Genomic DNA, 57,671 nt, shown 5'->3' on the forward strand with positions numbered 1-57,671 from the left:
CAGTGCGTGAAGCTGCCCAGCGACTGCCCCGCGGCACGATGCTCGTTGGGAAAGACTTCTGAAATCAGCACCCAAATCACGGCCCCCTGCCCCATCGCGTGCGCCGCGATGAAGGCGAAGATGCACACCGGAACGATGCTGAATGTTTCCGATTGAAACGCGTACGCGCACGTTCCGAGCGATAGGATGTAACCCGCTGATCCGATCAACAACAACGTGCGACGGCCCAATCGGTCGATCAGATACAAACCAACGAACGTGAAGATCAGGTTGGTCACGCCGATTCCAATCGATTTCAGCAAAGCGGTCTGCTCGCCCATTCCTGCCAACTCAAAAATTCGCGGTGAGAAGTACAGAATCGCATTGATCCCAGAAAGCTGATTGAAGAAGGCAACCAAGAATGCGATTGAAATTGGCGTGAACAATCGCCGGCTCCAAAACGGCTCGGCGGGAGTCAGATCCGACTCGGCACGAACAGAGGCGACGATCTCATCAACCGTTTGTTGGATTTCAGCATCAGATGCTTCTGGACGAAGTCGTTTCAAGACGGAGGTTCCAGCCGCAATGTCTTTCTTGACAGCGATCAACCATCGAGGACTGGATGGCAATTGGAAACACAAGGCAGTGAATATCAAAGCGGGGATCGATTCCACCGCCAACATCCATCGCCACGCGTTTTCGGTTCCATAAGAACCAATCAGATAGTTCGATGCGAATGCGATCAGGATTCCGAAGACGATGTTGAATTGAAACAACCCCGTCAGCGTTCCGCGTTGTTCGGGTGGCGAGATTTCAGAGATGAACAGCGGAGCAGCGACGGTCGAAATTCCGACACCCACACCGCCGATGAATCGGGCGATCATGAACGAGAAAACGTCGGTCGCCAAACCTGACCAGATGGCCGATACCAAGTACAAAATTCCGATCCAGAGCAATGTCGTTTTGCGTCCGAATTTGTCAGTCGGCCAACCGCCGACCAGAGAGCCGATGACGGTTCCCCACAAGGCGGCGCTCAACGCGAGTCCGTGTTGAAAGTCACCCAGTGCCCACAATCCTTGAATGGCTTTCTCCGCTCCGGATATGACAACTGTGTCAAAGCCGAACAGAAAACCCGCCAAGGACGATGTCAGACTCCAAAGGAAAACACGCTGGTTCAATTTCAATTGCCTGATGGTGGAACGTTGACCGCCGGATGCATGCCGTTCGGCCGTCGTTCCAAAGTCTAACAAGACTTCAGTCAGGTATGTTTGCCGCTGCCGCTGCGTGCGGGTGCGGCGTGGGTTCGACCGGCACGTCTTCAATCGACGCGTCGTGACGCAAACGCGTGAGCTCTTTCGCCGCGTGATAGCGAGACGAAATGCCGGGTTGTGGGTACAAGCCACCGCCGAGCAACAAGACCGTCAAAAGCAAGATCGCGAATCGCTCCGCGGGGCGGGCTCGCATCGAGATCAAAGTTCGATTTTCTCTGCCGGTGAAAACGCGAAAGTACGCGAGCAGAACTGCGATTCCGCACAAGGCTGTCGCGATCACCACCATCGTTCCAACGAACGGATAGACCTCCACCGCGCCTTCGATCAGGAGCTCCATTCCCACGAACCCGACAGTCGCCGGAAAACCGATCGAAGCGAGTCCGGTCAACAAGAAAAAACCTGCCAACATCGGCATCTGTGGATAAAGACCATGGAACTCGTCCAGAGAGAACCGCGAGATTCTGGCCTCGATGCATCGCAGCGTGATCCCAAACCCGGTCAACGACATCGCCACTGACAACCACAAACTCAGTGCACCCGTCAAACCAATGGGTGTGACCAATTCCAATCCAACCAGAATCAACGAGGACTGCGATAGCAGCAAGAAACAAAACATTCGCCGGGCATCCGACTGCACCAACGCCATTGCTCCGGCATAGACAGCCGTGAACAACGACAACACAGCGATACTTTGCAATGCCCAGGAAGGAGCAATCGGCAAAACTAAACGCATCACGGCGTACGCGCCCACCAAAGGAGTCGTTTGCAAAATCGCAGTGCCAAAGGTTGCCTTGTCAAACAGATCCGTCATCCACAAGTGCAACGGGAAGATGCCACTGCGAAGCAAACCGGCGGCTGTTAGCAACGCACCCGGAATCAGGATGGCCGACGAACTCGCGTCCACCAACGTCAGTCCTCCGTAGCCGACAATGAGCAGTCCCGCGAACAATCCCATGTGCAGACAATAAATTCGCGAGCATCGTTGCCGCCTTCTCAACTCTAGCAATGGCGGAATGGTGGATGCAATCAGCAATGCGATCAATGCCCATGACGCACGACAGCTGAAGGTCGCCAACACCAACGACTCAGAGATCAACGCCAGTTCCAACGAGAACCGGGGCGCTTTGGTGCGAAGCGTTGATAGCACAATGACCATGAAAATCAAAGCGGCCAACGGCAGCTGGAACGCGCTCAGCTCATCAATCACAAACACATCCGGCGGAAAGATCCAACTCAGGAAGGGCCAGTGATCGTGAGCCTCAAATGCCCCGACCCAGGTGAAGTCGACCAGTTCACCGATGGTGAGCAACAAGGTCACGACGCACACGACAACCGTGTCACGCAGCGCGCGTTCACTATTGCTGCGGAGTTGCAGCCACACTGCTCCGAGTAGTGGAGCGAGAATCGAACACTCGATCCAAGGAAAATGCAGTTCAGACAACGAAGGGATTCCCTAGGCGGCGGTTGAGATATCTTGTGAAGTGTTGTCGTCGAAGCCCGACGAGTCAGTCTCTGTCTTCGCGATGGGTTCCCGTGAAAGGAAACGGGTGATTCGGCCTTCCCATTCGTTGCAGGTTCGGAAGCAACTCACGAAAGGTGCCGCGATCCAGCGGTCCAATGCGATGTCCATGAAGCCTCGATCGAATCCGAATCGATAGCACCAATGCTGGATGGATTGAGGCAACCAACGCACGCCAGACCAAGGTGGTTGTTGCAAACGAGCGCCAATCTTGTTTTCGAGATCGTTGTAGTCGCGAAGCAGCGTCGGTGCACGCAGCAATTGCATGGTTCGCAAAGTCGCGTGTCCCATGATGTGAATGAGCGCGAGGTAACGCAGGCCCAACCCAATCTCAACGACGATGATTCCGACTTGGGTGAGGGACGCAAACGCGAGCGAGGTTTTCACGTCGTTCTGAACTCGGGACATCAACGCGCCCGCAATCGCGGAGATCGTTCCGAGCGACAGCACCATCATCTGCAACGCGAAAGAGGCTTCGATCAAAGGACTGAGCCGAAGCAATAGGTACGCGCCCAAGTGAACCGACAGTGCGCCGTAGAAGATGGCACTCGACGGTGTTGGTCCTTCCATTGCCCGTGGCAGCCAACCGCTGAACGGAAACAAGGCAGATTTTCCCGCCGCACCAATCAATAGCAAAGATCCAACCAGCAAAGCTTGGGAAGACGTTACCGCCGCCGTTCCTTCCGGCCAGATACCCGAGTTCATCAACCCACCAAAATCGCCCTCGCCAACCATGTGGTGCATCGTGATGGAAGCAATCAACAAAGCCGCATCAGAGAGGCGGTAGATCGTCCAAACTCGTTGTCCATTTCGGACCGGGTTTTCGCGTTCGTGGAAGTAAGCGATCAAGAGCGCTGACGACAGACCGACCATCTCCCAGCCAACAAACAACGTTTCGATGGTGCCCGCCAAGGAGGAGAGCACCATCCCGCAATAGAAGATCGCGTAGAACAAAAAGAATCGAGCAAAGCCTTGCTCGCGGTGCAGATACCGCCGAGTGAATTCGCCGACGACGCCACACAAAACGCATGAGAGCATCAGGAAAGGGATGCTCAGCCGATCGAACGTGAACTTCAAATGAAAGTGAAAGGCTTGCTCAGGAATCGTGACCCAGTTTCCAAACTCGATCGGCACATTGCGAATTCCCGTCGCCAACATGGTGATCAGAATTGCAATCGCAGGCAGCAAAGATAGCAGCACGGACGTCTGAGTGAGACGAACAGTTGTCGTTTCGCTAAGCGGTCGATTGAACAGCAGAGCCAGTCCCATCACCGCCAGCAGCAACACGGGGCTGGCGACGACAGCGGTTCCCGATACGTGAAAGAAGATCTCCAACGCGTTCATGCCAAAGCTCCTGCTGCACTCGCGTTGGATTCGGAGGAGTTCATGGGTTGGTCGCTTTCCGGTTCTTGAATGGTTGCAAAGCCAAGGTGGTCTCGTTGGCCTCGATACCAATGCATTGACGATTGCACGGTCGGAAGCTGCATGTCGGAAACCAAGTGCGGTTCGAAGTGTCCATCGACATAGCGTTGGATGGCGGAGGTGGAAGGATCGATGATCGCAAGCTGAACCCAGTTGCCTTCGACCATTCTCCGGATGCCTTCGTTTTCGACGATGATCCGGCTCAGCATCTCCGCAGTGGTCTCGATGACAAACAGAATCCGCATCGGTTCATGAATCTCAACCATTTGTTGCGACAACCCGGGTCTCAAATCGCTGGCCGCACCTGTCATGACGCCAACCATCGACGCCACGTTGTGCGGCAACTTGGATCCGCAACCGTAGCCCTCCACATCAACGGTGGAGAAGTAGTATTCCAAACTGATGCCGCCACAAACCGGAATGGCTGCTTGCAAGATGCGGGTGAGAATGTGTCCGTGTTTATCGTCCACCGCGGGGTCGTATTCCGTGACGAACGCTCTTCGGTCCATGAACAAACCGCGTGACCAATCGCGACGTCCCACTGTCACGAGCGCGTTGGTTGCATGGTTGTATTCCGGTCGGGCTTGCGATAGATCTTCCGCACGTTCTTCGACATGCTCGAGGGCTTCTTGGGGCGTCAAACCCAACGGAGCTGACTCGAATCGACGGGATCGTTCGTGAGCGTTGCGTGCTCGCGTTTCAATGATGTCCGATTCGATCCCTCGGAACAATTCACGATGCGATCGCGGCAATAGATCGAGGTCGTAGTAGTCCACATCGTCATTGCAAGTGTTGTGGTAGGCGCCGACGAAACGGACTTCATCGGGCAATTCGATACCCAGTTGAGAAACGCGCCGGCGGACTCGCGGGTCGTTGGCCATCATCGCGAATGCTCGGGCGTTGGGGCCGCCTCGGCCGCCACTGCATGCTCCGCAGTTGTAGGCGGATTCATGTGGGTTGTTCAGGCTACCGCTGCCATGTCCAAAGAAGACGATGATCGGCGGGAAATCCTTGACCATCCCGATGTCTTGCAGGATGCGAACAACGATTTGAGACATCTCGTCGAGGCTGTATCCCATGGATTCGGGATCGGAACCGGGGTTGTTGCCCAGTCGTTCGAGATGCAGTTCAGTCGCAGGTGGACGAACTAAGCTGCCCATCGACTCACGGATTTGCGATGTCAAACGAGGTGCCAAAATGCGAGCGACCATCGGGACCGTCGCGATGGCACCAAACAACCCCGTGACCCAACCACCGATCAAAGTCCGGGAGTTTTGGTGCACTTGGTGAGCGAACCATCCCAGGCGTCTTCGTCGGACGGCTCGTCGTTCACCCGCCGCCATCGAGGAAAATAGAGGTTCTTCGCGAACGTAGTGTTGCGGTTCGACGATCGCAGGACACAAAGGACGAAAGCTCGCGTGGTCGGCGCCTTGGTAATACATCGCGACGGCAAAGAACCCAGCCGCCGACGCCGTGCGGCACTGCGGAGCGACTTCTTCCAGATGACGACGGAACGATTCTTCGCGATCATCGATGCAAAAAATCGCAGCGTAAGCGGGGCGTTTTGTGGGAGAAGTCAGTTCACGACGACGACCCGAATGAATGGAAATCGCATCGAGAGCTTGATTCGCGTAGTGACGCTCGTAAGCGGCATGCAGCAAGCGACGGCGATCCAGCGACGGAAACGATTCAATCTCAGAGATTAAACAACGCCACTGTGCGGCTGACATGTTCAGCAATTGTTCGGGAGTCCATCCTCCCAATTGAGCCAGTTGAAATACGGTGTGCGTTCGAGAACGAGGCGATGACGAGGACCGAGATGTCGCGGATCTCAAAGCGAGGCGACAGATCTCGCTTGCCGTTTCAACTTTGAACTTCGATTTCCCAAAGTGTTCCACCGCTTGAGTCAGCAAGATCAAACGAATGGCCAAGTACTCATTGAGTGACCTTTTCGGGATTGGGTGCTGCAAGAACGGACTGTTCGTTTCCATCTGCCAAATCATGCCGGCCCAACCTCGCAGTGTGAGCAAACATTCCGACAGGAAACGTTCGCACTCGGCGTTCGGAATGCCAAGCTCGTCGAGTGACTGAGTGATGCTTTGAATCGACTCCCATTCGGCGGACTGAACTTTGCGCAGAGAGGTTTCGATTCCTTTCATCCAGTCCGGACGGATTGCCCATCGGCCTAGGAACAATCCAGCAAATGCCTTGGCAAATCCCTCCTCGCGTTCAGGTAGCGCCCAATCCGCGAATCCCTGGTCGAGGAAGCTGCCGCAGAAGCGAATCAAAACGTCATCGATCTTCGTGTTCAGGTCGACTCCCAGTTCGTTCAGCATCAATTGATGGAACGAATCAACGCTCTCCTCCGCTGGTCGTTGCACTTCCGCTTTCTCAACGCCTTGTTGGCATGCTTCCCACAAGGCGTGCAATACGAACGATTCCCATTGCTGGTCATTCCATTGGTGAATTTTGGATTCGCCTGCTTCTTTCAGTCGATCTCGCAGCGAAGCGGGAAGAGACGAGGTCCGGCTCGACGGACCCGCGGATGCCGCGTCAGAGTTCGCGATCGGTTCCAGGTGACGCATCACCCAACCACGGGTTTGCGTGATCGTTTTTTCGCGATATGGCGTGGGCACTTCGTCCCGAAACCGGTCCAGCAATTTTGTCTCGGCCAGCATCCAACTCAAACCTGATTCAGGCAATGGCTGGAGCTCCGTTTGCAGCATCGACAAACGCAACGTGTAGCGTGTTCCGAACGTCGCCACCAGTTTGTCTGCGTCGTCTTGCAAGTCAGCCATCAAGACTTCGCGAAGGTCTTCACGACTGATGCGACCTCGCAAGAGTTCTTCGTGATAACGTTCTTCGCTGAGGTAAGGCTCGCAACCAAAACGACGTCCACCTTCAATCACGGCTTCTTCAAATGGCAGGTCCTCGAAGGCGTGCAATGTGTTGTGGTGAACGAACACCGAGATCGGTCCTTGCGCCGGCAGGAAGTGACGCGCGTGCTCGATCGCTTGCACGACATCCGCTTCTTGGTGCTTGGCGTTTGGTTGCGTTTCTTCGTGGGATTCCGAATGCGTTGAGTCGCCGGTGTATTGCGTTTTGGTATTTGGTTCGTGACCTTCGTTGGGTGTGCTGCCGGACGCGATGGAGTCGGGCGAAGTGGGGTGATTCATGCGTGGTACATCTGGCCGGCAGGCGTTGCACGCGAAATCCAAACCTGAGAACCAAGAAAGGCGGGCAGAAAACAAATTTGCCGAATGACCAAGAGGGCCACGTCATGCATGCAGGTTCCTGGCACCTTTTTGCGAGAGTTCTGGTGGCGTGCCTGAGAAAACAGAAGTTCGTTTCAAAAGCACGTGTTGTGCCAAGGGCGGTTCTGGGTGAAAACGAACGTGGCTTGCGAGCTGGAACAGCGGTAAAGACGATGTTTTTGACCGCCTGCCATTTTCGCTGACTTCCGATTCTGTGCTTTGGTGTGCAGGATTTTGCACGCATCTTCTGCAACTCCTTGCACGATCACCGCGAATGAACCTGTCCTTTCAACCACGCGATCTCGATGTTTGACAATCACGATGGACCAAGCGTCCGGCGGTTCGCGGCTGTGCTGGCGTTGTTGAGTTTGACAGCGTTCGCGGTCACCGCATCGATGCTGTACCACGTGCATCATGAGCAAGAAATCTTTGCCAAGCTGACCGAGCACTTGCCAAAAAGTGATCTCGAGGCGGCTCGTGAATTGTCGGGCGAACTCAGTTTGCAGGGTGGGTTGTCGGTGCTGTTGGGGCTGAACACCATCGGAACCGCTATGGCGTTCGCGTGGGTCGTGCGAGGTTACCTCACCAGCGAACGAACTCTCGAAGACGTCAAAGTCTATTCCGCGGACGTGCTGGCCAGCATGGACGCGGGCGTGATCACGACCGATCGCAACGGACGGATGACCAGCATCAATCCCAGCGGACAACAACTGGTCAGCTGCGACAACGAACAGCTCGGACGAACCTTGGAATCGCTGGGAAAGCGTCACGCTCTACTGACCGAAATTCGCGAGGATGTCGCGACTTATCACCACCCCATCCGTGATCGCGATTACAACCTCGACAACCAAGGCCACCGTCAAACATTGCGAGCGGGTTGCACGTTGCTGAGAAATCGGCGGGGCGAGGAAATCGGCACGGTGCTGCACGTGCGTGATGTTTCGGAACGAGCGTTGATGGAAGAACGTCTCCGCCGCATGGAACGCTACATGGGGTTGGGGTCGCTCGCCGCTGGATTGCAACATGAAATCAAGAACCCCCTCAGCGCTCTTTCTCTGCACATCCAGCTGCTTTGCGAACGTTTGGAAACCACGACGCAAGACGCTGAGGTCGATGAGTTGTTGGATGTCTTGCACACGGAAGTTCACCGCATCAATGAAGTCTTGGATGGGTTCCGCAACTACGCTTCAACGAACCAAGTCGGTCGCACGTCCGTGGACGTTGCAATTCTGATTGAACGATTGGTGCGGTTGCTGCGTCCGCAAGCCGAGCAGCAATCCGTGAAGCTGGATGTTCAGCTGCCCGCTGAAATGGTTGGGTTAGTTCAAGGCGATTCCGTTGGGCTCGAACAAGTCCTTCTAAACTTGGCGCTCAATGGAATGGCTGCGATGACTGACGGAGGGAAGCTGACTTTCCGGCTCAGTCGTCACGACGAATTTGTTCGAATTGATGTGCGAGACGAGGGCAATGGAATTCCCGAGGAAATTCGGTCACAGATCTTCGATCCTTACTTCACCACACGCAACAACGGCACTGGCATGGGGTTGGCTCTGTGTGACAAAATCGTTCGCCAGCACGATGGTAGCATTGATTTTCGGGTGATCGAGAACAACACATCCGACTCCGAGCATTCCGTTTTGGGTACCGAGTTCACGGTCCTTCTTCCCCTGAGTCAACCAGCATGAACGGCAGCGATTTTTCGGTCCTGATCGTCGATGACGAACCCAATATTCGGTCGGGCCTTCAAAAAGGATTGGTCAACGAAGCAGATCGAATCGAAACAGCAGCCGACGCGGAAGAAGGCTTGGCAACGTTCGAATCTGGCGTTTTTCAGTTGGTGATCGCCGACGTTCGATTGGGCGGTGGCATGGACGGCATCGAATTGCTCGGGCGAATGCGGCACATCGATCCGGAGGTGTCGGTCATCGTCATCACTGCACACGGCACGGTTGAAACCGCCGTCGATGCAATGCGTGCCGGAGCGTTCGACTTTATCTCCAAACCGCTGGACCTGAACCTGGTTCGGCAACAGGTTCGCAAGGCCCGCGAACACCGAGAGCTGCGACAGGAAAACCAATCGCTGCGGACTCGATTGGCCGACGCCGGTGAGTTGTCCAATATCATCGGGCAATGCGCGGCCATGCAGGATGTGTTTCATCAAATTCGCCAAGTCGCCGCGACGGAAGCTACCGTGATGATTCAAGGCGAAAGCGGATCGGGCAAAGAGCTTGTCGCTCGGGCGCTGCATGACCTGAGCGGCCGAAGCGGCGGACCGTTTGTAGCCGTCAACTTGGGAGCGATGCCGGAAACACTTCTCGAGAGCGAACTGTTCGGTCACGAGAAAGGTTCGTTTAGCGGTGCTTCACGACAGAAGCCAGGATGCTTTGAACAGGCGGCCGGTGGGACGCTGTTTCTCGATGAAGTCACCGAGATGTCGGCAAAGAGCCAAGTCGACTTACTGCGAGTGTTGGAGTCACGTCGCTTCACACGAGTCGGCGGAGAGAAGTTGTTGGAAACTGATGTGCGTGTGGTTTCCGCGACCAACAAATCGGTGCCGGAGCTGATCCAAGACGGAAGCTTTCGCGAAGATCTTTATTACCGGTTGAATGTCATTCCGATTGAAGTGCCGTCGCTTCGTCAGCGTCGCGATGACATCCCGTTGTTGATCGAACACTTCTTGCAGCACTTCTGTACTCGTCACCGTCGGCCGATGAAGCAGATCACTCCCGACGCGATGCGCGTGCTGGTCGGTGCGCAGTGGCCGGGCAATGTTCGGCAGCTTCGTAACTTGGTCGAGCGATTGGTGGTGACGCACACGGGCGACGTGATCGACTCGAACGAACTGCCCACCGATCTGCAGTCGACGATCCCGGGCAGCGGGAAGAATGTGTTGCCTGCTTCGCTGAGTGAAGCGGTCGAAAACTGCGAACGCGAGATGATCTCGGCGGTTTTGGCCGAGTGTGATTTCCATCGCGAAAACACGGCGAAACGGCTTGGCGTCAGCGTTCGGACGCTGCACTACAAAATGGGTCGCTACGGTTTGCATTGACCCTGCAAATCTTTGCACGTTTCACGCAATCGCTTGCACGATCCCTTCGCGGATACTTCTGAAGCGTGGCGTTGCTTCGATTTTTCTAGAAAATGCAGCGGGGTTTCACGCTGTAAATCGCGGTGAAAACGAGCGGTTTGCGGTTTCGGCACCCAAGTGAAAAATCGCCTTGGTACGACGCATGCTTCCGAGTGGGCTGACCTCTGCAATTGCATTGGTTTTCACCCAATTCGCGCAGCCGACTCCACTATGAATGCACCTTTGGAATCCTCGACCGCCGGCACTGACGCACCACCCCGGGGCGACGTCAGTGGATTCAAGCGTTTTCTGAAAGACGACCTGATTGCGGGTGGATTGGTGTTCTTGATCGCCCTGCCTCTGTGTTTGGGCATCTCGCTCGCGTCTGGATTCCCGGCCATTGCGGGTGTGTTCACCGCAATCGTTGGCTCAATCCTGACGACGTTCTTGAGCAACAGTGAGCTGACGATCAAAGGCCCCGCAGCGGGGATGATTGTGATCGTGCTTGGTGCAGTCAATAGCTTTGGCTACACAGCGGGCGTGGACCCCGTGGCTGACATGCAAGCCTACCAAATGGCACTCGCCGTTGGTGTCGTGGCTGGATTGGTTCAGGTCGCATTCGGGTTGCTGCGAGCCGGCATCCTCGGCGACTTCTTCCCAACCGCGGCGGTGCACGGAATGTTGGCGGCGATCGGTGTCATCATCATGGTCAAGCAGTTGCCCATCGTTGTGGGGCAATCAGCCAGCGGAGAACCGTTGGAAATCTTGCAAGAACTGCCACACCTTCTGATGAACGCGAATCCAGAGATCGCTTTGATTGGTGGCGTGTCGTTGTTGATCTTGTTTGGTTTGGCTTTTTTGAAGAGTCGTACCAACGGCAGTTTCATCAGCAAGGTTCCGGGCCCGTTGGTGGTTTTGCTGGTCGCAATCCCGATGGGGATGGCGATGAATCTATCCAGCGACCACACGTACACTTTGATGGGCAAAGAGTTCGCTGTCGGTGAAAGCGATTTGGTCACGGTTCCCTTCAATTTGTTTGGCGCGATCACGTTCCCTGACTTTGGTGTGTTTCTCAACAGCGAGACTTTGCCCGCTGCGTTAGGGTGGGTGTTGATGTTTGCTCTGATTGGTTCGCTGGAATCGTTGCTCAGTGCCAAAGCCGTCGACATGTTGGATCCTTACAAACGAAAAACCAACTTGGACCGAGACTTGCGGGCGGTGGGTGTCGCGAACATGGCCGCGTCGTTGATCGGCGGTTTGCCAATGATCTCAGAGATCGTTCGCAGCAAAGCGAATATCGACAACCAAGCGAAAACACGATTTGCCAACATGTGGCATGGTGTCTTTCTGCTCGGCTTCGTTGCTTTGTTGCCAGGGTTGATTCACAACATTCCTCGCGCCGCTTTGGCCGCGATGCTGGTCTTCACTGGATTTCGTTTGGCATCGCCCAATGAGTTCCGAAGCGTGTACCGGGTTGGCCGCGAACAATTGATCATCTTCGCAACGACCTTGGTGGCGGTTCTCGCGACCGATTTGCTGATCGGAATTGGAATCGGTATCGGTACCAAATTCGCGATTCACATGATCAACGGTGTTCCAATTCGATCACTGTTTGTGCCAAAGCTGGAATTTGACGAATCCTCGGAAACCGAAGTCAGTGTTCATGCAACCGAGTCGGCCGTGTTCAGCAACTGGATTGGTTTTCGCCGTCGCGTGGTGGAAAAGAGTCTGAAACAGGGCAAGAGCTGCACCGTCGATTTCAGCGATGCTCACCTGATCGATCACAGCGTGATGGAAAAATTGCACGAACTTGAAGGCGAATTCGCTCGCGAAGGGATTGAATTGAACGTCGTTGGGATGGATCATCACCAACCGTTCTCACGACATCCGATGGCTGCTCGAAAGCGATCGCTCGTGAATCATTGAGTTCGCCCCTTTGCTACCTCCGACATCATGACGCGTCTTTTCGCGGGAACACCGTTCGACATTCCACCAACCTGCGATTTGTGTGGGCAGAAGGAAACTGAGTGCAACTGCACGCCGCAGCAAAAGGCGGAAGCCGAGGCGAAACAGCAGCGTGAAGCTGATCGGCTGCCTCCGGAAAAGCAAACCGCTCGCGTTCGATTGGACCGGCGAAAGGGCGGCCGGACCGTCACCTTGGTCGAAGGCCTGACATCCCGTGCAAATGATTTACCCGATTTGCTTGGGAAATTGCAATCCGCGTGCGGGGCCGGTGGGACGGTGAAAAAGACGGACGATCTGATCGAATTGCAAGGCGACCATATGGAACGCGTGCGGCAGAAACTTGGCGAGATCGGCTACCGACTCAAAAAGTGATCGGATGACATCAGTCGTTGGATCAGGTCCAACCTCTTCCGGCTCGATGGAGTGAGATTCTGCTTGGTTTGTAGATAGCGTTGCTCTTCCGACAATCGTTGCAGCAGTTCGTTGTCGTTTCGGAGCAGAAACCAGGGGCCGAACATCAGGCCCATGGGCTCATCCAAGCCAGCATCTACCAGTTGTTGATAGACCGGATCGGGATTTGATGTCGACCGCGCAAGAACCAGGACTTCGAAACGACGCGTGCCCGTTGTGCTCTTTTCATCTGTCAGCCAGTAGCCGTTGCTTCGTGCCCATTGTCGAACCAAATCGATGGCTTTGTTCGGTTGCAGTACAAGTTGCTCCGGCAACCGGTTTGGATGCTCGCATAGAATGCGAACAATGGATTGGCCGCCCATTCCGCAGATGCTGAGCGAATCGATTTCATTTTCGTGAATGACATCGAGACCATCGCCGAGCCGAATGTCCGCGTTCAGCCTTTCCAAAGTGGCGGATGAATTTCGGTGCGGTTGCGGTTTATTCTCGACTGCGATGCCGCGTTGGATCCTTCCAGACGCCAACAACGCGGCCAGCAAGTGACCGTGATCTGAACCGATGTCCGCGTGGATTTGTCCTCGGATTTCCGACGCCACCAGTTTCAGTCGAGCGTCAAGTCGAGGCATGACAGATCAAAGATTCTGGATTCGCGAGGCGGCGCGATCGTTGAGGAAGCCGCGAAGTTCTTGAGCCAGTTGTCCCGCGGATTGCGGTCGCTCTTCGGGATCGTCGGACAGGCATCGAGACAGAATGGATTCGAGTTTCGGGTTGAACTTGGGATTGATTTCGGTCGCGGGTTGCGGATCCGTGTTGGCAATCGCGTCAATGGTTTCTTCACGGCTGAGCGACAACGCCCCGTGCGGGTGTTCACGCAGTAGAAACAGATAGAGCATCGTCCCAACCGCGTAAAGGTCCGACCGATGGTCCACGCTGCTAGCGTCACCGCGGGCTTGTTCCGGCGACATATAGAGCGGTGTTCCCAGGACCGCCCCATCGTGGGTGCTGCTGGCTGACACGGGTGACTTTGTTCGGAACATGGATTTGCTCAACCCAAAGTCGACCAGTTTGGGTTGCCCATCGGAACCTACCATGATGTTGGATGGTTTGACGTCACGATGGATCACGCCGTGATCATGAGCGTGTTGCAAAGCATCGCAAACCAATGCCATCATTTCAATGATGCGAGTCGCTCGTGGTGATTCCGTTGCGATATAGTTCGCCAGAGATTCGCCGTCGATCAATTCCATCGCGTAGTACGCCAAGTCGCGTTCCAAGTGACTGGCGTAGATCGTCGCGATGCCCGGATGGTCCATCTTCCGCATCACTTGGATTTCGCGTGCAAATCGCTCAAAAACCAAGTCGGTCGCGAGATCCGCACGAATGATTTTGATTGCGGCCGGTTTGCCAGACGGACGATGCACACCTTTCCAGACAGTTGCGAAGGCACCTCGCCCGATCAAATGTTCGACGTCGAAACCTTCGATTTGAGGTTTCGTCCATTTCATCGGCGGCACGGCTTCGATGATTCGTCGCGCTGCGGTCAAGCGACTTTTCAGCAGCGGTGCGACTATCGGTTTGGTCAAGTAATCGTCCGCACCCGCATCCAAACCCTGGATCATGTCTTCGTCGCGATCGCGACTGGTCAAAAGAATGATGTAGGTGAACGGGTTCTCCGGATCCTGTTTGATCCGGCGACAAATTTCGACTCCTTCCATGCCGGGCATCAACCAATCGAGCAACGCCAACCGAGGTGGGTCGTCGGATTGCAGAAGCTCGTAGGCTTCATTGCCATCGGATGCCAGTTCGATTCGGTAGCCCCAGTTTTCGACTGCAGCCGAAATCAGATTTCGCCAAACCGGATTGTCGTCAGCGATGAGCAATTTCATGGTGTGTCGTTTCCGGGGTTGTCGTTTCCGGAAGAAGAACGCAAAAAATTCTTGAGTTCAGTTTGAGCCAAATCGAAGGCACTGACGAGTGCTTTCATTTCATTGTCGATAAATTGTGACATCTCTTCTTTAGACGTTTCCCCAGAAGAAATGGTTTCCATCCTGTCAGCGATTTCTCTCGCCCGGGTGGCTCCGATCGCCGACGCGGTTCCTTTCAAAGTATGTGCAGCCCGAGCGATTTGATCTGATTTGCCTGTTTCGATTGCTTTACGGAGTTGCTCCAATTGTGGCGGTAACTCATCGGCGATGGTTTGGGCCAGCATTGCGAGCACCTGCGGGTCACCACCAACGTTGTGGAGAATGATCTTGCGATCCAGTGGTAGCGACGATGCATGGTCGACACCGGTGGAACGCGTCTCGATTGTTTGGCGAGGCGAACAAACCAGGTCATCTTGATCGTTGGATCCATGGGCCTCGAAAGATTCGATCGTTTCAAACAACAGTTCAGGCGGATAGGGCTTGGTCAGGCAATCATTCATCCCCGCGTCCAAACAACGCTGACGGTCTTCTTTCATGGCGTGTGCGGTCAACGCAACGACCGGAACCTCGCAGGCGGGCGACGGCAGATCGTTGCGAATGATTTGGGTGGCGGTCAAACCATCGATCTCTGGCATCTGCACGTCCATGAGAACCAAGTCAAACCAATGCAATCGCAGCTGCTCGATCGCGTCTCTCGCGTTGGAAACGGAGGTCACATGGTGTCCACGTGATCGCAACATCGTTTCTGCGACGGTGCGGTTGATGACTCCATCCTCAACCAGCAATAGCTCACGCGGTTGTTCGCAGTGGCCGAAAGAGTCGGTCGAAGCTTCGCGAGGTTGAGTTTTCTCAATGTCGTAGGATGCCAATCCATTGGTCGTCCGCAATGGAATGTCAAAGCGAAAGCTGCTGCCTTCATCTGGGACACTGCTGACTTGAAGCAGGCCACCCATCAATTCGACCAGTTGGGAACTGATGGACAAGCCCAGGCCGGTACCGCCGAAACGACGTGTTGTGGTTGAGTCTCCTTGGGTGAACGCTTCGAAGATGTTGGCTTGTTGTTGTTCTGTCATCCCGATACCGGTGTCGGTGATCGTGAAGACAATGCGTGAACCTTTTGAGTCTGACGTGTCCAAGATCGTTGCGTCTTGTGAGTCGTTTTCGACGGTGACCGTGACCCGGCCGCGCTCGGTGAATTTCAGGGCGTTTCCGACGAGATTGATCAGGACTTGGCGAAGTCGCGTGGGATCACCGATGATGACCTCGGGCACGCCAACGGGTGGCTGGAATTGGAGGTCGACTTTCTCATTCTTGAGATTTACAACCGCGTGCATGGTTTGACTGAGAAGGTCTTTCAATTCGAACGGGACTGATTCCAAAGTCATCTGACCGGAATCGACCTTGGAGAAGTCGAGGATATCGTTCAGGACGGTGAGCAGACCCGTCGCCGATGTCTGAATCATGTGCATGTAGTGGCGTTGTTTCTCATCGAGCGAACTGCGGGTCATCAGCTCGGTGGTGCCCAGGATTCCGTGCATCGGGGTCCGGATTTCATGGCTCATGTTGGCCAAGAACTGGTTCTTGATGACGGCCGCTTGTCGAGCCTGCGAGGCGGCACGCGTGGCCAAATCGCGTTGGTCTTCAAGCTGCGCGCTGCTGCGTTGCTGAGCCAGGATGCCAGCTTTCAACATGCCGATGCTGGCGACGGCACCTAGGAACAATGTGATGATCATTGAGACTACGCCCATGGAGCCTAGCCGTGCCAGGACAATCGAATTGACATAGTTCTCCGCTGGGAAATCGACTCCAACCAATGCTTCGACATTCCCGTCGGAATCAAACATGGGCGCGTAGGCAGAAACCCATATACCCCATCGGTCTTGGCTGGGTTGATTGGCGAAAGTGGTTGCCCCAAGGAAGGACTGCTCGATTTGTTCGACACTGCTGTCGTTGAAAATCTCTCCAATCTCAGTGCGACTTTCACGGTTGCCTTCGATGATTCCATCGCCGCTGTAATCTGTTTCAGAGTCGACGATGATTTTGAATGGGTGACCATTTTCGTCTTCTGACCGCGAATGATCCGCCAATTCTTCATCGGCGAGCCGCCGCATGGTGTAGATATCTGAGACTTGCGGGTTGACCGACAACCAACGTTTTTGTGCGTTGATCATTTGAAGGTAGTTCGGATCGTCCGGCGCGGTGCCTTCGTTGATTTCCGCGTGACCAAGTTGCTGCAATTCGGCAGCGTAAGTTGGCGCAATGCCGAACACTTGTTGCCGCAATCGGGAACGCTGGATTCGGTCAGCGACTTCCACCGCGATGAACCCACCGATCAGCAACAGCAAAAGGATGCAGAACGACAACTTCGCTCGCAGACCGGCTCCGATGGTCTCCGAAGCGTCGGATGAATCCGGGGGCGATGGCGAGGCCGGCGGCATGGCGCGGCGCACGCGAGAGAGGATGTAGGCATGGCCTACCAAGAACACGATGGTGAACAAAGCGTAGTCGATTCTGTATTCGTACCACGCTTGCCACATCGATCAGTTGCCTCGGGCGGGGTCGAGCGTGCGGAGTACCAACATGCCGACTCCGACGAAGAGTGCGATTGTGTAAATCAGCACAACGACTGACCAAAGGACGCGTTGCCAAGAAACGAAGTTTGGGTTCCGCCACAGCAGTGGGATCCCAAAGGCGCCCGTCACAAAAAAGAGGACGGCCAAGGTTGCGACCGGACGGTTGGACCACTGCTCCGAATCGTTGTTGTCGGTGTCATTCAAATACGCCGGTGCAACCGTTCCCGGTTGAATCACGATCGAACGATATGCATCGCCCAAACCGATGCCGGACTCCTGCACCGCCGGTTCAGCACCTTCGTTCAGTGAGGGAGTTTCCAGGTTAACATCGGCGGAAGTCATCCAGACGATCTCGCTAAGGAAGTTGGTCGACAGAGGAACCGGCGGAGGTTTCCGCCAATCGGTTTTGCGCGGTGGCAACGAGCGGTTCGACCGCCGCATTGGACCCGTACAATTCTTCGATGCTGTACCAAATTTTGCGTGCCGCGATCGTCCGTCCTTCAACGAACATTCGATCGGCTTCTTTCAAGCGGTCCGTGATGATCCGGGCGGCTTCGGTTCGGTCGGTGTCTGCCTGCGAGATTTGTGCGATGCGGCTGCGGGCGAGATTGACCAGCGGTTTGTACTGTTCTTCGTCACCGAGCACCGTGATCATCGACTGATACTTGTCGACTGCGGTTGCATTGTCGCCGAATGTTTCGAACCGCATGGCTTCAGCGACGAGACGTTCGGCTTCGTTTTTGAGTGGCAGGTTTCGATTCATCTTGACCGTCAATGCGTGCTCCGCCTCCACCATCCGCACACGGTCAATTTGTTCGGCGGCCCATTCTGAGTGTTCTCCCTCAGGGAACTGAGCCAACATGGGTTCGAGGTAGCTGATACGAGCTTGAGACATGGACGAGCGAGTGTCTTGGGCAAGCAGTTCTTCCGCCTCGTTTCGCATTTTGGATTCGTTCATTGGCCAAGCAATCCACACCAGGATGCCAATCAACAGGGCCAGAATCGGCAGCAACACCAACGCTTGATCGTGCCACGGTGTCGCATCTGGAATCGCATCGACTTCGGCGGCGACTTCTTTCCGCCCCAACAGCTTGCGTGCTTCCTTGCGATCCGCGTCGTCGGTCACCGACAACGGGCTGAAACCACTGGAGGCATGTTCGGCGACTCCACTGCGAGACATGGCGCGCTTGCGAACCTCGGCCAACTGCAGTTTCACCGCGGCGGCGGACACCGGGCGTTGGCCAGGATCTTTGTTGAGCAACTGCATCACCAGCCGATCCATCCACACCGGACATTCCATCACGGTGGACGCCACCGAAGTTGGTGATTGATACTTCAGGTTGCTGGTGACTTCTTGAACGGTGGATCCCGTGATCGGCGGAGCACCCGTGAGCGCTTCGTACAACAACGCACCAAACAGATAGAGATCTGTACGGGCCGTCACCGGATCGTTTTGCGTGGGGGCTTCGGGTGCCGAACGCATCATTTGGTCGATCGAAGGCGGCCGCGAAAAATGGTAGGGGCCACTTCGAAATGGAGGCGTTCCGTCAACGTCGCGAATGTCGATCAGTACGGGACTCAACCCAGCAATGATGACTTTGTCAGGGGTGATCCGACCGTGAACGATGTCGCGATCATGCAGATACATCAATGCATCGATCAAGGGTTCGGCCAATTCCAAAACCGACTCCCACGGCAGTCGGCCGCGTCGCTGGATCTCTTCCGCCAAAGTGGATCCGTCGACCAATTCATGAGCCAGGTAGGCTTCCGATTCTTCGAAACCGCCGCCATAGCATTTGACGATTGCCGGATGATCAAGCCGTTTCAGGCGATCCCATTCTTCCGCGAACGCTTGTCGCGATTCCTGTGTTCCGCCGAACGGCATTTGAAAGACGCGAACGGCCACCGCTTTTCGCATTTTGATGTGCACGGCACGCCAAACACGCGCGTCCCTCGCCGCTGGGTCGGGACCCAGCGGGGATTCAATGGCGAGCGGACCGAGACGACTGCGAGGCATGTGGCAAAGAAAGAAAACGGAATGAAAAAAGCACCTTCTCTATCATACCCGCGAAGCAGAAGATTGGGTCGGGAAGTGGGTCAGGCTCCCACGTTTAGCCCACCAAAGCGACGCTGTCGGCTGGCAAACTCATCCAATGCCGCTTGAAAGTCTTCTCGCTCGAATTCCGGCCAGCATTTGGGCGTGAAGTGCAGCTCGGCATAGCTGATTTGCCAAAGCAGATAGTTGCTGATGCGAATGTCCCCGCCCGTTCGAATCATCAAATCGACTTCAGGCAGCCCCGCCGTGTCCAACGACTCGTCCACCAGAGATTCAGTGATCTCATCGATTGATCGCTCACCGTCTCGAACCTGCTGGGCGATTTGCCGAGTCATTCGAGTCAATTCGTCGCGTCCGCCGTAGTCGACGGCCAGGACCAGTTCCGTGCCGGTGTTGTTCTCGCTCACCGCCTGCGTTTTCGCAATTTCTTTCAGGACTTCATCGCTCAGCCGGTCGCGTCTTCCGATGAAACGCAATCGCATATTCTGATCGCGAATGGTTCGTCGTTCCTCAACGAGATACTGCTGCAGCAGGTGCATCAAGAAGTCAAGTTCAGCCTGCGGCCGTTTCCAGTTCTCACTCGAGAGGCAATACAACGTCAGTGCGTCGAGTTTCAGTTCGCTGGCCATTTCCGTGACCGTTCGCACCGTCGTGACGCCTCGTCGGTGGCCTTCGATGCGAGGTAAATCGCGTGCTTGGGCCCAACGGCCATTGCCGTCCATGATGATCGCGACGTGACGTGGAAGATTCATGCTGAGAAGTGGAACAGAAGTCATGCGAGTTTGGAAAGGACCGTTTCAACGCACGGTTTCCAATCCCCGAGCTCGGTTTGGCGAACGATTTCAACGCTGGGGTACCAAACGGTCGTCTCCCCCGATCGGAGCCAACGCCAATCGGGGACTTTGCCCAGCAGCAGTATCGTGCGTACACCAAGGGATCCCGCCAAGTGGGCAATGGCTGTATCGGTGGTGACCAACGCGTCCAAGTTGCACAGCACAGCCGCGGTATCCACAAATTGTCCACCCGATTGATCGATGTCGTTGGGCAATCGGTGGATCGAACTTCCCAAATCGCTTTGCTCGAGTTGTTCTGAGCCATGGCCAAATTGCAGGCTGATCGATTCCACGTTTGGCATTTCGATCAGCGGACGAAACGTTTCCAGAGCAACGCTGCGATACACGTCGGCATGGTGTTCGGGATTTCCCTGCCAGTTGAGCCCGATCAGCTTCTTGCCAGGTTGCTTCAGTGGTTCCAGGAAGTTTGCCCAGTAGTGGACGGTCGAATCAGGAACGCTCAAGTAGCCTGCACAGTGGCCCGATTCATTCTGCTGAAACAAGTCAGCCCCGTCGTACAGTTTGCCATCGCGTTGATACAAACCGTCGAGAACCTCGAGGAACGATCCCTGGTAATCGATCTCGACACCCGCGGGCAAACTCATCAGCCCGGATTGAGCGTCGATATCTGGGATCAAACGTTCGATTCCCAAACCCGATGGACCGACGGCGGAGGAAAACAGCGGGATCATCTTTGGTGGGCAGACGACCATCACGCGAGCACCATTCTGAGCGAGTGCCGCAGCGACACGCAGGAAGTGAATCGCATCACCGAGTCCCTGTTCGGGATAGATCAAAACGGTTTTGCCATTGAGTGGTTGGCCGGACCAAACCGGCACATGTCCACCCGCGGAACGCACGTGATCCGTGATCGCGGGACGACCGACGCCGGGCATTCGCCAACGCCACCGGTATTCATTCCAACCACGGTCGTAATCACCCAGCAATAGCGAAATCACACCGAGGTTGCGGTGCAGTTCGGCATTGTCGGGCTGGATCGCGAGTCCTTCTTCGTACCACTTCAGACCACGTTCGATTTCGCCGTTCCAGATCCAAAGCGTGCCGCGATTCTTGATCGCAGAAAGATAGCCTGGTTGAAGCTCCATCGCTTTGGCGAAGCTTGCCTCGGCTTGATCGACCTCGCCGAGCATTCGAAAAGCGTTGCCAAGGTTGTTCCACGCGATCGGGAAGTTGGAACGAAGATCGATCGCTTTTTGGTACGAGTCCACCGCTCCGGTGAAATCTCGTTTGTCGAACTGAGCGATGCCCAGGTAGACCCAGGCATCAGCGGAGTTGGGTACCTGACGCAAAACGCCGCGATACATTTGCATCGCGGCGTCCACGTTACCCGATTGATGAACTTGCCAGCTTTGCTGCAAGATCTCGGCCAAGGTTGGCATCAGTCTAGGAAACCAACCAAATCTTGGCTGCGGCTAGGTTGTTGCAGCTTGCGAACCGCTTTGGCTTCGATTTGACGAATTCGTTCGCGGGTCACCTTGAAGATGTGCCCGACTTCTTCCAGCGTGTAGCTGTAACCGTCGCCCAGACCGTAACGCAGTTTGATGATCTCGCGTTCACGGTAGGACAGGCTTTTCAGCACGCCGGTGATTCGTTGACGAAGCATTTCTTGCGTCGCACCAATCTGTGGGCTCTCTGCGGTGCCATCGGGCAGCAGGTCGCCGAACTGGCTGTCTTCGCTGTTGCCAACGGGACGGTCCAACGAGATTGGGAAACGGCTCATCGTCAAAACGCGGCGTGCTTCTTCGATGGTAACATCGGCCCGACGAGCGGTTTCTTCGATCGAAGGTTCACGACCAAGTTCTTGCAACAACTGGCGAGCCACGTTGCGAACACGGCTCATGGTTTCCACCATGTGAACCGGAATTCGAATCGTACGGCTTTGATCCGCAACGGCACGGGTGATCGCTTGGCGAATCCACCATGTCGCGTAGGTGCAGAATTTGAAACCACGACGGTATTCGAACTTGTCGACCGCTCGCATCAAACCGGCGTTGCCTTCTTGGATCAGGTCCAAGAACGACAGGCCACGGTTGCGATACTTTTTCGCGATCGAGACGACCAGACGAAGGTTGCCTTCGCTCAGTTCACGTTTGGCTTGTTGGTAATCGCTGTAAACCGATCCCAACATCTTCACGCGGTTGCGAAGCGAGGTGGGCGTTTCCTGACAAGCGGTCAGAATCTGACGACGCTCGTGCAGCAACTGCTCACGGACTTCGCGGCCGTGCTTGGTTCGTTTTTGCTGACGCACCAACTCATCGATTTCGTCCAATCGGCGAGAGAATTTCTCTAGCAAGCCAATTCGGGTTTCGATGCGTTGTGTACGCAGACCGAGTTCCTCGACCAAACGAACCGCACGACGACGGCGACGAGCCAGTGCACGCCAAGCTTCCGCACGACGGCGGGCGGGTGCACTCTTGCTCATCGCGACTTTCCAGTCGTGACGGTTGCGGTTGAGCAGCGTTTGAAGGGTTTTCAGGTTGTGTGGCAAACGACCAATGATCTGTTCTTTTTCCAAACGGTCGGTCACGCTGACCTGAACGGTTCGGTCGAACGGCAGTTGGCCGCGGTAAACCTTCTTCAACGTCTTGTAGGCTTCGACCAATACGTAGTGGTTCTCGAGCAGCTTCGTGCGGAAGCGGCGGCGAGTTTCTTCGATACGTTTGGCTAACTCGATTTCTTGACGACGCGTCAGCAAAGGGATCTCGCCCATTTGCGTCAGGTACATTCGAACAGGGTCGTCCGACCAAGTTTCCGACTCATCGAGTGCAATCAGTTCGTCCGGGCTGTCCAATTGGACTTCGCCTTCGGGCGCATCGGCAACGCTGACCGCGTTGTCGTCTTCGCTGTCGTCGACTGGTAACTTGCGGAATCCTCCTGTGACCACGTCAGTGCTTTGTGCTGAAACGTCGTCGAAATCATCCATCATCGGATCAAACAAAGTAGATACTCCTTTAGGTGGCTGTCTTTTCTATGTTCGACGACCGCGATTGGTTTGGTGGGTCGTCACAAAGAACGCTGTGGCGAATCAGCGTTCGGGGCAATTCAAATGGTTTTGGAACATCCGTGTCATTGAGGCGGCGGCACTCGTGTGAGCAGCGCGTCGTCGGAGTGTAGTTACGCCGAATGTCAGGTCGAGACGTAATCTGCCGCCGGGCATTGGGTCACTGGCGAAGTCGGTCAGGAGAAGTTCGAGAAGCACGTGGGTTTCGAGAAGAACAATCAATCAATAACGAATTCGAAACGGTCCATGTGTTGGGAATGTTGCCAGTGCGAGGGACGCGGGTGCAGATCGATTGACCGACCGACGACGTCCATTGAAGAAAATTCCGACACACAGTGACTCTACCACCCGTTAACCTGCAAACCTCCGAATCAACTGCCAATTGGAAAAATTTTCCGATTGACCCGATATTCCATCCTGGAGGCTGAAAAGGGACGGTGGACCGTTTGTTGCGCGAACCGAATCCCATTCGGAAGCGAAGACGAACGATAGCTCGTTGTGGTTGTATCGCGACTCATCCAGAGGATGTCCGGTCAGCAAACGTGATTCTCGTGATCGATTGGCCAAGCAAGTTGAAGAATTTCAGATGAAACTCTGAATCAGCTTGCCGCCAAATGGCCGTTCGACGAGAGTGACGTCCTGACGGGAGCGATTGGTCGTGTGTTACCCTCAGCACACCGTGATTCTAGTTCCCAGAATGTCTCGGTCCACCCGGGCGTTGTTCTTTTGACCCGTGATTTCAGCCATGTATTTGCTTCCCTGTCCGCACTGCGAAGAGTCCGCCGAGGTCAGTCCCGCCCGAGCCGGTGACGAGATCCCCTGCCCTCATTGCGGTCAGAACATCCCCGTTCCGAAACTGGGTGAACTGCGTCAGCTCCCCACCGCAGAGGGCGATGCGGCGACGGAGAAGTCCAATGCCAAAGCGGCCGAGGGCCGTGCCAACCGGCCGACAGTGCTGTTCACGGCACTCGGTTTGCTGGCAGCAGGCCTGTTTCTGGCAGCCGCGTTTTGTCTCGTGAATTGGGCCACTATCAGCGTTCCGCTGAACACCGAAGGGCACATTGATGAGTTCCGACAGGCCTATAAAGAGGTCAGCTCGGCTCAAATGATTCGGGAATGGGAAGAAATCAATCGCAACGGAGTCGATCTTCCGGCGATGTATCAGTACCGCGTCATGGAGCTTGACAAACAGGCTTGGCTGACCAACGCCGGGCTGTTTTTTGGTGCCGGATTGTTGGCTGTCATCGGGGCTGTTTTTGTCGGTCGATCGGGTCGGGCAAGCGGGGTCTGAGCCTGCTTCCCAATCCAGAAAAAAATTTCGCGCCGATACATTTCAATACCGTTTGTGGAAGGACACTTGGTTGGTGTCCCAATTGGGCCGACCTGTTCTGGCTCAGCCTTTGTTCTGGAGCACGTAAACGACGTCTTCCGTTGACGCGTCCACCTGGATCGGATCGTCCATGTCGTAGGCGAAGTCGTAAGTCGCAAGGCACTCCCACTGACCGTCGGCGGCGATCAGCCGATTCATTTGTGCGGGCGTGTAACTTCGCAAGTGAAGCTCATCGTTGATGCGGAAACTTCGACTCGGAGTGTGCACGTCAAAACGAATTCCGAAACGTTCCATCCGTTTGTTCTTGTCTCGGTTGATCGTCCACATGTGCGTGTTGATCGCCAAGTTGCCACGACGAGCCGACCATGACTCCGTTTCGCTGGGCGGCACCTTTGTTGGCGTCAGGTGCACACCGAGTAAGTAGATCCCGCCACGGCGAACCATCGATGCCATGCTTCGCAAATGCCCGCGAGCGGCGGCTTCGGAATTGACGTGCCGGAAACTGTTGATCGTGTTGAACGCGACGCAGGCTGGCCCTTCCGCTTTGGACGTCTTGGCTTTGCCGAGTGCGGATCGGAAGTCAGCGGGTGAGAAGTCGCACATGTCCGCCACAATCGCGGTCGGTTTGAAACCGGCGCGTTCCAAACGCTGGTTGCAGAACTTGACGGCCTTTTCGTTCAGGTCCAATCCGCAGGTCGCATAACCCTTTCGGTTCAGCGAGGCCATCAAACGGCCCGTTCCGCACGCCGGTTCGAAGAACAACTTGGGTTTGCGTGTTAAGAACGAATCAGCGCAGTCCAAGATGAACTGCGTCTCCGCGGCAATGTCAGCTCCAAAGACCAAGTCGTAGTACTTGGGATGGTCGTAGATTGATTCTTCGAGGACTTCCATGGATTCAGTTTCTTTTCAGTTCCTAGCGAACAGATTCCAGGCCGAGCCCACGTCGCAACACGCCGATCTGACCGGCGTGCAAACCTTCGTGAATAGGGCAGAACAGCACCGCGCCCAATTTGCAGGGGTACACCGCGTACGGCATATCGATCTCGACCAACAACTCGGCGGGATCCAGTTCGTCCAGTTCCGCGGACGCCAGCGCGTGGATGCGATTGAGTTTGTCCAGCAACTCTTCCGCGGTTGGTTGTCCTTCGCTCGATTCAGGTGGCTTGCCGCCACGACCGTAGGTTTTGCGAAACCGGCCTTTGATCAAATCCAAATCTTCCGGACGACGGCCTCGCATCCGGAACATCAGCAAACCGTATTGGCTGACCGCAAGGTGGCCGACTTGCCAAGCCACATGGGACACGCCGCCGGGTGGGATCTCGAACCAGCGGTCCATCGGAGTCGCTTGAAGGAGTTCCAGGGTGTACTGACGCGCGAATTCAATTTGGCCACGCGCGGCCTCGAACATCCGAATCGCGTCGGACAATTCTGGCAGCGGCTTGGCGGAAGTGGGAGGTGTCTGGCTCATCGCCGAACTTTAGCCCGGCTGTGCGGGTCTGTCACCCAGCGTCCCAATTGCGAGCGAGCAGAATCAGTGACCCGGCGAACGCACCTCAGGTGGATGCAATCGTCAGGCTAATGAATCGAACAGCTTCCAGAGTCGCACGACTTGCCCGCCAATCGATAGCGACGTTTGGCGACCTCGTGATACAGCCGTCGCCACATTTTCGCGGTTCCCGGCAAATGCAAAATCGGGGCGGCCAACCACAGCATCGGCAGACGCCGTGAAAGGTAGCGAACCGCGTCGGCACCGCCATGACGCTGACCTTGCTGATCGATCACGTACATCTGATTCATCAATTGTTCTTGGGTCAGATCTGGGTAGCGGTCTCGAACCCGCTCATCGTGCAGCGACAAGAAAGCCAGTCGATTCCCACCCCAATCCAGCCGCCGGAGGCTCTTCACACCCGCTTTGCAGAAATTGCACTGGCCGTCGTAGATCACCACGTCGCACGTGGAACACTGGTCAGGATCCGGCAAATCGCTGGATTCACGCGTCGTTTGCGAAGGAGCGGATTGGGATTCTCCGGCCATTCTCGCGTCGGTGATGGGTTGCGTTTGAGACATGTAAGAAAGTGTACGTCACAGGTGAACCCGCCGACCAGGATTCTGGTCCGGCGAGCTGTTTTCGGCGGCGAACCAGATTCTACGATCGCGGAACAGATTCCATGTGCGGGAGAAGCGTCCGCCGCGCTATACTAGGTGGACCTAACCGCACTCGTCCCGAGTTCACAACTTCGGGCCACCCACGGAGTTTTCCATGACCAGCGCTACCCGATCGCAGGATCCGCACGACGAGTTGACCCAGTGGTCGCCCGAAGAAGCCAGGTCCCAGGTCGAATCGAAAGTCCGATCCGCTCGTCGGCGAATGATGGCTGGCCAATTCGGACGCACCTTCGCCGTGACTTGGTTCGTCGGTTTGATCATCGCAACGATCGCGGTCGCGGCGATGGCGATCACCCCGTTGCCGCTGGATCGTCTGGGGCTGGATGCGTCCGAGATGACCGTTCAGCAATGGGCCTTGGGATGGATCGTTGCCGTCACGGTGGCGTCGATTTTGGTGTCCACGATCGTGATGTGGGTCTCGGCTCCTTCTGTGATGCGAGTTGCGGCTGAAGTGGATTCGCGATTTGGACTGAAAGAACGTCTGAGCAGTTCGTTGTCTTCCCGGGTCTCGAGCGACGAAAAATCGGCCGCGGGGAACGCCCTCCGGCAAGACGCGGCTCGACGAGCCAGCAAGCTCGACGTGGCACAGAAGTTTGCCTTGTCACCCCAACGCGTTTCTTGGTTGCCGCTGGCGATTGTTCCGATCTTGGCCGTCATGATTTTCGCGATCGAACCGGCGACCGAGACCACTTCGGAATTGAACAGCGAAGTCAACGCGAGCGAAGTTCGGCAAGTCAAGATTGCCGCGGCTGAATTGAAGAAACGACTCGCTCAACAAAAACGCGAAGCCGATGCGAAAGGTTTGCTCGAGGCACGCGAGTTGTTTGAAAAGATGGAATCGCAGCTCGACAAGATCACGAATAGCAAAACTTTGAAACGCAAGGACGCGTTGCTGGAGCTCAACGACATCAAAGAGCAAATCCAGGCTCGCAAGGATCAACTCGGTTCGCCGGAAGAAATGCGGAAGACGCTCGCTCAGATGAAGGGACTTGATGGCGGTCCCGCCGAAAAGGTTTTGTCGCAGATCAAGAAGGGCGAGTTTGGCAAAGCCGCTGAAGAGATCAAAAAGCTTGCCAAGCAAGTCAAGGATGGAAAGCTCACCGATCAGCAGAAAGAGAAGCTGAACAAGCAAATCAAGAAGATGGCCGAGCAGATGAAAGAGGCCGCGAAAAATCACGAGGAAAAGAAGAAACAGTTGCAAGAGAAGATCGACCAAGCCAAGCGGGAAGGGCGCAACGAAGAAGCCGCGAAGTTGCAACAGAAAATGAACGAAGCCGAATCGGCCGATTCTCAGATGCAGCAAATGCAACAGATGGCTGATGCAATGCAGCAAGCCGCTGACGCGATGCAGCAAGGCGATGACTCCGCCGCGGCTCAAGCGATGGAGCAGATGTCCGGCCAGTTGGGTGAAATGCAAATGGCCATGTCCGAACTGGAAGATTTGGAGTCTGCCCTCGGTGACCTGTCGCAGTCCAAGAACCAAATGAACTGCAAACAGTGCAACGGTGATGGTTGCCAAGCGTGTCAGGGACAGGGATTCGGCGAAGGCGAAAAACCAGGGATGGGAATGGGACGCGGGAAAGGCAAAGGTGACCGACCCGAAGAAGAAACGGACATCAACACCTACGACACCCAAGTTCGCGGCAAAGTCAAACGTGGACGAGCGATCATCGCCGGTTTCGCAGACGGCCCCAACCGAAAAGGTGTGACGCGCGAAGACATTCAATCGGCAATCGAGTCCAACCTCAGCGAAGAGAGTGATCCCCTGGAGGACCAGGTGTTGCCGCGAGACGAACGTGAACAAACTCGCGAATACTTTGATCGCTTGCGAGAAGGTTCATGAGCCGCGGGAGTGTCTTGACGCTTGTCATCATCTTGGCGGGATGCGTCTGGCGTGGGCTTTGGTTGTCCGCTGGTGTAGCGGACCAAACGTACATCGCCGACTCGACTCGAGCTGAGTTGTTGACCCAGGTGGCTGACGAACTCAAAACACGAGGTCAGGTCGTCGATTCGCAAGACCTGACTCAGGTCGAGGTCTTGGCATTTTTCGCGGATGCAGACTCGACCGTTGATGATTCAGCATCATGGCAACTCGAATCCGTCCAACGTTTTGACTCTGATGCGGAGGTGTGGATCGTTCCAGGTGCCGATGGCAAACCGGGCTGGGACGGTTGGGATGACAACCAAGATGGCACGGTTGATGACCTGGGCGAACTCGGTGCCGCGTGGAGCGATGACCATTGTTTGACACCGCTGGATCCCGGCTACGAACAAGTCGATCCGGCTCACTCGCGAATCATCAATCGTGGCACCTATGTTTCTACTGACTTCGATGGATTCGCGGAGGATCTTTCAATCGATGCGAACGTGGAAGATCACAAACGCCAACAATGGCGATTGACGTTCGTGAATCAGGCTGCTGCAGAATCTCTCTGAGTGGCCCATTCGGTCGATCGGTCAGCGGCCCAAGTTTGACGTTGTTGGTCGAACCGATGAATCGCACGTTCGTCAATTCTTTGGCATCGGCAACGTGATCCCCAAGCCAACACGGCGGCCGTCCACATGGCGAGTTGGCGGTAGTCTGCACGGGCCCACTCCGCGACGTGTCGTGCCGCGGCTTCGCTGATACGAGGTTGAAATTGGCCCGCGTGCGAGAGAGCAGCCAGAACGCAATTCGCTAGTGACTGTTTGGAGACGCCCATCGAATGTTTGACGATGGGTGATCTCATCTGACCCATCACCAGCAGCGTCATCGGACTGCGCCGTGGATCAAGCTGCAAAGTTTGGTTGAACCACTGGACCACCGATTCACTCGGAGTTCCATCGACGATGCACAGCGTGTGGATACCGAGGGCTTGGTTGGCTCGCGCAACCGACAACCAACGCTGGCAAAGCTCAAGGTCGAAGTTTGCCGACTCGGTTCCTGCGACATCCAACGGCAAATCGGCCAAACCGTTCGTCGCCATCCATTGCCGAGCCCAGGTGGTCGCACCCACGCCCGGACGAACGTCCAAATTCGCGATTCCGACATGGTTTCGAAGAACGGTTTCCAACCAAGTCCGCGCCCGCGTGTGTTCCGCCGATGCAAATAGAAACTCGTCGGGTTGAGCCGGAACGCTCACCTTGGGAGAAGCGACAAATGGTTGGCGGAACAATCCCCAGTGGCTTTGATCGGCCTGGCTGAGCAACGGGATCGGCATCGACGGCGGTCTCTCTCGGAAAAGAATCGGCTGGCCCGACGGTCGTTGGCGTGGGCTGCCACCGGGGTTCGCTATGGAATCAGATCGACTGACCCGCTCGCCGATCGCTTTCCGTTTCGGTTACCTTGCACCGACCGATGCAACCGGCACGATTGTACTATTCAGAGTTTTTGTGCCTTTCCGATCTTCCCTTGAACTGACCCCGATGACTCGACGCTACTACGTTCCTGATTTGCAATCTCAGTCGCCCGTTGTGCAACTGCCGAGTGAAGAAGCGTCTCATGCGGCACGGGTGATGCGCGTGCAAACCGGTGACTGGATCGAGCTGTTCGACGGGATCGGCCACCAAGCCGCCGCGGAAGTGATGTCAGTTGGCAAACGAGAATGCGTTGTTCGATGCAATGCGATCGGGGCTGTGGATCGGGAGTCGAGCGTCGAGTTGGATCTGGCGATTGGTTTTCCGAAGCCGGATCGTGCCAAGGAGATGATCGAGCGGCTAACGGAACTGGGAGTCGCACGTGTGTTCCCGATCGTCTTTGAAAGAACCCAGCGACCTCCCGCGGACAACTTGCTGGACAAACTTCGCCGGATCGTGGTTGAGTCCTGCAAGCAATCGGGCCGCAACGTTTTGATGGACATCGAGCCTCCAACCGACTTTGCATCGTTCTCTGAGGCAATCTCCGCGAGCAGCAACCCAAGCGAAAGAAGCGTCGACGGGAAATTGAGCCGGCTGGCTTGGCAACGTGTGTTGGTCGCGATGCCGGACTCGCCACCGTTGATCGCGACAGAGGTGAAATCGAGCGTTGAGGGAAGCGTTTCAGTCCAGCACCGACCAAGAGTGTTGGCGTTGATCGGACCCGAAGGCGGTTTGTCGGACGTGGAGCATCGGCGTTGCAACGAGCTGGGCGCCGATTCCGTCGGATTGGGACGGCGGATACTACGGATTGAAACGGCTGCTTCGGTTGTGGCGGCACGTTTGGTGGTGGATTGGTAGTTATGTTCACCATCGAGACCGGCGTCGGTTCGGTCTTGAATCGCAAGCTAGGTTTGCATGGCCAATGATTCTGCCCTGATGGGACGGGTCATTCGGAACCAAGGCGAACAACTCCAAATGCTTGCTTCACGTATGAATGCCCTGCTAACCGACACACACAACTTCGAATCAGCCGCGTTGGGCGGTCTGCTGACGGATGATACGTTCTGGCCTGCGGAACCGCGATCGCTCAACGAGCTTGGGCTGTCGGTCAGCTTCATCGAAGCGTTGACCATCAAGTCGATTCATCAGATCGGCACGATCAGCGGACGCAATGTCGCAACGATGATGGGATTGCCGTTTCGGTTGGTGGAACCCATCGTCGATGCGCTGCGCACTCGAAAGTTTGTCGCGCACGTTCGCCCCGCTGCTTTCAATGACTACTACTACTCGCTGACTGAACTGGGACAGAAGCGAGCGCAAACTCACCTGCAGCAATGCAGCTATATCGGTCCGGCTCCGGTGCCTTTGGCTGACTACTCACTCAGCGTGGAAGCTCAAGCCGCGGGTGTGGACCCGATCGAACGAGATGACTTGCAAGCCTCGCTTTCGAAAATTTCCTACCAAGACGAATTGCTGGATCAAATCGGTCCCGCCATCAACAGCAACACGGGGATGTTCTTGTTCGGCCCTCCCGGCAATGGCAAGACGACCATCGCTCGTAGTTTGACGCAGTGCTTGGGACAAGAGATTTGGATCCCGCACGCGATCTTGGATGATGGCAACCTGATCAAAGTCAAAGACGATGCCTATCACCAAGAGGCCCCCGTGCCGGAAGGCGACGGCCAACTGTTGAAGGCACAAGAATGGGATAAACGCTGGGTGCGTATTCAACGACCCAGCGTCGTGGTCGGTGGCGAGTTGGTGATGGAGAACTTGGAAGTTCGCCACGACCACCGATCGAATATCTGCGAAGCACCTCTTCAAATGAAGAGCAACTGCGGTTGTTTGTTGATCGATGACTTTGGTCGCCAACGCATCGCTCCGGAAGAGTTGCTCAATCGTTGGATTGTGCCTCTGGAAAACCGTTGCGATTATCTCACGCTGCCAACGGGAAAGAAGATCCAGATCCCGTTTGAGCAGCTCATTCTGTTTTCGACCAATCTGAATCCAGATGATCTGGTTGACGAAGCATTCCTTCGCCGTGTGCCTTACAAAATTTTTGTCAACGATCCTTCGCCAGACGAGTTTCGTTCATTGATGAAAACGGTTGCGTCGCAAATGGGTTTTCCCGAGACGCCCGAAGCCGCCAATCACTTGCTGGCGTTTTACAAACAGAACAATCGACCACCGCGTCGCTGTCATCCACGCGATTTGCTGACGCAGGTCGCAAATTTCTGTCGCTACCGGCGATTGCCTTTGACATTGCGGCCTGAGTACCTCGATCAAGCCTGCCGAAGCTATTTCAGTGCTCTCTAGCTCACTTTGATTTTTCGATGTAGCGAAATCGATCAATGATTTCGCTTTGAAAAGACATTACATTTCGTTGCCACACAATGTTGTTCGCAGTCGCCCGATGACCGTCAAGACAACCCAAACGATCGCACCTGGATACGAACCAATCACCGGCTACACGCTGGAAAAAAAGATTGGCGAAGGGGGCTTTGGTGAAGTGTGGTTAGCCAATGCGCCTGGCGGATTGAAGAAAGCGGTGAAGTTCGTGTTTGGTGCCAATGACGCCAGACGCGGTTCCCGTGAGCTGAAGTCTTTGGAGCGTATCAAGGGAGTCCACCACCCTTTTTTGCTGACGCTGGAACGCTTTGGTATCGTGGACGACCGTTTGGTCATCGTGACGGAATTGGCCGATGGTTCGCTCGAAGATGTTTTAAAACGGCACCAAGATCGCGGGTCTTGCGGCATCCCTCGCGCGGCCTTGCTGTCGTACTTGCACGACGCAGCGGATGCGTTGGACTACCTGCACGGTAGCTACCAATTGCAGCACCTCGACGTGAAGCCAGGCAACCTGTTGCTGGTTGGCGGACACGTGAAAGTGGGTGACTTCGGGTTGCTAAAAGATCTGCGCGAGATCGATCATTCGGTCATCGGTGGTTTGACTCCAATTTATGCTCCGCCGGAATTATTCGACGGTCGACCCAGCATCAACAGCGATCAATACTCACTGGCGGTGATGTATCAAGAGTTGCTGACGGGAACGCGTCCGTTTTCCGGTCGCACCATCGCTCAGTTGGCAACGCAACATATCCATGCGGCACCCGCGCTGGATTCTTTGCCGGCGGCGGACCGGGTGGCTGTTGCACGAGCATTGGAGAAAGACCCCGAACGTCGTTTCGAGTGTTGCAAAGATTTTGTCGAAGCTTTGCGGACAACGCGTGGTCGCGACGAAGCGGTGATCCACACATCGACAAAGTCAAGTGTTCGGACTCGTCAGGAAGCGGTCGAGGACTTGCCAAGTCTGAAGTCCGGGAAAGCGATGGTCCACGCCCGCGTCACCGGGCACGCTTTGGTGATTGCCGTCGGTGGTGTCGGTGCAGAATGCTTGCATGAACTACGCAATCGCGTGGCGACGTTGCATAGCGCGTGTCCTTTGGATTTGCATTCGGTTTTGATTGACACGGACATGCATACGATCCATGCCGCTCGTTTGGCAGAGGCATCGGACCGCATTCCTCCGGCGACGATTCTGCATACGCCGCTGAAGTCAGCTCAGCAATACCGCGAGGGACGAACGGACCAGTTCCGATCTTTGTCTCGACGTTGGATTTACAACGTACCTCGTAGCGGTACAACCGAAGGCATGCGTCCTTTGGGACGTTTGGCGATGGTTGATCACGCGAAAAGTATCGACTCTGGACTGCGTGAATCGATCGATCACTTGGCTGCTGTTTGCGGTGATCGTGTGCCGTCGGTTTACATCATCGGTTCGCTGTCGGGCGGAACGGCCAGTGGCATGGTCATGGACCTCGCACCTCGGATTCGGACACTGTTGGATGAAGCGGGCTTGGAAAGTGCTTCCGTGTTGCCGTTGCTGTCGACCGTGTCGCTGCAAGGCAACCCGCATCAACCGTTGACACTCCATGATTCTTTCGCTGCGATTTCTGAAATCGGTCACTACATGTTGCCGGAGAACAGTTATCCCGGGGATCCTGGCGTGCAGTGGTCCGGCGTTCCCGCCTCTCGAAACCCGCTTCGCAACGCATACGTGGTGGTCGACGGCGATCACGCTTTGCCTCATTCAGGTTCTGCGGCCGCGACCATGGTCGATTACTTATGGGCCGATGCAACGGGCGCCGGAGAATTGCTGGCGGAAGCTCGCCGAAGCGACCAAGCTGATGCAGCGATACTGGCGAAGCCAATGCTGCGATCAGTTGGTGTGGCTCGTCTAAAGTGTGTTCGAGCATTGGAAGAAAATCTGCTGGCACCCGCTGCCGCACGGCACTTACTGTTGCGTTGGCTCGGCAACCCAAATGAGTCACGCCAGATTGCCGGACCAACCACCGAACGACTCCGCAAACGGTGCGGGCTCGACGTGGCGAACTACTTGGACGAAGTGAAAGCACCGTTCGGGCAAGACACGGATGCGATCGCCAGAAACCTATCCGAAATGCTTTCGCGAATTTCCGTGCAGGAGCTGATGGATGGCCCCCGGATCACACGACTGTTAAAAGAAAAACTGAGCGAGTGCGATGTGGTGGATCGGCTGGACCGCCGGGCGGCCAGGCAGATGGTCATGCTTCGCCGCGAAGTCTCTGTTCGAATGCACGACGGACGGATCGATGTCACTTCCAGCATGCAAGCCACGGAAGGGTTGATGAAGTGGTGCATCAGCGGATCCGAAGGATTGGAGCAATTTCGATCGGAATTGCGAGAGCAGCAAGCGGCCTTGCGAAACAACTTGTCCTCGAAGACCGACTTAGAAGGCGAAATCGAAACAGCCGAAAAGCTGGCGATGATGGAGCTCAACGTGATTGCCGCGGAAATGACCGGGGAACAGCTCAAGGCTTTTGCGCAACGAATCGGATCTCTGCACTCAACGCTGAACAAGATGGCGGTCGGCATCGCTCAAGCCATTCGATGTGTTCCCGGTGACAATCGTGATACCGAGAACCCTTGGATGGAGATGCCGCAAGAAATTCAGATGCGTTTCAATCCCGTCCTCGAAAACCTGCATTCGCAAACCGCGTCGACTTGGTTGCTCGGGCCATTGCGGGATGCAACGTTTGAGTGGGACGAACAAGAGATGGCAACCGATCTGGTCGGAAAGTGCTTGCCCGTTGTTGAAAATGTGATCGACTCTCACCGGCAATCGTCCACCGATTTGACTGACTCCACGACGTCCGCGGCATCGGTGTTGACCCGTGAATCGGAATTGACCAACACACAAACCATCGCCGTTGGGCGCGATACCAACGCGGCTCAACCAACGAAAACAGGTGTCTGCGAAACGCAAACCTTCGAACAACCGCCGGGCGGCAACTCGTTGTGGAACGAACAAACAACGATTGAGTCTGCCTTGCACGTTGCATCGCCGCCTTTGCTGCAATGTGGTGGCCGCCAACGCTTGTTGCTGTTGGTCGGAAGCGAGTCGGATCGCGAACGCTTGGAGCCCGAGGTGTCATCCGCTCATGCGGGATCATTGACGACCGTGGTGATCCCAGGTGTGACACCCATTTTGGTTCACGAAGCCCAGCAAATTCCAATCGACAATGTTTTGGAACAGTTGGAATTGGTTTCTGGGGGCAACACGCAGGTCAGCAAACGCTTGCACGCTCGCTGCGACGTGCACTGGAAAGAATAGGCTCGATATCAGGCACGGGCGGTTTGCGGAAGCAGGTCCCAAAGTCGTGGGTCGGCCAGTGATTCAGCGACCAGATGCACGTCCTCGAAAACGTGTGATTGAGTGTGCTCGTTGGGAACAGCCACCGTGATCGCTCCGGCGGAAACCGCCGCTTTCGAACCGTTTCCGCTGTCTTCCAACACCAGCATTTCCGCCGGTGAAACGCTGAGTCGGTCAGCTGCCTTCAGGTACATCTCTGGGTTGGGTTTCCCGTGAGTGACATCGTCGCCGGTGAGGACAAAGGCGAGGTCGGCTGCCCACTGCGTGGTGGGGAGGATCATGTCGACAAACTTTCGACGACTGCTGGTCGCCAAACCAAATGGCAACCCGCTGGTCCGCAAACGCCCGATCCAGTCCTCTAAACCGGGCATCGGGCGAAGTTCTCCGAGCAACAGATCTCCGTAGACGTCATCGGATTCCGCGAGCAGTGAGACCGGATCGTCATCAAGTTCGTGGTGATCAATCATTTGACCGATCGCAGACAAGCCGACTCGGCCCATCATCTTCTGCTGCAGTTCCAATGTGAAAGTGTGTCCGCGTCGCTTCAGCAGCACATCACCAACTTGGAAATAGATCCGTTCGGTGTCGAACAACAGTCCGTCCATGTCCAAGGCAACGCCACGAAGGTGCATGTTCATTCCAAGGTTTCAATGTGTGTTTGTAAAACGGTCGACCGAGACAATTGCCGCGGGCAACAACGTGAGATTGATCCAAGCGGACGCTGCTAACGTGGCGGCAATCAACATGCCAAACGTTGCAGTGGGAATGAAGGGGCTGGTCATCAAAATCCCGAAACCGATCACCAATGCCAATGTCGCTAGAAAGATCGGAGCCGCCACATCCGTCGCCGCATCAGTTGCGGCAGACATACTTTCCATGCCCGCCGATCGTCCACGTTGATAGCCCGCTAGGAAATGGATCGAGCCATCGATGGACAATCCAATCGAGACCGCACCAATCATCGCGGACCCCAAGTCCAAACCTCCACCGGCCAATCCCATGACGGCCAATACCAACATGATCGGCAACGTGTTGGTCAATAGTGCGACCAAGGCGTATCGCCAACTGCCCGTTGCAATTCCGATCAAGATACCTACCAACGCCAACGCGATCGCCAATGCTTTCCATTGATCGCGAAGCAAGCTGCTGACGAGTTGGGACATGAGCACCGAGTAACCTGTGACGAGGGCCTGCTCGTCAAAATCCTGGGCCATGAGCGTCACTCGATCGATGAGTTCTCGCTTCACCTCACCCGGCAAGCTTTCTTCACTTCGCAACATGATTCTTAGTTCACGGTCGCCGCCGTCGCTCGGCGGATCAAACGTCAACAAGGCGTCCGCGAAAGTGGGAATCGCGGTTCTCATTCCTGCCAAGCGGACCTCCGGAGTGACGATGGATAGTAGCGGGCTCATTGCCGCAACTCTGTCCGCATCCGCAAGCGACAAAACTTTCGTCAATCGATGAGTTCGACCGGAGGAAGAATCAATGACCTCCAACTCTCTCAGTTGGGTTTCGAACGCTTGAACGCGAGCGATGTATTCAGGAGTGATGGTCGCAGGTGCGGGGAGAACAACGTCCCAAACACCCGCCCCGCCGAGTTGATCCTCCACGCGTTCGTAGGCTCGGACGATGTCGCTGGTTTCGCGAAAGTTTTTGAGGAAACTGGTTTCAGTTTTGAGCTGCGTGACCATCGCGGTGCACAGGACCAGGACGACGATGGACGTAATCGACAAAAGGTTGCTGTGGCGAAGACTGGTCGATACCAGATGGACAAGAAACTTTCGCGAGGGTGTTGGTTGGTCGTCGGAAGACATCGGCTGAGATGTCTTTCGTTTGCCTGTGGGCAGACTCATCAAAGCGGCAGTGAACCAGATCAAAGCGGCGACGATCGCCAATGCCGCCACCGCCGTCATCGCGCCGAACTGCCGAACCGGTCGGACTTCCGATTCCAAAAGTGATGCAAAACCAGCCGCATCGGTCAGGCAAGTCCAAAGGATCGGGATCGCTAAAAAGGCCGAGACATGGACGATCGACTCATTCATGTTTGATTGTTTCGTCTCACCCAAATTGTCCCGTGAGCGGACTCCGATGTGCATCACCGCAGCCACCACAATGACCGCGATGATCGCGATCAAGATTGTGGAGACCAACGACATTTCCATCCCCATCGCGACGATGGACGCACGGGTGCAAAGCGTTGCCCAAATGATCGCCATCGCCGCCAGTAGAACGATTCGATAATCGCGAAGGGTCAACAACATCACCAGGCTGAGCAAGCCGATCGTGCCAAGTGCCAGTCGATTTCCATCGGCTTGGATCATGTCAAAGGCATCATCAAGCAAGACCGGTTCGCCGATCAGAACGGGGGCTCGTTCGGAGGGAATCTGATCGGCCAGACGTTGCAATTCTTCGATGGCCGTTTCAGTCTGACCTGGTTGAAGCATCGCCACAATCGCGGCGGTCTTCTCGTCTTGGCCGTGCGTGTATCCCGCGAAAAGATCTCGAAACGAATTCGCGGCCGGGTCGTCTTTCTCCAGCATTTTTGATGGTGGCGAGGGGGCACCTGGATCGGCTGGGATGGCTCCCGTCAGCAATGAAAACTGAGGCCGGATGTAGGCAAACGCTTCGACCAATTTCGCGACCGAAAGGACGCCTCGAACGCCATCGATTGATTCGGCAGAAGCGGTCCATGCCTGATTCCGAGCAACTCCCTCGGGCGTCATCAGGTCAGCATCTTCGTAGACCAGCATGACAATCAAATTGCCGCCAAAGTTTTGCTGCAAATGTTGATACTGATTCAGTGTCGGATCAGCTGGCGAGAACATTGCGGCCAGGGATCGATCCATCCCCAAATCGCTTTGGTAGATCGCCAATGGGATCGCCGAAAAACACCCCAAGCAGAAAAACCACCAACGCCAAACCCAGAGCAATCGAGCCAGAGTGTGTCGCGGCGACGCGATCAGCGAAGTCTTCACGATGCGGCCGGCTTCGCACCTTCGGCCGGTTCATCCGGCGGTCGCGAACCCGGTAGCTCACCGCCGCCTGTCTCATCGTGCGGCGGTGATGGGAAGAAGAACGATTGAACCAACAGCATGATTGCTCCCGTGACCAACAAAGAATCCGCGATGTTGAAGTTGGGCCATTTCCATGCTGCAGACGCTTGCCAAAGAATCCAATCGCGGACGCCACTTTGCCATTGATCGGGCAGACCCGGTTCCCACCAAAATCCTAGGCGGTCGTAAAGGTTGCCAATGATTCCGCCGGTGATGCATCCCAACGCGAACGTCAACCAACATGAACGGGCGGCTTTGAATACAAACAGCCAAACGATGATCGCCGCGGCGGCAAACACTGAGATCGCAGCGAACACCAAACCCTGGCCGGCTCCCAAGCCAAAGACCGCACCAATGTTCACGGCAGTTTCAATGCCGAAGTACCCCTCGATGATCCAGTGAACACCTTTGGTTCCGGGGAGACCGCGCCATTTGAAAATGGCTTCTTTGCTCCATAGGTCCAACGCACCACCAGCGAGAGCCAGGCCGAAGAACAATGCGTAGCGACTGGCGGGAAACGCTGACCCTCGGGTAGCGGTCGTCGAGGGGTTGGGGTCTTGTCCGGAAGGATTCACTTTGGCTGAATTCATTCGGGAGGGCCAAATGGAGGAACGCGAGGCGAGATCGCCTGTTCGTGGTGCTTCAATCAGCCAGCACCGTAGATTGCTGAGGGGAAAATTCCCAGATGACTATCTGTGAAGAAGCCGCAATCGTTTCAGATAGTTGAATCCAGGGAGATCACTGGTAGCTGGCCACCCAGCTGCGCAGTTCAGATTCCGAGCGATATCCAACTTCGTCAGCCAAGACTTGCCCATTTCGGACGAGGAACATTCGCGGAATGCCTTCGATCCCAAATTTGGATGCCACTTCGGGTTGCTCGTTGACATCAATTTTGACCACACGGACTTGCTCAGGAAGGGTTGGTTCGAGCGAGGCCAATTCTTTGTCGACTTCCCGACAGGGGCCACACCATACCGCTCCAAATTTGACGAGCACCAAGTTCTGATCGTCCACCGAACCGACCGCCTGTTGGATGGCCTCGGCAGGGACATTCACGGTCGGCCCAGGGTTGTTTGGGACGTTGCAACCGATGAAGAAAAACGAAACCAAGCCGATGCCTGCAACCGCGATCGAAGTCACGGCGAGTGATGCGGGGCGAGGGTAGGACGTCATGATCAGACTCCGCGAACAATGCACCGCCATAAAAAGCGGTGCGAGAATGGGCAACGCGAAAACACGCAGCGCGAGGAAACGAAACAGAGTAGTGTACTTCTAAGTATGCAATGTCTGTTCCGCGGAATTCCCCGCACTGGATTTCGTTTGCAATCGATCCGCATTTGTGCGGATATCCCACTCAAGAGTGGAAGTTGTAGTCTTTGTTGTAGGGATCGAAATCCTTGTCCGTCAGTCCTACGTTGACTTCCAGATTGAGGTAGTTGTATTCCTCAATCACTTCGCCACGTCCGCCGGCAGCGGTCGGCCAATCGTGGGCGATGTAGCGAATCGGCATGTTCAGTTCATTGTCCATGAATACCTGAGCGGTGTGGAATTCCGCATCGGGGCGTCGGGTGGGCTGGGTCAACTGCAGGACGGTGCAAGGACGGTTTTGCAGGCGAGCCTCTTTGCGAATCTCAGCGTGAACGTCTTCGAACTGAAGAGCCTTCTCGCCTCGTTCGATCAGTTTCAAGATCATGTTCTCGACACCGATCTCGGTCATCGGATATCGCTGGCCACGCATTGCTAGCATGCCGGTCGGCGGAATCGAGACGGTGGGAAGGAAGCGACCCTTGAAGCCACCTTCGTGAGCAACAATGTTGCCGTTGTTCTGATTCTCGACGTAAATGACTTCGCGACCCTTCACCGAGGTGGGCTTCACGAATGCCAGGTAAACGCTGAATGGTTGCACCAAACGACCATTCGCCTCTTTGCGATTGCGAACCTTGATTCGCATGTATTCGTGATCGCCAACGCTGTCACCGATGCGTTCCCGTTTGACCAGAAGCGCCGTGTAGTCCTTCACTTCTGTCTTGGATCGCGTCAGCGATTGACGAGCCATATCCAGGCCACGAACCAAATCGGCTTTCGCGGAGCTGACCCCTGCGGTGGCGTCAGCTTTTTGCGAGGACAGGGCGGCGTTGGCAACCCGGTGGACTGGTTTCGTCCACTGAGGGTCTTGCCCAAAGAGATTCGTTTGAGAGAGTCCACCGGCCAGCAGTCCGCCGGCGAGTCCCAAGAATTGACGACGAGGTGTGTTCATCTCAGCTTCCTTGCTGCTTGTGGGTCAGGCATTGAGTGGGAGGAACGCCACGGGAGGGCGATCCAAAGGTCTGCGTCAATCAGCATCGACTGACTTGGTGTGCAGCAGCCAATCCTGTGTTCGACTCAACTACAACCCGAACAATCCGAGTAACCAATCGGACAAATTCGTTTCCCGGCCATCATGAAAAGTGCCGAAGTGAGCTGACAGTAGCAAAAAGTCAGCATGATGGCCAAGCCAATCGCGGCAAGACGTCGCGAAATTTCAATCCATTTCTCGTGGTTTCAAAAGCCGCGATAAACCTATCGTGAGTCTTTGAGACCACGCAGAACGGAACCGTGCGATTGAAACGCAACCAATCGCGTTTCCATGTCGGAAAGATCGGTGTCGATCCAGTCGCCAATCGCGGCGTTGACGGATTCAGAATCGAAGAGAGCCGTGATCCGTCCCCAGTCAAGGCACTGGATTTCATGCCGTGGTGAGCCGGTATCAGACGGCACCCATTCAGACGGATTCGGTGTTGGCGATGAAGTTGACATGGTTGTTTCCCCAGGACCATTCCAGATGGCTTCACCCAGGATAAGGTTCGGCAAAATCAGGGCCGAATGATCAATGTGGTTTACTGAAAACCTACGTCGAACGCGATGAAAACGCTTCGGAATCACGCAAAGAGAAGTGGAATTCGCTGGTCTGCGACAAGTGTTTCTACGGAGTTGACCCGTCGCAGGTCACTGAAATTCACCCGGTTTGTGGGTTTTTCGGTTTTTTTGCGCCCGTTTGCCAAGACCCGACTGCCTGGAACGAAGAACACGGTGATGCGGCACTGACTCCGCCCCGAAATCCCACGAAATGTTTTCTCAGGAGAACAACTATGCTTAAAAAACTCGTGCTGGCAGGAACCGCTGCCACCTTGTTGTCTGGTTTGACCATCGCCACTCCGATCGGCAGCTACGCTCGTTGCGGGTGGTCGTACATGACCAATTCCGCCAGCGACGCTGTGCCTTTGGAATGGGAACTGAATCGCGCTCGCCAACTGATCGTTGATCTGAAGCCGGAAATACAACAAAACGCTCGCCGAATCGCTCAGGAAAAAACGGAAGTGGTTCGATTGCAACGTGAGTTGTCGACGACCGACGAAAGGTTGACGAAGGCCAAAACCGACATCGAACGACTGACGAATGATTTGCGAGATGAAAGCTCCGTATACTCCTACGGCGGCGTCACTTACACATCGGCCCAAGTGAAATCGGATCTGGGAAATCGGTTCAAACGATTCCAGACGCGTCAGCAAACTTCGGAAAAACTCCGTCAGATGCTGGCTGCTCGCGAAGCCTCGCTCTCTGCCGCTTCTGAGCGGATGGACGCAATGTTGGACGCCAAACGCCAGCTAGAAGTCGAAGTCGAAAACCTGCAGGCTCGTTTGGGTGCCCTCCGTGTGGCCCAAACCAGCACGCAACTGCACCTCGACGACAGCGCTTTGTCGGACACGCGACGTTTGCTGGACGACATCGCCACGCGAATTGATGTGGAAGAGGAAACCATGAAGGTCGACGTCGAATACTTCGGCGAGATCAACTTGGACGAACCTTCGGACGAAAATCTGCTCGATGATGTCACCGCCTACATGCAAAAGCTGGATGGCGGCGAAGATCAGGCCTACGTTTCGATTCAGTTGGAAGAAGAAAGCAGCAATTCCTCGCTGTGATTCCTTTGGCACGGGGAGCATCGGGCTCCCCGTGTGACCGTCCGAGTGAACCTGACGGAACGTTCTCGTCTTGATGAAAAGGCATGCGATGAGTGCTTTGGCCGATACAATGGAACTTCCCGCAGACTACTCGAACCCCATGCCATCTTCTCGTCCGATGAAATTCACCCACTCTCCAAACGATCTGGTCCTGGACCGATACACGATTCGTCGTGGCATCGGCGTGGGCGGATTTGGAGAGGTGTATTTCGCGGTCAGCCAAGCGGGCAAGGAAGTGGCTCTGAAACGCATCCAGCGAAATCTGGAAGTCGAACTGCGCGGCGTTTCTCACTGTCTGAACCTCAAACACCAAAACTTGGTGTCGCTTCACGACGTGTGTCGGGATGCCGACGACCAAACTTGGGTGGTGATGGAATATGTCGCCGGACCCAACTTGCGAGAGGTGTTGGACGCGGCTGCTAAAACGGCCGCCTCCGATTCTCGCAACGTGTTGCCCAGCGGCATGTTCGAATCTCAGGCACGCCACTGGTTCGCGGGAGCCGCAGCCGGCGTTGCCCATTTGCACTCGGCCGGTTTGGTTCACCGTGACATCAAGCCCGGCAACCTGTTCGACGACAATGGCATCGTCAAAGTCGGCGACTACGGGCTCAGCAAATTCATCTCCGCGTCGCACCGAAGCGGTCACACCGAGAGCATCGGAACGTTCCACTACATGGCGCCCGAGATCGGTCGTGGGCAGTACGGTCAAGAAATTGACTTGTACGCGCTCGGCGTGATCTTGTTTGAGATGCTGACCGGCGATTTGCCGTTTGATGGTGAGACTCCTCAGGAGATCATCGTCAAACACTTGACCGACTCACCCGATTTGTCGCGTGTCCCGAATCAATATCGAAACGTAATTCATCGATGCTTGCAAAAGGATCCTCGCAAACGTCCTCGTGATGTGGCCGAAATGCTTTCGCTGGCTTCGATGCCAACGGACGAGACGCCCGTTTTGGCGGAAGTGGTTGCTTCTGATTCGCATGAATCCAGCGGCGAAACATTCTGCTTCTACCCAAAGAAAAACCGTCACGTCGATCCCATGGTTGAGACCGCCGGGGTGGCTTCGCCCAACGCAGGCGGTGCGTCCATGGTTTTGAGTTCGTCGGCCGGGGAAGAACCAATCGCTCGAGCGGTACGCAATAGTTTTTCCGACGCACGGGCTTGGTGGCGAGCACTGGAAACGTCGCCCGGAATCAAACTGGTCCTGGCTATCTCCGCCGTCGCGATTCTGTTGATCAACACGCACTGGTTGTTGCCGGTGCTGTCGATGGTTGGGTTTTTCTACGTTCCTTACTACGTGATTCGTCACGTCGTGTTGCAACTGTCCGAACCCACTTCGTATTCGCCCACGTCGACGGATTCGCGAGGCGTGCCGCAGGGCGACCCCGCCGTGCATGCTGCCGCGAATGTTCGTCCGTCAGGAAAGAACGTCATGACGAAGGCTCAAGTTCGATCGTTGTTGAGGACCGGTCTGTCAGATCGGACCCGGTTGTCGCGTTCGGCTGAATGGGCGACTTCGGGTATGACCTCAATGATTGTCGCCGGTGTGCTGTTGTTGCTCAGTTCCGTGATCGGGATGCGAAGCACGCCGTTCACGCCGATGGCTCTGGCTCCCTATGTCTGGATGGCCTTGGTGATCTGGTTGGGTGCTTTTGGGTTGCTGGGCATTGGCAAATTCTGGGAAGGCAGTGAAGGCGAAGGGTTGGTGCGTCGACTGGTGTCCTCTTCCTGGGGTGCCTGCGTTGGCTTGCTCGCGTTTGTGCTTGGCCATTTCCTGATGGTGCCGATGGATGAGGGATTGGGCAGAGACATTGACGCAACGGTGCTTCCGGTTTCGTTTTATCTGGAATCCGGTGTGCCAAAAGCCGCCGCAATGATGGGCCACTTTGCATTGTTGTTCGCACTGCTTCGCATGTGGAAACCTGTCGATCCACTGCGTCGCGTTCGTTTGAGTTTGTGGGCAGTCACCGTTGCGGTCGTCGGTGAATGGGTCGTGCATCAAATCGTTCCGGTTCCGCAGCCGGCAGGCATGTTGATTGCCGGCGGCGTGATCGTGATGACACAATTGTCAGCTCCTTGGGTGAAATCTGATGCAATCTCAACAGTCTGAATACCGATGGACATCCATCGCACTGGCGATGGTCTTGCTGGGCGGATTGCCTGGTGTGAATTTTTCAAATGCGAGCCGTTGCTTTGCTGATGACGAAATCAAAATTGAGGCAAAGCAAACGGAAGGCGAAACCGCTGAACTCAGCGTCGCACCACTTTCGCATTTGATCTATCCCGATGATCGTCCCGGTTGGATCGACGAACCGATCACAGACGATGGCAAGGAATACAGCGTGGTCGTGACTTCGGGGCCAAGTGGTTCCATCGAAGAAGCCGACGAACTCGTCGGTGTCTACGCTCGCGGCGCTGTTCAGAGCTATGTCGATGAACTGGTGGCGAATCAAGAATGGGCGACCCATCCCGAGATGATCCCAATGGACATCGATTGGATCCGTGACGAATTGGTCGTGCGTCGCTACGAAGGCAACGTCCTGGTTGGCGACGAAACACAGTTCGAAAAAGCGGTTCTGATTCGAATTGAACCGGACGATAGACGAGTCTTTGAAACGGCCATCGCGGACCTAAAACTCAAAGAGCGTTTGGCAGCAACCGGACTCACGATCCTGGGCGGTTTTTCGTTGCTGGTCGGAGGATCGATTGTCCTCGGCGGTTTGGCTTCTCGGCAGAAGCAACCCACCACGGCTGCGTGAACAAAGCAGCGAAACGAAGACCGATGAGACCCTTCCACGTATGGCAAGTTCATTATTCAACTTGCCTCTTCCATCGGCTATTTGTTGGCCGTCAATTCATTGGCGGCACGAAACAGTTCGGTTGAGAATGCTCTTTCGGACTGCATCCGGAACTCAGCTAAATCCACAACGATGTGTCTCCGTTCTTCACTCTCGGCTGCTGAGTCGGCGATGTTCGATGCAAGCTGCGGCTCGATCGCGTTGTCTTCGGATGTCATTTCGCTCGAATCGTCCGGGAACTGCGAGTCCTCGAGGGTCATCAGATCCACGGGGCCCATCAAGACATGTGGCCGACGCGTTGGTTTTACAATTTGCCGATTGCGTACGTGGCAACCGATCAAACGTGTGCGATACGGTGGTGCAAAGTTGACAAAGAATGTTTGATCGTGAATGCCCAAATCCAATGTCAGTTGAGGGTTCGTTCGAAGCAAATCAGCAATTTGTTTGGGCTCCAAGTCGCAGTCTTTCAGGACCACTCGACGTAGCGTTTTGGAATTTGCCAGAATGTTGAGATGCGACTCACTGAGTTTGCAGCCACCGAGGTCAAGTGCCTCGAGGTTGCCTTCGGCGACCAGTCGTTCCAGGTCCTCAGGCGGGAAGTCGACTCCGCTTAAATTCAGTGAAGACAACTGATACAGCGTGCTGACAATGCGTCGTGCATCAGCGTTGAGAGGAACCCGAGCGATCGACAGCCGGCGCAGGGACGGTATCCCATGCAACCACTGGAACGTTCTTGCTGAGACCTCAGTGTCATCGAAATTCGCGACTCGCAGTCGAAGAAGTTTGGACCAGTAAGACGCCACTTCATCGTCCACGCGACAACCGGGAATCTCCAGTCCGGTTAGATATCTGTACTGTCCCAACGCCTGAAGCCGGTCGGTTGAGATGTTTGGATACGCCAGCACGATGTGGTCGAGCCGTTTGAATTGCAGCAGTTGATCGATAACGTCATCGTTGAGTTGGGGACCGCCACCACCGAAGTAACGGAGGTTGGTCAATCCTTCCAGGCTGGCTTGTTGAGGCCACGGGCTTTCGATCAACAGTTCGTCGAGAAGCGGAAGATCCTTCAGTCGCACGTCTTTGATGTCGCCGCGAATTTGAATGGAACCACGAAGACGGGGAAGACTTCTCAGTTCCAATCGATTCATCTTGGAAACCTCGAAGTGATCCAGCGAAATCAAGCTTTGATTCTCAGCGATCGTCAGCTGATCCAAATCAGAAAGGTCGGCGTGCACGCTTCTCAATTGCGGCAGCTTTGCCAGACAATTCTGAAGCCACTCGGCAGTGATGCGACAATCACGGATGCCGAGAGATTGCAGCTTCTGCAGATGAAGAATCCAATCCAAATCAGTGTACTCGATGTCACCTTTTTGAATGTTCAGCTGTTTCAAATAGGCAAGTGTTGAGAGTTGTTCGAGAGATTTGGCCGGGAAGTGAACCCCAGCAATATCGACCTTGGTTAGCGACGGCGTCTGAGCGATCTGCTTCAGCCAAGCTTCGTCACCCGCAATTGTGTTGACGCCGGTCGTGATCTGACCTTGCGAGTCATAGCTGTAGACGCCCAGGTAAATCTCTTTCAGACGACCGACTTCCGACAAATGAAGTTCCTTCAGATCGGCCGCGAAACACTCCAGCCGACGAAGGTTGGGGACATCTTGCAGGTCGACGCTTTCGAACCGCGTGAGTCCGTGAAGATTGTCGTTTCGACCGTATAGCAGCATCAGGTCGACCGGCTCCAGGATCCGCCGGAATCGGGGAAGATTCTTCGCGTGAAGCGAATGCTTTTGCGACCGATCGAGTGCAATTTCAGTCAGTGACGGCAGATCGGTCAGTGACAATTTGAGAGTCGCATCGTTGAAAATTCGAATCGAATTGCGAATGGAGAGACGTTTGAGGTTGGGCCACTGATAGATACTGAGATGCGCCGACTCGCCCGGTTTTGGACGGCTCAACATCAACGTTCGACAGGTGGCCGACCATTTTGGCTTGGAGATGGATTCCAGCTTCAGCGGGTTTCTCCGTAGATCAACGTATTGCAGCTTGTCCATCTCGTTGATTGGCTTCGCCATCTGAGAATTCAGTTGGCATTTGTCCAAACTGAGATGCATCAGCCGTTCACAGGCTCGAATGTCTTCGCAGATCTCGCTTGAGACCGGAGACTGGCTCAGCGTCAGACTGGCTAGTTCCGTGGCATGACGGAGTGGATCCAACGTGTGCTCATCCAAATGGCCATCGGAGATCAGAACGGATCGCAGCGTCTTGGTTCGAATGAGTTTTTGCACATCATCTTGGTCTGGCGAATACAGCTCCAACGTACGAAGTCGCAGGAAGTACGGGTGAAGCTGGACGGGAATCCTCTTCTTCAAAAACTGGGGTGCTTCAAAAGTGAACTGATAGCCGCCACGCGATTTCAATGAGTCGATGCTTGCCAAGTGTTTCTTGGCGGTCCAGTTGCTGGTGAAGATCAAACTGGCCGGCATCAGGAAGCAAGCCGACGCGACCGCGATGTCGAACTTTCGTCGGGTGCGTTCGGGCGTTTCAGATACCGCGATGCGTTCTCCTCGCCAACACCAAAGCCGAAACGCGAGATAAACCAGAGCGGAAGCGAAAACAATGTCAGCGAGCAAGGCCCAGCTCGACCAATACTGTGGCGAGTGTTTGGCAAGCGTGTGTGCTGCGAGAGCATTGCTGGTGGGATTTCGCGATGATCCTTCTGGACCTTCGTCGATCACGACTTGGTATCGCCAAGGCCAACCCGCTCGAGTGATCTGATCCGCATCCACAACTGGAACACGCTGTACAAGCGCGAATGGCTCGCCCATCCAACGTTCGCTGATCTGGGTATATCGCCAAGGCAAATTGAGGAGAACCGCCAAAAGTCCGATCATAGTGCCGACGGCAATTGCGGTCAGCCGAGTGCGACGGCGATACTGCGAGACTGAATCCAACAAATCGTTGCCCCATGCGAGTGCTTTCTCCGCAGAGGGGTTCCTGTGCGGCTCTCCGGTCAATCTGTCGTCAGTTTAACAGACTCATTTGACCGATGATCACGTGAAATTTGCAACTTTGGTTCAGTCGATGGGCTGTTTCGGCTGCTTCACCAAATGTGGGCATCCATCAGTTGGCGGGTCACTTTGCCGGCCCAATCTTTGTTTGCCGCAGGGGAAGCGGGACTTGGATGCAGAATTCGATGGATCGCCGGTGAGGCTTTGGCTGCGCTCGTTTTGCTAGCGGATTTCTTCGCCGTCGCGGAGTCAGCATCTTGCTCCATCGACTTCACGACTCGTTTGAGGCAGTTTTCTGCGAACGCACCCACACCGACCAAGTCTGTCCACTGTGCCGCTGCAATGACCTTTTTCAAATGCACATCGCAGATGGCCTGCAAAGCCTCTCGTTCGTCGGCGAGCAACTTGTCCGGGGTTCGATTCTTTCCGCCCGCTTCCATGAACACGAGCGGGCAGTAATTCGCGACGAAATAGTTCTCGAAGAACTTGGAGGGGTTGGGGTACTTTTCAGCGACCAATCCCCACAACCGGCGTCCGCTGACTTCGCTTCGCGAACAGTTCAATCCTTCGACGGGGCGTTTGGGATGCTCGTTGTCTGGTCGTTCGACTTCGCCTTTCAGTCCCATCCACTGAACGACGGAATTGATTTCACCGAAGGGAACTCCCGTTTGTGCCATGCCCCATGGACCTGGGTTCATACCGAGGAACAAAACGTGAGCGTTGGCTCCGATTTGTCGGACGTATTGTTCATGAAGTCCCCATGCATATCGCAGAGGGTTGTAAACGTGTGTGACTGGTTCGTCGAATTGAAGCTGGTCAACTCCATCGGCAAGCTCGCTCGCAGCATCGAGCAGTTGCTTTTGAATCTTCTTTGAACTTGGGTTTTTGGCGGACGGCATGGTCACTGTGGGTTGGGGTTGCGTGTCGGCGTTGAGATTCCAACGGACTGGTTGAGGATCATGATTTTCTGCCAGATTTTTCGCGACAAACCGGTGGAGAGCTGTTCGACTTCGCTGACGGCCGCGACCGAGGCCGGATCGTCGAAGTTCTTGACGTAGAGAGCAGCGATCTTGCCGGTCAACGACAGCATCTCACTGCAATAGTCGAGGTAGCGGTTCAGTTCCAGCGGTGTCATCTTCTGCCGCGGTGAGTTGTCGGTGCCGCGGAAGTTGGATAGCACCCGCTCGGGATCCTTTGTGAGTTGATGCATGTCGATGATGTGGCACATCGATCGCAACTCGTGAATGGCAGTCAAAGCGCGGCGCCGTTTCAGTCGCGTTTCCAGCGAGATCAAAAAATAGATGCCCGCACTGAGCAGCAGCATCACTTGGCTGGACGAATCCGCCATCGCGATCAAGTTGGGCAACTTCATGTCATCGCTGGACAAGTCCGTCGTGGCGGGTTGTGCGATGGAGAAAATCAGCACGATCAAGGAGCCGATCAACCCCGCGAGCAGCAGATAGCTTGCGAATCGTATGTGTCGAATCGGGCGGCCGATTTCCTGCGATCGCTGAGAAGCACTGCGTCCAACTTCCAGCAATTCTCCGCACAAATGCTGGAGTCCTGAATCGGGGAACCGCTCGCTGATGCGACGTTGCAGCTTTGCAATCGTTTCCACGATGTGGGTGTCTTGCAGAGTCAGGCGAGAGGTCAATTGCTTTTCCATCGGAACCTTTAAACGGACAAGTACTCTTCCATGGCCTCGCGAAGAACATCCACCTGCACTTCGGCACCAAGCCACTGAGGAACGACTTTCGCCAAGCAGGCAGCGTGGATGTCCCAGCGTGTGATGCAGTTGCTGCCCGCATCCATTTTGCAGCGTTCCCATTCGCTGATGTCGCTTGCGTCCCAGTTCTCGTTCAGATCCACCAACACGGTTCCCGGTGGAGTGGTCGAGCTGCGAAACGCATCGATGATTTCGGATGCAGGACCGTCCACCGCTAACCAAACATTCGCGAGTGAGGTTGTCGTGATCTGTTCCGGTGATGTGACCATCACGATGCGGTCGACCGTCGATTCGATTTGTGCATCAGTTTCCGATGGACAATCTGGGTCGATCCGTTTCGAAGGAGCGTCTTTGTCCGGTGGACTGGTTTGCATCGCCTCTGTCGTGACGAGCTGATTTTCAGAGACCAGTCTTTGTGCGAGTTGTTTGCGAACATCTGCATCGGAACAGATGATGAGCACCTGCTGGACGGAAAAACCACCCAATTCCAACTGCGTGCGAATCAACTGGGTCCAGGTTTGTTCTCGGACCGAGATCGCTTGCCAATGAGAGTTGCTTTCATTCTCCGATTTGGATTCTGGCGAACTTCGAAGCGCCTCCGGGGGATGCGACGGATCGGTTGCCGTGATGCCCAGCTTGCTGGCGAAGTCAGCGTTTCGCGAAATCTGACCCCGGCAACTGGCGTCGATCCAAACACCACGAAAACTCATCGCGTGCATACCCTCCAGAGCGATGGGCAACTGCTTCGGGTTGAGATCGAACGACAAGACACGGCAATCCACATTGGCTTGTTCGAGTGCACTCTCGAGAGCGAATTGGGTTGGATTGCCGGCAACGGGATGGCCAACCACCGCAAGCACGGGCTCAATCTTTTCGTCCATGGATGACGGCATGCCGTGACTGGTGAGACGTTCAATGATGTCGGAGGCTTCACTTGTCGAAGCTGCGATTCGGATCGCTCCTCTCTACGCCCAGTCTACCGTCATCTATCCTGATGCACGACCTTGCTATGCTGGTCCACTCGGCGGCGGTTTAGTTTGTTTCCCCCATTTGCGGCCGCAGTGCTGCTGCATCACGACGAACATCTTCATGGAACTTTCTCGACCTGAATTCCGCTCGATGGATCGCGAGCCCCTTCGCCAACATCAATGGGCTCGGTTGCAACGAGTTTGGCAGCGGCTGAAGGAATCAAGGCATCCGCTCTATCAAGAGACAATTGCTGCGACGCCAGATTTACGTGATTGGGAATCGTTCGAATCGTTGCCGTTTTTGAACAAGTCCGACTTGCTGGGTGATTCTCGGGAGGATCCATCCAAGCTGTTCACTCAACCTCGGCAAGCTTATTCGCGAGCTCATCAGACCAGCGGTTCACGCGGCTGGCCGATGCCCATCTTTGACACGTCTGATGATTGGCGTTGGTGGTTGAATTGTTGGCAGTACGTTTTGGATGCAGCTGATGTCACGCCCGCTGACACGGTCATGATGGCGTTTTCGTTCGGCCCGTTCATCGGGTTTTGGACTGCCAACGATGCATTGGTGCAGCGAGGGTGCCTCGTCGTTCCCGGTGGTGGTCTGTCTTCATCAGCTCGTTTGCAGATGATGCTGGATCGTGAGTGCACCGTGGTGTGTTGCACGCCGACGTACGCGATGCACTTGGCTTCTGTTGCGAATGAGCATGGGATCGATTTGAAAGGCAGCAGCGTTTCCAGATTGATCGTCGCTGGTGAGCCGGGTGGAAGCGTTCCTGAGATCCGTCGTGCGATCGAAGAGCCTTGGGGGGCACGTGTAATCGATCATGCTGGTGCAAGTGAGCTCGGAGCGTGGGGATTTCCGACCGCTGACGATCGTGGATTGCACATCATCGAGTCTGAGTTCATCGCTGAGTTTGTGGTGTTTGACGAAGAAGACCGGGCCGTGCGTTTCGCGGAGCCGGGTGAAGAATCGGAATTGGTGATGACCAACTTGGGACGCGTTGGTGGACCAATTGTTCGTTATCGAACCGGTGATATCGTTCGACCGGTTTGGGATCACGGGTTGGAATGCCAGTTCGTCAAACTAGACGGCGGCGTGATTGGGCGGGCGGACGACATGCTGGTCATCCGTGGCGTCAACGTCTTCCCCGCCAGCATCGAAGCCATCATTCGTCAGACAATGCCCGAAGCCGAGTTTCGGATGATCGCGACTCGTCGGGAACACTTGGACCAACTTTCGATCGACATTGAATCTGCGGCGAAGTTGGAATCGACGAATGGGAGCTTGGGAGATCTACGGGAACTGCAAAATGCGTTTCGTGAGCGGTTGGCATTGCGAGTCGAGATCACGTCGGTGCCAATGGGATCGCTACCGCGATCGGAGGGGAAATCGAAACGCTTTGTGGATCATCGCTGATCTGGATTGGTCGTTCGTGCGGATCGCAGGGGTTGTCCGGGCTTTGGTTCTAAGGTGCTGTCACATTGACAGCACTTCGCACGGGAAAAGCGGGCAAAAACGCTTTTTCGCTTGACGATATCGAGAGCGCAAGTGAACATCGGTTTGTCACGGTAGGGGGAGTACCTGAATCCCTGCGGTCCACAATCGATCGATCTCGAGAAACAATCTATGGCTGAGTCTGCCAAACCGACCAACCGACTTCCCGCCCGCGGCCCATCTAGCTCAACGTCTGACGGGGAAGAAACGCTGGATGTTCTACAGATTTTGAGCCGGCAACGGTGGCTGATCGCGTTTCTGTCGATCGCAGGCCTCGCGGCAGGTGTTGCCTACGCACTGAACGCTCAGGTTTGGTACGAGTCCAACGCCAAGGTTCTGATCAACCAGAAGAGTGCTGGTTTGGGTGGCAATAGTACCGGTACTGACATGGTTGATGAGGACATTCTCGCCAACCATATGGAGTTGATTCAAAGCCGAATGATTGTCGGTGAGGCCTTGGAGCAAACCGAGTTAGTGGATTTGCCTTCTATCGAATCTCACCTGGATGAGAAAACGGATGCGATCGACTATGTCATCGATCAACTTTCCATTGTCAAAGGTGGAGATGGTTCCGCCAAGACGGCTCGAAGTCTCAACATCACGTTCACGCATACGGAACCTGATGATGCGAAGCTGATCTTAACCGCCGTGATGAAACGCTACGAGCAATTCATCATCGACCAGGTCGAACAAGTGATGGGCCGTGCGAATGAGATGGTCAACAAGGCAAAGACGGAAGTTGAAGCCGAGTTGGTTGCCGCTGAGCAAGAACACTTGAAAGCTCGTCAGGAAGCTCCGTTGTTTTTTCAAGGCGAAGGCAGCAGCAATATCTACCAGGATCGCTATCGCCGATTGCAAGACGAATTGCTGGATCTCGATATTCAAGAGTCAACGGTAAAAACTCGTTTGACTCGAGTGGATGAGACCCTGAAAGAAATGGATGAGTCGACAGATCCAATCGATCAACTCGACAAGCTTGCTCTAATTGACAGTGATAGCTTGGAGCGTCTTGGTGTCTTTGCTGGCCTGCAAATGAACTCAGCTAACACGGCTGAATTCAAAGCTGCGATGCCGGCCAAAATGGAGGAAGCTCGAACGCAAATCACTCATTTGCTCCAACTCAATAGTGAAAAACAACGACTGACGTCGGTGTTTGGGCCGGGCCACCCGAAGGTGCAAGAGCTGGAAAGTGAGATCACGCTGGTCAAGGAATTCTTGCAAGACCAGAAAGAACTCACCAGCCCCGCCGAAATGTTCGGCGATAGTGCTCTTACGCCTGAAGGATTGTTGAAGGCTTATGTGGGTTTCTTGAATCACGATTTGGCGGCACTTTCCGAACGTCGCAAAGAACTGACCTATCTCGCGGCCGATGCTGAAACAAAAGCGAAAGAACTGATTGAGTACGAACTCACCGACATGATCTTGCAAAAGAAGATCGGTCGACAAGAAGATTTGTTCGAAGGCGTTGTGCAACAGCTTCGAGAATTGGATACGGCGAGCGGATTGACCGGGTATCTCTACGAGTTTTTGGCCGTTCCGCGAATCGGTCAAAAGTCTTGGCCGAAACTGCCACTTTGCGGACTAGGCGGTCTGATGCTAGGGCTGTTTTCTGGTTTGTTCCTGGCTGTTGCCAACGATGTCCGTGATGGTCGTTTCCGGTCGGCTGCCGAATTGGACGATGCGATCGGCCTGCCTAGTCTCGGTCGCGTTGGCAAGCTGAATTCAATCAATCAGGGCATCAAGGGTTTGATTGCAACGGAGCTTTCGCCTGACGCCGAAGCGTTCCGTCTGGGGCGCACCATGCTGCTGCCCGATATTCGAAACGGCAACGTACGTGCGATTGGCTTCACCAGCCCCATGCAAGGCGATGGTAAATCAACCGTGGTTTCCAACTTCGCGGTGTCGTTTTCTCAAGTCGGGTTGAAGGTATTGGTCATCGACGCCGATCTGCGTCGTCCAAGTGCTCATCGCTATTTCAGTCTCGGAAAAGAAGATGGGCTTTGCGATGTCCTCGAAGGCCGTTTGGAAATCCCGGAAGCAATCAAGGCGACCGAAGCTGACAATGTCTTTGTGATGACATCGGGATCGTCTAGTCAAACACCTGCTGAACTATTGCAATCACAACGACTCGATGAAGTTTTGGCGGTTGTGAAAGAAGACTACGACTTGGTCTTGGTTGACTTGCCGCCTGTGCTGGCAGTTTCCGACCCCGTGGTCGTGATGCCGCGATTGGATGGTGGCATTTTGGTCGTCAAGGTTGCCAATGTTCGCCGCGATGAAGTGGTTAACACGCTTCGCCGGATCGATAGTTCCGGCGGTGAGATGTTGGGCTGCATGCTCAATGCATTCGGAGCCGGCAAGAAATTTGACTCCGATGGTGGCTATTACGGATACTACAAGAGCGACTACACCCGACCGTCATCATCGACAACACGTCAATCTGCCCCCAAGGCAGCGACGATTTCCAGCAACGGGCAACCCAAACCAGAGTAGAGCAGGCTGTCAGTGTAGAACAGTTGTCCTCAACTGTTCCCCTCCGAGCAAGAGCCTCCAATCGATTTTCTGCTGGTGCGATATCAACGCAAAAAAAGGCCGCGAACAAAAATGTTGTTCGCGGCCTTTTGGCTTTTTCGATCAGGCAATCACTATTCTCGAGTGAATGCGACCAAGATTGAATCGCCGCTGAAGTAGTTCAGGAACCCGTTGAAGAACGCTCCACCTGGTTTCTGTTGCAACATCACAACATCATCAGGAAGAATTCGAATCCGTTCTTTCGGATCCTTCATGGCACGATCGAGGTCGCAGCGGATCGTCATTTGTCGTCCATCGGGCAGCGTCCGCAGAATCAACACGCGGCTTGGTTCGCGAAGGTAACCTGGCGTTCCACCGGCCAGAACGCTTCCGTCCCGTCCGAGAGGACCACCGGCTGAACCGCTGGCGAGTGCGATCGCTTCGATAATGTCGACGTCTTGGTCACGTGGCAACGGCACGCGTCCACCAGGTAGCAACCCACCGGAGATGAAGTACTCGTTCCGACGTGGGATGAAGACAACATCGCCTTCTTCCAGGATGACGTCTTCTTGCGTGAACGGTAGGTTGTCACAGGGGCATCCTGCAAGCGGAATGCGAATGACACCTGCGTTGCATTGCCCGCCTTCACCACCAGAAACAATGCTCTGCAATTGGCCGCCGCTGATGAAGCTGTTGTTGAGTCCCGCACTTGCACGGATCACGTACAGTTCACGAGCCGCATCGGTGCCCGGCAATCCACCGGTCGACGCCAAAGCGTGCAAGACGTCGTTTTCATAAATGGGCAAGTCAATCACTTCACCTGAACCGCGATGAATTTCATCGACGGCTTGCGGAGACACCAAAGCAACCGCTGTACTTGGCGTGTCTTCGCGAAGAACAACGACCCGTTTCACTCGTGGAATCAGCAGGTCCACTGTGACGCGTTCCTTGCCTTCTTGAACGACTTCTTCTTCGATCAGACGAGAAGAAACTCGTTCAATGGCTTCATTCATCGTCAGGCCATTGACATCCAATCGACCGATGATTGGAAGCGTGATGCTACCATCTGCATCGACCTGAATTGGAAGACCGGTCGTTGGAGCAACGACACTGCCACGTGGTGGATAGTAGCGTTGGTTAACAGCCTGAGTTCGTTGTTGAACTGGAGTCTCTTCTTCATTGGGCGGGAACACTCCGAAGACATAGACACTGAGCGTGTCGCCAGCGGCGATCCGGTGAGCTGCGGGTTTGGGTTGCCCGAGTGTTGCATAGGGCAAAGGGCCCAGTGCTTCACGTGAGCAAGCAAACAGTTCCGGGTCGAGCCGGTGGGCAGGAACCGCGTGAGCGGCTGACGAAACCAAGTGTTGGTGACAGCCAGTGGTGCTGATCGCAGCCAGTGCAAGCAATCCGCATGCGGTCTGTGCCACGCTTTTCAGAATCGATTCTTTTGAGCGGGTCATTGCTGAGTCCCTTCGCAATGCAAGGAATGTATGTGTTGTTAAAGTTGCAAAAACGGGAACTCGACTATTCGGCGAGTTTGACAACCGGTTTGGTTTCGATCATTTCAAAGAATCCAGCCGGCAATGCGATCGCGTTGCCACTGGCGTCTTTCAGTTCAGCGGTCGCCTTCAAGCCTTGAGCGATTGGCTCAGCCATACGGACAATCGTTGTCCGAGCTGAAGCCGGTTTGGCTTCGATTGATCGAACGTTTTTCTTCGCAACCAATTCTGACTCGCGTTGAGGAGCGGCACGGCGGGTCACGGATTCGGTTGAACCTTCCGTTGACGACTGCTTGCCGAATTCCTTTTCATCGCTTGGCAGAACACCGGCGTCTAGGTTCTGAACTGCATTCTTTTTCGCGGCCGCTGCCTGCAAGTCGCTGAACGACTTTTCGATATCGGTTGTTTCGATAGTCGGCATTGGCACAGGTGCCATTTCGATCATCTCATCCGAAACCGGCATGCCGATCGCGGGCATTCCACAGGGGACGCATGTTCCGTCGGCGCAAGGTTCCTCACATCGTGGGAACGGGCATTCGCAAGTTTCAAAAATGCGAATGGTGTGTGTGTCAGGGAACTGCTCGGCGCGAGCTGCACCGTCCTGCCAACCGCTGTAGTAAGCGTGACGTTTGTTGTCACACTCCTTCAGGATTTGACCCGGCTTCCAGTAACGCGATGGAGCAACGGCCGGAGGGCAGGTGCTTCCGCCGGTTGAGACTTCATAGAAACCGTCAATCCAGCCCAATTTGTAGTCGTGCGGGTAGCACGACGATTCTGGGTTCCCGCAC

At 55.1% G+C, this 57,671-nt stretch carries 43 protein-coding genes (2 of these 43 cut by a window edge); 15 read left to right on the forward strand and 28 right to left on the reverse strand.

The annotated features are described in order from the left end of the window. The 4 genes in view from CEE69_RS23965 to CEE69_RS23980 are tightly spaced (at most 12 nt apart) and all read right to left on the reverse strand, a layout consistent with a single transcriptional unit that may run on beyond the window. On the reverse strand, window positions 1–1,241 hold the 5' portion of the coding sequence (locus CEE69_RS23965) for a sugar porter family MFS transporter (RefSeq protein WP_261341360.1). It extends 184 nt beyond the left edge of the window; only the first 1,241 of its 1,425 coding nucleotides appear in the window; the start codon lies at window positions 1,239–1,241; the stop codon falls past the left edge of the window. Next, the gene (locus CEE69_RS23970) at window positions 1,234–2,691 is read right to left on the reverse strand and encodes a proton-conducting transporter transmembrane domain-containing protein (protein WP_233215576.1); all 1,458 of its coding nucleotides are present in this window, start codon (window positions 2,689–2,691) and stop codon (window positions 1,234–1,236) included. Before CEE69_RS23970 ends, CEE69_RS23965 begins: the two co-directional genes overlap by 8 nt. Before the next feature lie 12 nt (window positions 2,692–2,703). After that, entirely contained in the window at window positions 2,704–4,113 is a 1,410-nt protein-coding gene (locus tag CEE69_RS23975; RefSeq protein ID WP_099263138.1) for a proton-conducting transporter transmembrane domain-containing protein, read from the reverse strand. After that, on the reverse strand, window positions 4,110–7,367 hold the full coding sequence (locus CEE69_RS23980) for a DUF2309 domain-containing protein (RefSeq protein ID WP_099263139.1): 3,258 nt from the start codon (window positions 7,365–7,367) through the stop codon (window positions 4,110–4,112). Before CEE69_RS23980 ends, CEE69_RS23975 begins: the two co-directional genes overlap by 4 nt. Before the next feature lie 383 nt (window positions 7,368–7,750). On the opposite strand from CEE69_RS23980, the gene CEE69_RS23990 reads away from it, so the two are divergent. From CEE69_RS23990 to CEE69_RS24005, 4 genes are all read left to right on the forward strand, one after another. Next, window positions 7,751–9,130: a two-component system sensor histidine kinase NtrB gene (locus tag CEE69_RS23990; RefSeq protein WP_099263141.1), complete on the forward strand. Its 1,380-nt coding sequence runs from the start codon at window positions 7,751–7,753 to the stop codon at window positions 9,128–9,130. Further along, window positions 9,127–10,494: a sigma-54-dependent transcriptional regulator gene (locus tag CEE69_RS23995; RefSeq protein WP_099263142.1), complete on the forward strand. Its 1,368-nt coding sequence runs from the start codon at window positions 9,127–9,129 to the stop codon at window positions 10,492–10,494. The genes CEE69_RS23990 and CEE69_RS23995 overlap by 4 nt, the downstream gene beginning before the upstream one ends. 249 nt (window positions 10,495–10,743) lie before the next feature. Beyond that, window positions 10,744–12,438, forward strand: coding sequence for a SulP family inorganic anion transporter (locus tag CEE69_RS24000; protein ID WP_099263143.1), 1,695 nt, complete (start codon window positions 10,744–10,746; stop codon window positions 12,436–12,438). 27 nt (window positions 12,439–12,465) lie between these two features. After that, window positions 12,466–12,849 carry a translation initiation factor gene (locus tag CEE69_RS24005; protein ID WP_099263144.1) on the forward strand — a complete coding sequence of 128 codons (384 nt, stop codon included), beginning with the start codon at window positions 12,466–12,468 and terminating at the stop codon, window positions 12,847–12,849. Here the strand turns inward: CEE69_RS24005 and CEE69_RS24010 are convergent. The 8 genes from CEE69_RS24010 to CEE69_RS24045 all read right to left on the reverse strand — a co-directional run bounded on the left by CEE69_RS24010 (window position 12,831) and on the right by CEE69_RS24045 (window position 23,234). After that, entirely contained in the window at window positions 12,831–13,514 is a 684-nt protein-coding gene (locus CEE69_RS24010; protein ID WP_099263145.1) for a class I SAM-dependent methyltransferase, read from the reverse strand. The two genes, CEE69_RS24005 and CEE69_RS24010, sit on opposite strands and share 19 nt — an antisense overlap. Window positions 13,515–13,520: 6 nt before the next feature. Then, window positions 13,521–14,774, reverse strand: a complete 1,254-nt coding sequence (locus tag CEE69_RS24015) for a protein kinase domain-containing protein (RefSeq protein WP_099263146.1) — start codon at window positions 14,772–14,774, stop codon at window positions 13,521–13,523. Then, a complete protein-coding gene (locus tag CEE69_RS24020) occupies window positions 14,771–17,350 on the reverse strand; it encodes a hybrid sensor histidine kinase/response regulator (protein ID WP_099263147.1) in 2,580 nt (859 codons plus the stop codon). The genes CEE69_RS24015 and CEE69_RS24020 overlap by 4 nt, the downstream gene beginning before the upstream one ends. A 3-nt stretch (window positions 17,351–17,353) precedes the next feature. Further along, window positions 17,354–17,728: a hypothetical protein gene (locus CEE69_RS24025; RefSeq protein ID WP_099263148.1), complete on the reverse strand. Its 375-nt coding sequence runs from the start codon at window positions 17,726–17,728 to the stop codon at window positions 17,354–17,356. A gap of 13 nt (window positions 17,729–17,741) precedes the next feature. Continuing rightward, the gene (locus CEE69_RS24030) at window positions 17,742–19,403 is read right to left on the reverse strand and encodes a serine/threonine protein kinase (RefSeq protein WP_099263149.1); all 1,662 of its coding nucleotides are present in this window, start codon (window positions 19,401–19,403) and stop codon (window positions 17,742–17,744) included. Between the two features lie 80 nt (window positions 19,404–19,483). Further along, on the reverse strand, window positions 19,484–20,218 hold the full coding sequence (uppS, locus tag CEE69_RS24035; protein ID WP_099263150.1) for a polyprenyl diphosphate synthase: 735 nt from the start codon (window positions 20,216–20,218) through the stop codon (window positions 19,484–19,486). Then, window positions 20,215–21,675: a tetratricopeptide repeat protein gene (locus tag CEE69_RS24040; protein WP_099263151.1), complete on the reverse strand. Its 1,461-nt coding sequence runs from the start codon at window positions 21,673–21,675 to the stop codon at window positions 20,215–20,217. The genes uppS and CEE69_RS24040 overlap by 4 nt, the downstream gene beginning before the upstream one ends. Next, the gene (locus CEE69_RS24045; RefSeq protein ID WP_007328293.1) at window positions 21,675–23,234 is read right to left on the reverse strand and encodes a sigma-70 family RNA polymerase sigma factor; all 1,560 of its coding nucleotides are present in this window, start codon (window positions 23,232–23,234) and stop codon (window positions 21,675–21,677) included. Before CEE69_RS24045 ends, CEE69_RS24040 begins: the two co-directional genes overlap by 1 nt. 808 nt (window positions 23,235–24,042) lie before the next feature. On the opposite strand from CEE69_RS24045, the gene CEE69_RS24050 reads away from it, so the two are divergent. Next, window positions 24,043–24,588 carry a hypothetical protein gene (locus CEE69_RS24050; protein ID WP_099263152.1) on the forward strand — a complete coding sequence of 182 codons (546 nt, stop codon included), beginning with the start codon at window positions 24,043–24,045 and terminating at the stop codon, window positions 24,586–24,588. A gap of 102 nt (window positions 24,589–24,690) precedes the next feature. Here the strand turns inward: CEE69_RS24050 and CEE69_RS24055 are convergent, their stop codons facing one another. The 3 genes from CEE69_RS24055 to CEE69_RS24065 all read right to left on the reverse strand — a co-directional run bounded on the left by CEE69_RS24055 (window position 24,691) and on the right by CEE69_RS24065 (window position 26,694). Next, window positions 24,691–25,518: a class I SAM-dependent methyltransferase gene (locus CEE69_RS24055; protein WP_099263153.1), complete on the reverse strand. Its 828-nt coding sequence runs from the start codon at window positions 25,516–25,518 to the stop codon at window positions 24,691–24,693. 22 nt (window positions 25,519–25,540) lie between these two features. After that, window positions 25,541–26,095, reverse strand: a complete 555-nt coding sequence (locus CEE69_RS24060; RefSeq protein WP_099263154.1) for a DinB family protein — start codon at window positions 26,093–26,095, stop codon at window positions 25,541–25,543. 107 nt (window positions 26,096–26,202) lie between these two features. Then, the gene (locus CEE69_RS24065; protein ID WP_099263155.1) at window positions 26,203–26,694 is read right to left on the reverse strand and encodes a thiol-disulfide oxidoreductase DCC family protein; all 492 of its coding nucleotides are present in this window, start codon (window positions 26,692–26,694) and stop codon (window positions 26,203–26,205) included. Window positions 26,695–26,887: 193 nt separating this feature from the next. Here CEE69_RS24065 and CEE69_RS24070 point away from each other — a divergent pair, with 193 nt between their 5' ends. Next, on the forward strand, window positions 26,888–28,636 hold the full coding sequence (locus CEE69_RS24070; RefSeq protein ID WP_099263156.1) for a cation:proton antiporter: 1,749 nt from the start codon (window positions 26,888–26,890) through the stop codon (window positions 28,634–28,636). Beyond that, a complete protein-coding gene (locus CEE69_RS24075) occupies window positions 28,633–29,229 on the forward strand; it encodes a hypothetical protein (RefSeq protein ID WP_099263157.1) in 597 nt (198 codons plus the stop codon). Before CEE69_RS24070 ends, CEE69_RS24075 begins: the two co-directional genes overlap by 4 nt. Here the strand turns inward: CEE69_RS24075 and CEE69_RS24080 are convergent. Continuing rightward, window positions 29,205–29,993, reverse strand: a complete 789-nt coding sequence (locus CEE69_RS24080) for a hypothetical protein (RefSeq protein ID WP_099263158.1) — start codon at window positions 29,991–29,993, stop codon at window positions 29,205–29,207. The two genes, CEE69_RS24075 and CEE69_RS24080, sit on opposite strands and share 25 nt — an antisense overlap. A 205-nt stretch (window positions 29,994–30,198) precedes the next feature. Between CEE69_RS24080 and CEE69_RS24085 the strand changes: the two genes are divergently transcribed. The 3 genes from CEE69_RS24085 (at window position 30,199) to CEE69_RS24095 (ending at window position 35,782) form a co-directional block, all read left to right on the forward strand. Continuing rightward, window positions 30,199–30,987 carry an RsmE family RNA methyltransferase gene (locus CEE69_RS24085; RefSeq protein ID WP_099263182.1) on the forward strand — a complete coding sequence of 263 codons (789 nt, stop codon included), beginning with the start codon at window positions 30,199–30,201 and terminating at the stop codon, window positions 30,985–30,987. Window positions 30,988–31,104: 117 nt separating this feature from the next. Continuing rightward, complete coding sequence (locus CEE69_RS24090) at window positions 31,105–32,445, forward strand: AAA family ATPase (RefSeq protein ID WP_390180000.1); 1,341 nt, start codon at window positions 31,105–31,107, stop codon at window positions 32,443–32,445. A gap of 97 nt (window positions 32,446–32,542) precedes the next feature. After that, window positions 32,543–35,782, forward strand: a complete 3,240-nt coding sequence (locus tag CEE69_RS24095) for a serine/threonine protein kinase (protein WP_099263183.1) — start codon at window positions 32,543–32,545, stop codon at window positions 35,780–35,782. Window positions 35,783–35,790: 8 nt separating this feature from the next. Here the strand turns inward: CEE69_RS24095 and CEE69_RS24100 are convergent, their stop codons facing one another. From CEE69_RS24100 to CEE69_RS24125, 6 genes are all read right to left on the reverse strand, one after another. Further along, a complete protein-coding gene (locus CEE69_RS24100) occupies window positions 35,791–36,453 on the reverse strand; it encodes an HAD family hydrolase (RefSeq protein ID WP_099263184.1) in 663 nt (220 codons plus the stop codon). 15 nt (window positions 36,454–36,468) lie between these two features. Next, complete coding sequence (locus CEE69_RS24105; RefSeq protein WP_099263160.1) at window positions 36,469–38,796, reverse strand: efflux RND transporter permease subunit; 2,328 nt, start codon at window positions 38,794–38,796, stop codon at window positions 36,469–36,471. After that, window positions 38,793–39,464: a signal peptidase II gene (locus tag CEE69_RS24110; RefSeq protein ID WP_099263161.1), complete on the reverse strand. Its 672-nt coding sequence runs from the start codon at window positions 39,462–39,464 to the stop codon at window positions 38,793–38,795. Before CEE69_RS24110 ends, CEE69_RS24105 begins: the two co-directional genes overlap by 4 nt. A 148-nt stretch (window positions 39,465–39,612) precedes the next feature. Continuing rightward, window positions 39,613–40,047 (reverse strand): thioredoxin family protein, encoded by a 435-nt coding sequence (locus CEE69_RS24115; RefSeq protein WP_233215579.1) that lies wholly within the window; start codon window positions 40,045–40,047, stop codon window positions 39,613–39,615. 181 nt (window positions 40,048–40,228) lie between these two features. Next, window positions 40,229–41,131 carry a DUF1571 domain-containing protein gene (locus tag CEE69_RS24120; RefSeq protein WP_099263163.1) on the reverse strand — a complete coding sequence of 301 codons (903 nt, stop codon included), beginning with the start codon at window positions 41,129–41,131 and terminating at the stop codon, window positions 40,229–40,231. Between the two features lie 302 nt (window positions 41,132–41,433). Continuing rightward, window positions 41,434–41,670, reverse strand: coding sequence for a hypothetical protein (locus CEE69_RS24125; protein ID WP_099263185.1), 237 nt, complete (start codon window positions 41,668–41,670; stop codon window positions 41,434–41,436). A gap of 332 nt (window positions 41,671–42,002) precedes the next feature. On the opposite strand from CEE69_RS24125, the gene CEE69_RS24130 reads away from it, so the two are divergent. The 3 genes from CEE69_RS24130 to CEE69_RS24140 all read left to right on the forward strand — a co-directional run bounded on the left by CEE69_RS24130 (window position 42,003) and on the right by CEE69_RS24140 (window position 45,637). After that, complete coding sequence (locus CEE69_RS24130) at window positions 42,003–42,836, forward strand: hypothetical protein (protein WP_099263164.1); 834 nt, start codon at window positions 42,003–42,005, stop codon at window positions 42,834–42,836. Between the two features lie 73 nt (window positions 42,837–42,909). After that, window positions 42,910–44,988 carry a serine/threonine-protein kinase gene (locus tag CEE69_RS24135; RefSeq protein ID WP_099263165.1) on the forward strand — a complete coding sequence of 693 codons (2,079 nt, stop codon included), beginning with the start codon at window positions 42,910–42,912 and terminating at the stop codon, window positions 44,986–44,988. Next, the gene (locus CEE69_RS24140) at window positions 44,969–45,637 is read left to right on the forward strand and encodes a hypothetical protein (RefSeq protein WP_099263166.1); all 669 of its coding nucleotides are present in this window, start codon (window positions 44,969–44,971) and stop codon (window positions 45,635–45,637) included. The genes CEE69_RS24135 and CEE69_RS24140 overlap by 20 nt, the downstream gene beginning before the upstream one ends. A gap of 77 nt (window positions 45,638–45,714) precedes the next feature. On the opposite strand, the gene CEE69_RS24145 is transcribed toward CEE69_RS24140, so the two are convergent. From CEE69_RS24145 to CEE69_RS24160, 4 genes are all read right to left on the reverse strand, one after another. Continuing rightward, window positions 45,715–48,627 (reverse strand): leucine-rich repeat domain-containing protein, encoded by a 2,913-nt coding sequence (locus tag CEE69_RS24145; protein WP_099263186.1) that lies wholly within the window; start codon window positions 48,625–48,627, stop codon window positions 45,715–45,717. Between the two features lie 146 nt (window positions 48,628–48,773). Next, window positions 48,774–49,580 (reverse strand): uracil-DNA glycosylase family protein, encoded by an 807-nt coding sequence (locus tag CEE69_RS24150; RefSeq protein ID WP_099263187.1) that lies wholly within the window; start codon window positions 49,578–49,580, stop codon window positions 48,774–48,776. A 2-nt stretch (window positions 49,581–49,582) separates the two neighbouring features. Then, a complete protein-coding gene (locus CEE69_RS24155) occupies window positions 49,583–50,347 on the reverse strand; it encodes a hypothetical protein (protein WP_099263167.1) in 765 nt (254 codons plus the stop codon). Window positions 50,348–50,355: 8 nt separating this feature from the next. Beyond that, a complete protein-coding gene (locus CEE69_RS24160) occupies window positions 50,356–51,300 on the reverse strand; it encodes a shikimate dehydrogenase (protein WP_233215581.1) in 945 nt (314 codons plus the stop codon). Window positions 51,301–51,496: 196 nt separating this feature from the next. Here CEE69_RS24160 and CEE69_RS24165 point away from each other — a divergent pair, with 196 nt between their 5' ends. Both CEE69_RS24165 and CEE69_RS24170 read left to right on the forward strand, forming a co-directional pair. Further along, on the forward strand, window positions 51,497–52,795 hold the full coding sequence (locus CEE69_RS24165) for a phenylacetate--CoA ligase (RefSeq protein ID WP_099263188.1): 1,299 nt from the start codon (window positions 51,497–51,499) through the stop codon (window positions 52,793–52,795). 210 nt (window positions 52,796–53,005) lie between these two features. Continuing rightward, window positions 53,006–55,366 (forward strand): polysaccharide biosynthesis tyrosine autokinase, encoded by a 2,361-nt coding sequence (locus tag CEE69_RS24170; protein ID WP_099263169.1) that lies wholly within the window; start codon window positions 53,006–53,008, stop codon window positions 55,364–55,366. A 152-nt stretch (window positions 55,367–55,518) separates the two neighbouring features. Here the strand turns inward: CEE69_RS24170 and CEE69_RS24175 are convergent, their stop codons facing one another. Together CEE69_RS24175 and CEE69_RS24180 are read right to left on the reverse strand one after the other, a co-directional pair. Continuing rightward, window positions 55,519–56,844, reverse strand: a complete 1,326-nt coding sequence (locus tag CEE69_RS24175) for a polysaccharide biosynthesis/export family protein (RefSeq protein WP_099263170.1) — start codon at window positions 56,842–56,844, stop codon at window positions 55,519–55,521. A 64-nt stretch (window positions 56,845–56,908) separates the two neighbouring features. Next, window positions 56,909–57,671, reverse strand: partial view of a hypothetical protein gene (locus CEE69_RS24180; RefSeq protein WP_233215582.1) — the 3' portion only. 119 nt of this gene lie beyond the right edge of the window; 763 of the gene's 882 nt are visible here — the last part of the coding sequence; its start codon lies beyond the right edge, outside the window; it ends in the stop codon at window positions 56,909–56,911.

The organism is Rhodopirellula bahusiensis (assembly GCF_002727185.1).
In the GTDB taxonomy this organism is placed as follows: Bacteria; Planctomycetota; Planctomycetia; order Pirellulales; family Pirellulaceae; genus Rhodopirellula; species Rhodopirellula bahusiensis.

What these genes read in the sequence shown, in the direction of transcription:
- CEE69_RS23975 (WP_099263138.1), bottom strand. Translation starts at nt 4,113, where the DNA reads ATGAACGCGTTGGAGATCTTCTTTCACGTATCGGGAACCGCTGTCGTC.
- CEE69_RS23980 (WP_099263139.1), bottom strand. Translation starts at nt 7,367, where the DNA reads ATGAATCACCCCACTTCGCCCGACTCCATCGCGTCCGGCAGCACACCC.
- CEE69_RS23990 (WP_099263141.1), top strand. Translation starts at nt 7,751, where the DNA reads ATGTTTGACAATCACGATGGACCAAGCGTCCGGCGGTTCGCGGCTGTG.
- CEE69_RS23995 (WP_099263142.1), top strand. Translation starts at nt 9,127, where the DNA reads ATGAACGGCAGCGATTTTTCGGTCCTGATCGTCGATGACGAACCCAAT.
- CEE69_RS24000 (WP_099263143.1), top strand. Translation starts at nt 10,744, where the DNA reads ATGAATGCACCTTTGGAATCCTCGACCGCCGGCACTGACGCACCACCC.
- CEE69_RS24005 (WP_099263144.1), top strand. Translation starts at nt 12,466, where the DNA reads ATGACGCGTCTTTTCGCGGGAACACCGTTCGACATTCCACCAACCTGC.
- CEE69_RS24010 (WP_099263145.1), bottom strand. Translation starts at nt 13,514, where the DNA reads ATGCCTCGACTTGACGCTCGACTGAAACTGGTGGCGTCGGAAATCCGA.
- CEE69_RS24015 (WP_099263146.1), bottom strand. Translation starts at nt 14,774, where the DNA reads ATGAAATTGCTCATCGCTGACGACAATCCGGTTTGGCGAAATCTGATT.
- CEE69_RS24020 (WP_099263147.1), bottom strand. Translation starts at nt 17,350, where the DNA reads ATGTGGCAAGCGTGGTACGAATACAGAATCGACTACGCTTTGTTCACC.
- CEE69_RS24025 (WP_099263148.1), bottom strand. Translation starts at nt 17,728, where the DNA reads ATGACTTCCGCCGATGTTAACCTGGAAACTCCCTCACTGAACGAAGGT.
- CEE69_RS24030 (WP_099263149.1), bottom strand. Translation starts at nt 19,403, where the DNA reads ATGCCTCGCAGTCGTCTCGGTCCGCTCGCCATTGAATCCCCGCTGGGT.
- uppS (WP_099263150.1), bottom strand. Translation starts at nt 20,218, where the DNA reads ATGACTTCTGTTCCACTTCTCAGCATGAATCTTCCACGTCACGTCGCG.
- CEE69_RS24040 (WP_099263151.1), bottom strand. Translation starts at nt 21,675, where the DNA reads ATGCCAACCTTGGCCGAGATCTTGCAGCAAAGCTGGCAAGTTCATCAA.
- CEE69_RS24050 (WP_099263152.1), top strand. Translation starts at nt 24,043, where the DNA reads ATGTATTTGCTTCCCTGTCCGCACTGCGAAGAGTCCGCCGAGGTCAGT.
- CEE69_RS24055 (WP_099263153.1), bottom strand. Translation starts at nt 25,518, where the DNA reads ATGGAAGTCCTCGAAGAATCAATCTACGACCATCCCAAGTACTACGAC.
- CEE69_RS24060 (WP_099263154.1), bottom strand. Translation starts at nt 26,095, where the DNA reads ATGAGCCAGACACCTCCCACTTCCGCCAAGCCGCTGCCAGAATTGTCC.
- CEE69_RS24065 (WP_099263155.1), bottom strand. Translation starts at nt 26,694, where the DNA reads ATGTCTCAAACGCAACCCATCACCGACGCGAGAATGGCCGGAGAATCC.
- CEE69_RS24070 (WP_099263156.1), top strand. Translation starts at nt 26,888, where the DNA reads ATGACCAGCGCTACCCGATCGCAGGATCCGCACGACGAGTTGACCCAG.
- CEE69_RS24075 (WP_099263157.1), top strand. Translation starts at nt 28,633, where the DNA reads ATGAGCCGCGGGAGTGTCTTGACGCTTGTCATCATCTTGGCGGGATGC.
- CEE69_RS24080 (WP_099263158.1), bottom strand. Translation starts at nt 29,993, where the DNA reads ATGCCGATCCCGTTGCTCAGCCAGGCCGATCAAAGCCACTGGGGATTG.
- CEE69_RS24085 (WP_099263182.1), top strand. Translation starts at nt 30,199, where the DNA reads ATGACTCGACGCTACTACGTTCCTGATTTGCAATCTCAGTCGCCCGTT.
- CEE69_RS24090 (WP_390180000.1), top strand. Translation starts at nt 31,105, where the DNA reads ATGCTTGCTTCACGTATGAATGCCCTGCTAACCGACACACACAACTTC.
- CEE69_RS24095 (WP_099263183.1), top strand. Translation starts at nt 32,543, where the DNA reads ATGACCGTCAAGACAACCCAAACGATCGCACCTGGATACGAACCAATC.
- CEE69_RS24100 (WP_099263184.1), bottom strand. Translation starts at nt 36,453, where the DNA reads ATGCACCTTCGTGGCGTTGCCTTGGACATGGACGGACTGTTGTTCGAC.
- CEE69_RS24110 (WP_099263161.1), bottom strand. Translation starts at nt 39,464, where the DNA reads ATGAATTCAGCCAAAGTGAATCCTTCCGGACAAGACCCCAACCCCTCG.
- CEE69_RS24115 (WP_233215579.1), bottom strand. Translation starts at nt 40,047, where the DNA reads ATGACGTCCTACCCTCGCCCCGCATCACTCGCCGTGACTTCGATCGCG.
- CEE69_RS24120 (WP_099263163.1), bottom strand. Translation starts at nt 41,131, where the DNA reads ATGAACACACCTCGTCGTCAATTCTTGGGACTCGCCGGCGGACTGCTG.
- CEE69_RS24125 (WP_099263185.1), bottom strand. Translation starts at nt 41,670, where the DNA reads ATGTCAACTTCATCGCCAACACCGAATCCGTCTGAATGGGTGCCGTCT.
- CEE69_RS24130 (WP_099263164.1), top strand. Translation starts at nt 42,003, where the DNA reads ATGCTTAAAAAACTCGTGCTGGCAGGAACCGCTGCCACCTTGTTGTCT.
- CEE69_RS24135 (WP_099263165.1), top strand. Translation starts at nt 42,910, where the DNA reads ATGAAAAGGCATGCGATGAGTGCTTTGGCCGATACAATGGAACTTCCC.
- CEE69_RS24140 (WP_099263166.1), top strand. Translation starts at nt 44,969, where the DNA reads ATGCAATCTCAACAGTCTGAATACCGATGGACATCCATCGCACTGGCG.
- CEE69_RS24150 (WP_099263187.1), bottom strand. Translation starts at nt 49,580, where the DNA reads ATGCCGTCCGCCAAAAACCCAAGTTCAAAGAAGATTCAAAAGCAACTG.
- CEE69_RS24155 (WP_099263167.1), bottom strand. Translation starts at nt 50,347, where the DNA reads ATGGAAAAGCAATTGACCTCTCGCCTGACTCTGCAAGACACCCACATC.
- CEE69_RS24160 (WP_233215581.1), bottom strand. Translation starts at nt 51,300, where the DNA reads ATGCCGTCATCCATGGACGAAAAGATTGAGCCCGTGCTTGCGGTGGTT.
- CEE69_RS24165 (WP_099263188.1), top strand. Translation starts at nt 51,497, where the DNA reads ATGGAACTTTCTCGACCTGAATTCCGCTCGATGGATCGCGAGCCCCTT.
- CEE69_RS24170 (WP_099263169.1), top strand. Translation starts at nt 53,006, where the DNA reads ATGGCTGAGTCTGCCAAACCGACCAACCGACTTCCCGCCCGCGGCCCA.
- CEE69_RS24175 (WP_099263170.1), bottom strand. Translation starts at nt 56,844, where the DNA reads ATGACCCGCTCAAAAGAATCGATTCTGAAAAGCGTGGCACAGACCGCA.